Source organism: Streptomyces sp. NPDC101166 (assembly GCF_044768125.1).
GTDB lineage: Bacteria > Actinomycetota > Actinomycetes > Streptomycetales > Streptomycetaceae > Streptomyces.
Genome location: NZ_JBIWPF010000001.1, coordinates 684,272 through 741,942 on the forward strand (window position 1 = coordinate 684,272; position 57,671 = coordinate 741,942).

Below are 57,671 nucleotides of genomic sequence, written 5' to 3' on the forward strand. Positions count from 1 at the left end.
GCCCTCGTCGTGGGCGACGAGGACGAGCGGGGGCAGCGTGCCGAGTCTGCGGCGGAGCCGCACGGCCCGGTGGTGGAAGCAGACGATCTCGTCGTACATCACGCCGTCGGCCGGCTCCACGCCGCGCAGGAACGCCTCGGTCTGCGCCGGGGTGAACGTCCGCCCGAACGCGGCTCCGACGGCTCGCACGGTGGCGACGAGGTCGGCCGAGGAGCTGGCCATGCCCTTGCCCTCGGGGAGGTCGCCGCAAAGTTCCAGCAGTCCGCCGCCGCTCTCGCCGAGCGCGGCGAGGACGGCCTCGGCGACCCGCCGGGACTTGCCCTTGTGCCCGGGCACGACCCGCACCTCCCGCGCCTCGGGGGCGGGCCGGAAGACGGCGGTGGCCCAGCGGGCCAGCGGGAAGGTGACGAGGAAGTCGCTGTCGGGGGCGGGCAGGGCGCCCTGGAGCAACTCCCCGAAGGTGCCGAAGGCATGCCCGGTGCCCAGAAGTGGTGCGGGGGCGGTGGTGAGGAGGCCGGTGGGGGCGGAAACGGCTGGGGCGGGGCCGGAAGTGGGGGCCGTGCCGCTGAGCGGGGCCGGGGGCATCAGCGCTCCCCCGTTCCCGGCCGACGGCCGGATCCCGCGTCGGTGGAGTTCCGGGCGGCCGGGATCTGCGGGGTCGGTTCCAGTGCGCGGGCCGTTTCCGCCGCACCCGCGCGGACCGTCTCGGATCTCCGGTCCCACGCGGCGGCCAGCTCTTCGTGGGTGTCCCGCTGGGTGCGCAGCGCCTGGCGTACGGCGTCGGGGTGGGCCGAGCCGGTGGAGGCCAGGCGGGTGAGGCCGCGGTCCACGTCGAAAGCGTCGGCGAGGAGTCCGGCCGGGTCGGTGAGGGTCAGCCCGTGCTCGGCGGCGGCCCGGGCCAGCAGGTCCGGCTCGCCCGGGTGGGGCGGCGCCCCGGCCCCCGCGGCGCTGACGACGTACTTCCCGGCGACGACCTGCGCCGTCCGCCACGGCGCCCCCTCGCTGAGGGTGAGGGCGTTGGCGAGACTGAACCCGCCCAGGTACTCGCGCTCGCACACCGCGCGCATTCGGTCGGCCCGGAAGCCGACGCGGCGCACCACCTCGGTGAGCAGCCGGACCGTGCCGTGGGCCGAGTCGAACGCGGCGAGGACGTGCGTGCCGGCCTCCTTGGAGACCTCCACCAGGTTGCAGAAAGGAGTGTTGCGCTGGCCGAGCAGGACGTCGGCGTGGAAGGCGGTCAGATGGGCCGTGCGGCCCCGGATCCGCTCCAGGACGGGGTAGTTCTTCTTCTGCGGCATCGCCGAGGAGATGCCGGACAGTTCGTCGGGCAGCTCGATGAAGCCGTACTCGCTGCCGCCCCAGGTGAGCAGATCGGTGGCGAAGCGGCTCAAGGCCGCGCCGAGCAGGCTGAGTTCGGCGGTGGCCTCGGCGCTCCAGCGGCGGGAGGCGACCGCGGTGAGCGCGTTGGGCTGCGGGCGGTCGAAGCCCAGCATGCGGGCCATCCGGGCGCGGTCCCACGGCAGTTCCTGTCCGGCCATCGCCCCGGCTCCGAGCGGGCAGGCGTTCATCCCGTCGTAGGCGTGCAGCAGGCGCTGCTGGGTGTGCAGCAACTGCTCGGCGACGGCGGCGAGATGGAACCCCGGCGTGATGATCTGCGCGGCCTGGAAGTGCGTGTAGCCGGGCATGGGTGACGTGCGGGTCTCCTCCGCACGTTCGAGGACGACGGCGCACAGGTCCCGCAGGGCCGCGGCGAGCCGTGTGATCTGCTCGCGGCCGAACATCGCCTGGGCGCAGGCCTGGAGGTCGTTGCGGCTCCGGTCGACGTGCCAGCGCGGGAGCGGGGTCGGCAGCCCTGCCGTGACATGGCGTTCGAGGGCGAAGGCGATGTCCGACATGTTGTCGTCGGGCCGGGCGGTGAGGGTCTCGGGGCCCGCCTGATCCAGCAGGACGGCGACGGAGCGGGCCTCGGCCGTGCTGAGCACGCCCATGCGGGCGTACTCGGCCGCCAGGGTCTTCTCGATGGCGATGTAGTGGTCCAGCAGGTGGCGGACCTCGAACCGGAACTGCGGGGCGAGCAGCTCCTCGTGCAGCAGGTCGCTCGGCCCGCCGCGGATACGGCCGCTGAGTTCGGCGGCGGGCGCCGTGGGCTGGCTCGTCACGGTGACGGTGTCCGTTCTGTGGTGTGGGCGGGTGGTGCGCAGGGCAGGGTCTGCCGGTGTGACGTGCGGGATCACCGCTCGTGGTGCCCGTCCGGCCGGGCGGCCGGGTCGAGGGCGGCGTCGAGGGCTGCGGCGACGGCCGTCACATAGGGGGCTCGCACCAGCGCGTAGTGGTCGGCGTCGCTGTCGTGCCGTACGAGACCGTCCGGCGTCCGGCCGGCCCACCGGTCGGCGGAGCGCAGGGCGGCGCCGGTGGTGCTCTGGTGGAAGTGCACGGCGCCGGTGGCGACGGGCGGCTCGTAGCGGGCGGCGGCGAGCAGCCCGGTCCGGAACACGTCGTAGTGGCGGGCGAGTTCGTCACTGTCGAAGGCCGGGGTGGACCCGTCCGCGGCGAGCGCGGCGGCGACGGCCCGCAGCCGGGCGGAGGTGTCGGCGGCGACGAGCAGCTCGGCGTGCAGGGCGTCCCGCGCGGCGTCGTCGGGGTCCGCTCCTGCGGAGCGGGCCAGGTCGTCGTGGAACCACTCCAGCAGGACGGTCTCGTCAGCGGGCACGTCCGTCGTCCCGGGGCAGGCGGTGTCGAGCAGGGTGAGGGTCGCCACCTCCTCACCGTCGGTGCGCAGTTGGTGGGCCATCTCGTAGGCGAGCAGCCCACCGAGGGACCAGCCGGCCAGGTGGTACGGGCCGTGCGGCCGGACCTCGCGCAGAGCGGCGACGTGGGCGGCGGCGAGGGCCGGGACGGTGGCGGGGTCCTCGGGGACCGCAGGGCCCGAGCCCACCGAGCCCGGCGCCGGCGGATGCGGAGCCGTCAGCCCCGGGGCCGTCAAGCCGTACACCGGTCGGCCCGGACGCAGCGACGCCGCGAGTGCGCGGTAGCAGAGGACGTTGCCGCCGACGGGGTGGACGAGGAAGAGGGGCGCCATGTCGCCGTCCGGGCGGATGCGCACGACGGTGTCCGGGCGGCCGGGCCGGTGCCGGGCGCGCAGGGCCTGCGCCTGGCGGGCCACGGTCGGGTGTTCCATCACGGTGGACACCGACAGGCGTTCGCCGAAGGCCTCGTTGATCCGGCCGATGAGGCGCAGCGCGTCGATCGAGTGGCCGCCCGCGGCGAAGAAGTCGTCGTGGGCGCCGACCGGTCCGGTGCCCAGGAGTCCCTCCCAGATGCGGGCGAGACGGGTCTCGGTCGCGCCGCGGGGCGGCCGGGACGCTTCCCGGCGGAGTGTGCGGCCCGCGTCCGGGGCGGGCAGGGCCGCCCGGTCCAGCTTGCCGTTGCGGGTGAGGGGCAGCGCGTCGAGCAGCACCCATGCCGAGGGCACCATGTGGCCCGGGAGCCGGGTGCGGGCGTAGGCGTCCAGTTCCGCGACGGCAGCCGCCTCGTCCGCCGCGCCGTCCCTCGCCGCGACCACGTAGCCGGTCAGGCGTTCGCCGCGCAGCAGGACCGCGCAGGCGCGGACCGAGGGGTGCTCGGCGAGCACGGCTTCGATCTCGCCGGGCTCGACTCTGAAGCCGCGGATCTTCATCTGGTGGTCGGTGCGCCCCGCGTACTCCAGGGCGCCGTCCGCCCGGTGCCGGGCGAGGTCGCCCGTGCGGTAGAGGCGGCGGGTGACGCCGTCGGGTCCAGTGTGCTCGACGAACCGTTCGGCGGTGAGGTCCGGGCGTCCGTGGTAGCCGAGGGCCAGTCCGACGCCTTCGAGGTACAGCTCGCCGGTGACGCCCGTGGGCACCTCGGACAGGCGCGCGTCCAGGACGTGGGTGCGCATGTTGGCGATGGGGCGGCCGATGGGCACGGCGTCCCCGGCCTCGGGCCGGCACCGCCACGCGGTGACGTCGACGGCCGCCTCGGTCGGGCCGTACAGGTTGTGCAGTTCGACGCCCGGCAGAAGGTCGAGGAAGCGGGTCTGCGTCTCGTGGGGCAGGGCCTCGCCGCTGCACACGACGCGGGTGAGACCGGCGGCGAGCCGTACCGCGAGGGGATCGTCGAGGAAGACGCCGAGCATCGACGGCACGAAGTGCACGGTGCTGACGCCCTCCTCCTGGACGAGGCCGGCCAGGTAGGCGGGGTCGCGCTGGCCGCCGGGCCGGGCGAGGACGAGCGTGGCGCCGGTGAGCAGGGGCCAGAACAGCTCCCACACCGACACGTCGAACGTGTACGGCGTCTTCTGCAGGACGCGTTCGCCGGGCGTGAGCCGGTAAGCGTCCTGCATCCACAACAGGCGGTTGGCGATGGCGCGGTGAGAGACCACCACGCCCTTGGGCATGCCCGTCGAGCCCGAGGTGAAGATCATGTAGGCGGGGTCGTCCGGACCGGCGGCGGCCGCGGAGCCAGGTTCAGTGGCATCGAGGGCGGACTCGGCCGGCGCGAGGGCGGACTCGGCCGGTGCGGGGGCCGACCCGGCCGGTGCGGGGGCCGACCCGGCCGGTGCAACCGTCCACGGTTCGTCCGCGACGACGACGGTCAGGCCTGGGACGCCCAGGCCGTCGCCGGACCCGTCCGTTCCCGCCTCCCGCAGCGCCCCCGCCCGGCAGCCGTCCGCGACGACCAGGCGGACGCCGGCTTCCGCGAGCAGCGCCCGGGTGCGCGCCTCGGGATTCTCGGGGTCCAACGGCACATATGCCGCACCGGACTTGAGCACCGCGAGCAGGGTCACCGGCAGCATGAGGGAGCGGTCCATCAGCAGGCCCACGAAGGTGCCGGGGCGGGCGCCGAGGGCCCGCAGCCGGGCGGCGAGGTGTTCGGCCGCCTCGTCCAGCTGCCGGTAGTCGAGCCCTTCGCCGTCGAAGCGCAGCGCCGTCGCGTCCGGCGTCCGCCGTACCTGACGGTCGATCAACTCGGTCAGTGTGTGGGGTGCTCCGAAGTGCTTCGCGGTGTCGTTCCACGTGGCGTGGCGACGGCGGTCCAGCGGTGGGACGAGGTCGGCCGCGAAGCAGTGCTGGCCGGGCGCGTCGGCGAGGGCTCGCAGCGCCGCGGTGTAGGAGGCGTGCACCGCGGCGATCCGCTCGGCGGTGAAGCGCGCCGCGTCGTAGCGCAGGCCGAGTTCGAGCAGGCGGCCGTCGGGGGTGCGGGAGAACTCCGCGCCGAAGGCGACGTCCGTGGCGGCTTCCCCGGTCTCCTCCAGGACGGTGAACGCCTCGTCGGACGGCCCGCCCTGCTCGACGTGGAAGTGGGTGTAGTTGAAGAAGGTCTCGAACGGCGCCGCCCCGCCGTTGCGGCGCACGACCTCGGCGAGCGGGTAGCGCCGGTGCTCGTGCACGCGCAGGTCGAGGTCGGCTACCCGGCGCACGAGGTCCCGCCAGCTCTCGAGGACGAGGGTGAGACGGAAGGGCAGTGTGTTGAGGAACGCGCCGACGACCTTGTCGCCGTCGGGCTCCTCGGTACGGCCGTTGACCACCACGCCGGTGGTGATTTCGTCGCCGCCGCCCATCAGGGCCATGACGCGGGCGTGCGCGGCGAGCAGGACGATGCGCAGCGGCACGCCGAGTTCGGCGGCGAGGGCGGACAGCCGCTCGTGGAGGCCGGCGGGCAGCGGTGCCTGGTGCCAGGTCATCCGGGGCGGCCCGCCCGCCGTGGCGGCGTACGGCAGCCGGGTCACGGGGGCGCCCTCGGTCACCTCGTCCCAGAAGTCCCGCTGGGCGGGGTCGGCGAGCGCGGCGCGCTCCAGTGCGACGAAGGAGGCGAAGCGGGAGCGCGGCGCGGGGGCGGGCTGCTCGGCGTCGTCCTCCTCGGCGCTGAGCCGGACGTAGCGGGAGGCGAGCTCGGTGAGGAGGGAGCGCTCGCTCCAGCCGTCCATGACCGCGTGGTGCTCGACGATGAAGAGCTGGAAGGCCGTGTCGGTGCGGCGTTGCACGTGGAAGCGGATCAGCGGCGCCTCGTCCCAGGCGAACGGGCGGGCGCGCTCGGCTTCGTAGCGTGCGGCGACCGCCGCTTCCCGCGCGGTGTCGTCCAGACCGCGGAGGTCCTCGAAGGTGATGCGGGGGCGGGCGTCGCGGTGGACGAGCTGGAGGGGCTCGCCGAATCCGTGCGGGTCGAAGGAGGTGCGCAGCATCTCGTGCCGGGCCCCGGCCTCGTCGACCGTGCGCCGCCAGGCCCGCTCGGACCAGGGCGCTTCGACGTGGTAGGAGGCGACGTTGTGGTACACCCGGCCGGTTTCCGCGGGCAGGTCGCTGTGGAAGAGCATCCCGGCCTGGAGCCGGGTCATCGGGTAGGCGTCCTCCAGCCCGGCGGGCAGCGCCGCCCGGTCGGTGTCGGCGAGGAGCGAGAGAGGCTGGTACGACGGCGTGTCCGACTGCCCGTGGGCCTGCGTGTCCGCGTCCCGGACGACCGCCCCGGCGAGACCGCGGACGGTCTGGTGCCGCATCAGGTCGGCGACGGCGAAGCGCAGTCCGCGGTCCCGGGCGCGGGCGAGCACCTGGAGCGAGCGGATGGAGTCTCCGCCGAGGGCGAAGTAGTTGTCGAGCGCGCCGATCCGCTCGTGGCCGAGGACCTCCTGCCAGATCTCGGCGAGCGCCGTCTCGACCGGCCCGCTCACCGGCTCGTGGGCGGCGGCGGACCCCAGGACCGTCGCACCCTCGGCGCCGGGGGCCGGCAGGGCGCGCCGGTCGGCCTTGCCGTTGGCGGTGAGGGGGAACGACGGCAGGGCGACGAAGACGCCGGGGATCATGTAGTCGGGCAGCCGGGCGGCGAGGTGCGCGCGCAGCGCGTCGACCGTGAGGGGGGCCGCGGCGTCCGGGGCGGGCTCCGCGAGGGTCCCGGGGGTGGTCCGGGGACCGATTTCCGGGGCGGTGTCGGCAGCGTTCTCCGCGGCCGGTACGACGTACCCGGTCAGGACCGGGTTCCCGGTGGCGTCCGGGACCACGCGGGCTACGGCGGCGCCGACTTGGGGGTGGGCGGTGAGGGCCGCCTCGATCTCGCCCAGCTCGATGCGGAAGCCCCGCAGTTTGACCTGGTCGTCGATGCGGCCGAGGTACTCCAGCTCGCCGTCCGCACGGACCCGGGCGAGGTCTCCGGTGCGGTACATCCGTTCCCCCGAGGCGGCCGTGGGGAAGCGTTCGGCGGTCAGGTCGGGGCGGTTGAGGTAGCCGCGGGCGAGACCCGCCCCGGCGACGTACAGCTCGCCCGCCGCGCCCCGAGGCACCGCCCTGCCCCGGCCGTCCAGCAGATGCAGTCGCAGGTCGGGGATGGGCACGCCGATGACGCTGCCGCGTCCTTCCTCGGCGTCGCGGGCGGTCAGCGGACGGTAGGTGACGTGCACCGTGGTCTCGGTGATGCCGTACATGTTCACCAGGCGGGGCGACACGTCGCCGTGCCGGCCGAACCAGCCGCGCAGCGCGCCGACGTCCAGCGCCTCGCCTCCGAACACCACCTGCCGCAGCGCGAGCCGTTCCCTCTCCGAACTGAGTTCGTCGACGCGGTCGAGCTGGTGGAAGGCCGACGGCGTCTGGTTGAGGACGGTCACCTTCTCGTCGCGCAGCAGTCGATGGAACTCCTCCGGGGAGCGGCTGACGGCGTACGGCACGACGACGAGCCGGCCGCCGTGCAGCAGGGCGCCCCACAGCTCCCACACGGAGAAGTCGAAGGCGATGGAGTGGAAGAGGGTCCAGACGTCGTCGGCGCCGAAGCCGAACCAATGGTCGGTCGCGGAGAACAGCCGGGTGATGTTGCGGTGCGGCACCAGGGTGCCCTTGGGCAGTCCCGTCGAACCGGAGGTGTAGATGGCGTAGGCGAGGTCGTCGGGGCTGACACCGCTGTCGGGGGCGGTGCCCGGCAGACGGTCCAGCTCGGCCGCGTCGGCTTCCAGGTCGACGGCACGCAAGCCCGGGGCGTCCCACAGCGGGCGCGTCCCGGTGGTGCCGACGACATGGCCCAGAGCCGCGTCGCCGACGATGTGGCGCAGGCGCTCCGGCGGGTTGTCGGGGTCCAGGGGCAGATACGCGCCGCCCGCCTTGAGGATGCCCAGCAGACCGACGACCAGTTCGGCGGAGCGGGGGACGCACAGGCCGACGAGGGTGCCGGGGACGACGCCGAGGGCGCGCAGGCGGTGGGCGACCTGGTTGGCACGGCGGTCGAGTTCGCCGTAGCCGAGGCGGCGCTCGCCGTCGGTCACGGCGACGGCGTCGGGTGTGCGGGCGGCGTGCTCGGCGAAGACCTCGTGGGCGCAGGGCGCGGGGTCGACGGCGGTCACGGAGTCCCCGGTCGCCGAGGCGGGCGTCACCGCAGGGAACGGGGTCGCCGTGGCGGGGATCGCGGCGGGGACGGGCTCTGACGTCAGGGGCAGTTGCTCGTCGTCCGAGAGCAACGGCAGCGCGGACAGCGGCAGGTGCGGTCCGCCGACGGCGGCGTCGAGCAGCCGCAGGTAGTGCCGGGTGAACCGCTCGACGGTGGCGGCCTCGTAGAGGTCGGCCCGGTACTCCAGGCGGAGGCGCACACCGCCGCCCGACTGCACGATGTCGAAGGTCAGGTCGAACTTCGCGGTGTCGGAGGGGCCTTCGAGCAGCCGGACGCGGGGGCCGGGCAGCTCCGCCGTGGTCTCGTCCTCGTCGTGGAAGCCGACGAGGACGTCGAAGAACGGGGCCCGCTCGGTGGTGCGCCCGGGGTTGAGGTGCTCGACGATCCGCTCGAACGGCAGGTCCTGGTGGTCCTGGGCGTCCGCGACGGTGTCCCGCACCGCTGCGACGTGATCGCGGAACCGGGGGTCCGCGGAGAAGTCCGAGCGGATCACGAGGGTGTTGACGAACAGGCCGACCGTGTCCGCGAACTCCTTGCGGTTGCGGTTGGCCACGGGGGTGCCGACGAGGACGTCCTCGCTGCCGGAGTAGCGGCCCAGCACGATCTGGAGGGCGGCGAGCATCACCATGAAGCGGGTGCCGCCGGTGTCCCGGCAGACCTGGTCGAGCCGCCCGAGCACGGCGTCCGGCAGAGGGACGTCGTACGTGGCGGCCGCCCGCGGGGCGGGGGCGGCGGGGCCGGGGGCGGCCGCCGGCCGGCGGTCGGCGGGTATCGCGGAGGTGGGCAGCTCACCGCCCAGTTGTCCGGCCCAATAGGCGAGCTGTCGCTCGGCGGCGGGACCGCGCAGCCATTCCTCCTGCCATTCGGAGAAATCGGCGTAATGGAATTCCGGCTCCTCCACGCCGACGCATTCCCCACCGCCCGCTTCAGCGGCGTATTCCGCGAAGAGTTCCCGGAGCAGGATTCCCGCCGACCATCCGTCGCCGACGATGTGATGCATCGCGAGCGCCAGCACCGCGCTGGCGGACCCTTCCGGGCGGCGCAGCAGGGCGGCCCGGAACAGGGGGCCGGCGGCGAGGTCGAAGGGCCGCCGGTACTGCGCGTCCATCCAGCGCCGCACGGCCTCGACGCCGTCCCCCTCCTCCCCCGTCCCCGCCGTCTCCACCGACCAGTCGAGCCGCGCGGAAAGGTCCACGCACTGCGTCAACTCCCCTTCGTTCAGGACGAACCGGGTGCGCAGCGCCTCATGCCGGTCGAGCAGCCGCTGGGCGCAGACCCGCAACAGGTCCGCGTCCACGTCGCCGTCGAAGGCGCAGAAGACCGGCATGTGATAGGTCGGCCTGGCCCCCTCCATCTCCTGGAGGAAATACATGCGCTGTTGCGCCCGCGAGGCGCGGAAGGCGGCGACAGCGGATTCCCCGGAAGTTTCCGGAGAAGATTCCCGGTAAGAATTCACGGAAGATGCTGCGGACGGTTCTTCCGGAACGACCGGAAGGACCGGGACGTGAGTGGCCAAGACGACTCCCTCGACCGTCACGCCTTTTCTGACGCGCGGCACCGATTCCCCTGCTGGGCGAATCCCACGCTATGCGCGCGCCGAGTCCCGGATAAGTCCCGACCTGTCGGTCCCCGGAACACGTGACACAGCCGGCGAGGCAGTCGACGTTCACACACCGGCCGCGGGGAGCGTGACCTCGAAGCGGCAACCGCCGGTGATGTTGTGTACGGAGGCGCGCCCGCGGTGGGCTTCGACGATGCCCCGGACGATGGCGAGCCCCAGGCCGGCGCCGGCCGGAGGCGTGCGGGCGTCGGTCCCACGCCAGCCGGTGTCGAAGACGCGCGGCAGGTCGTGTTCGGGGATCCCGCCGCAGCCGTCGGAGACGGACAGGACGACGCCGTCGTGGGAGCGCCCGGCGGTCACAGCGACCGTCCCGTCGGCCGGTGTCCGCCGGATCGCGTTGACGAGGAGGTTGCCCAGCACGCGGCTCATCTCCTTGCTGTCCACCTCGACCGGCACCGGCTCGACGTAGTCGCCCACCAGCCGTACTCCGTGCTCGCGCGCGAGGGGGTCCACTCCGGCGAGAGCGTCGCTGACCAGGTCGTACAGCGAGATCCTGGACGGGGACAGGGCGAGTGTTCCGGCGTGGATGCGGGAGAGCTCGAAGAGGTCGCCCACCATGCCGTTGAGGCGCTCGACCTCGGTGCGGATCTGCCGCAGATAACGTCGGGGGTCCGCCGCCACGCCGTCCTCCAGCGCCTCCGACATCGCGCGCAGGCCGGCGAGCGGGGTGCGCAGGTCGTGCGAGATCCAGGCGACGAGTTCGCGCCGGGAGGCCTCCAGGGCGCGCTCGCGTTCGCGCGACTCGGCGAGTCTGGCGCTGGTGACCGCCAACTCCCGGCTGAGTGCGTCAAGTTCGGCCGTGGCCGGCTGCTCGGGCGCGGTGAAGTCACCGCCGTCACCGAACGACCGGGCCGCCACGGTGAGTTCGTGGCTGCGGGCGACGACCCAGCGGCCCAGCAGCAGAGCGGTCACCAGGGACACCACGGCGGCCATGGCGGCGACCATGGTGACGACGCTCAGGTCGTGCGGTGACAGGAACATCGCCTCCGCCACGGCGAGTGTGCCCGCGAGCATCGCGGTCACGGCCACAGCGGCGACGACGGCGAGCGAGACGGTGAGGGAGCGCCGCCGGATCAGACGGAGGACGCCCGCACCGGCCAGGCCGGCAGCCGCCGCGCCGGAGAAGGCGTACACGGCGATCAGGAGGGTGTCATTCATGGTCGGCCCCATTCCGGCCGGCGTCGGAGTTCTGGCCGGCGTCGGCGTTCTGACCGGCGTCAGCGTTCTGGCCGGCGTCAGCGTTCTGACCGGCGGGATCGAAGCGGTAGCCCACGCCCCACACGGTCTGGATCAGCCGGGGCTGCGCCGGATCGTCCTCGACCTTGCCACGCAGCCGGCGGACATGAACGGTGACGGTGGAGAGGTCACCGAAGTCCCAGCCCCACACCTCGCGCATCAGGTCCTCGCGGCTGAAGGCGCGGCCCGGATGGCGCACGAGAAAGGAGAGGAGGTCGAACTCCCTCAGGGTGAGGGACAGTTCGGTGCCGTTCTTGATGGTGCGGCGCGCTGCGGGGTCGACGGTCAGGCCGGCCGCGCTGAGCGGCTGCGCCGCGACGACGGGCCGGGTGCGACGCAGGACCGACTCCACGCGCAGGACCAGTTCCCTGGGGCTGAAGGGCTTGGTGACGTAGTCGTCCGCGCCCACCTCCAGGCCCATGATGCGGTCGTCCTCGTCGCCCCGCGCGGTGAGCATGATGACCGGCACCGGGCCGTGCTGCCGTAGCCGGCGGCACACTTCCAGGCCGTCCATCCCGGGCAGCATCAGATCCAGCACCACCAGATCGGGCCGGCGCACGGAGGCCCGCATGAGCGCGGTCGGTCCGTCGTCGGCCCGCTGCACCGCATAGCCGGCGCGCTCGAGGTAGCCGGCGACGACCTCGGCGACGGTGGGATCGTCTTCCACTACCAGGACGCGGGCGGCTTCGGCGCCCGGGAGCACCGCGGCTGCGGCGTTCATCGATTCGTACGGCTGCTGCATTGCCCCACCCTCGCACCGCGGCTGCGCCTGAGGTACCCGAGGTCTCCGACGTCCGCGTTTCGTAAGGACCCGACATCCGATATGCGTGATTCGTCCTCGTAGGGTGAATCCCGTGACCACCCCGACTTCCTCTCCTCCCGTCGACGTCGTCCTGCCTTGTCCGACCGAGTCCCAGGCCCTGTCCTGGGTGCTCGCCCGGATTCCGGCGGGCCGGCGGGCCCTCGCCGTCGAAAACGGCTCCACAGACGGCTCGGCGGAGATCGCCCGAGCGCTCGGCGCCACCGTCGTCAACGAACGGCAGCGGGGTTTCGGCGCCGCCCGCCACGCGGGATCGACCGCCGTCACGGCCGACATCGTCCGCTTCGGCGACTGCGACGCTTCACTCGACCCGTCGCTGCGGGGAGTCCCGATGTCGACGGCCGTGATCGGGGCTGTGCAGCGTGAGCGACTCGTCGGCGCGGGACTGCGGGTGCGTGACCTGCCGTGGCTGCGGGACGTCGACACCGCCGCCGACGCCGACGCGGTTGCCGCGGCGGCGCCCCACGGCCTATTCGCCTCGCGCCCGGCCGGGTTGACGACGGTCGTCGGCCGATGAACCGAACGACACAGACCGTCGCGCCCTCCGGCATCGGAGAACTCGACCTCACGCGACCGTCGGACGAGCCTGCCTGGGCCACCGCCGACCCCTACTCCCGCGCGCTGCACAGCGGCCGTGGACCGCTCTTCCTGCGCCGGGCCGACGGCTGGCTGCTGCCGCTGGAGGTGGAACGGTGGTGTGCGCGCGCCGATGCCGTGGACCTGGAGATTCTCGGCCGGTGCGAGGGCTCCGTACTCGACGTGGGGTGCGGCCCCGGCCGACTGGTCGCCGAACTCGCGGAGCGGGGACGGCGAGTCCTCGGCATCGACGTCAGTGAGGCAGCCGTCACGCGGACCACCGCCATCGGCGGCTCCGCCCTGCGCCGGTCCGTCTTCGAGCCGCTGCCCGCCGAGGGCCGCTGGGGCAGCGCGCTCCTCGTGGACGGCAACGTCGGCATCGGCGGCGATCCGCGCGCCCTGCTGCGCCGGCTCGCCCAGGTCCTCGTACCGGGTGGCCTGCTGATCGCCGAAACCGTTCCGGTGGACGTCGACGAACGCATCCACGTCCACATCACCGACACGCGCAGCACATCCGGCACGCCGTTCCCCTGGGCCCGGCTCGGTACGCCGGCCCTGCTGCGGTACGGGGCCCGAGCGGGCTGGCACGCCGTCGACCACTGGACCACCGGAGGACGCTCCTTCGTCGCCCTGCGCAGCCGCACAGGAAGAGGAGCGCCGAACCGGCGAACAGCACGGCCGTGACCGACAGCCGGCTCCGGGTACGCGGAGGCCGTCGAGGACACCGGGCACCGCGGGCACGATGATCCGGCCGAGTGGCCACGATCGGGGGTCAGGCTCGCCGCCGGCGTGCAGGGCGAGGGACGAGCGCGAATCCGCGACCCGGTTCGGCGCGCCATACGGCGCGGCGGGCGGCGCCGCCGCGCTGGAGCGACTCCCCCAGGTGGGGGTGGGTAAGGCTCGGGGGTGATCGCGATCCGGCCGGGTTTCTCCGGCCCTGTACCGATCTCATGAATGGATCACTCGTGCGCACAGTTCATCGACGCGGCAAGGCCGACGCCACAGCATCGTGGCGGCCTTGGCGCTGCTGGCGGGCGGGGCGGACTCGAGGTCGTCAACGATGCGGCGAACGCCTCGAGTACCGCCCCCGCAGCCGCCGCCGCGGCTGAACAGCCGTCGTCCGGCAGGGGGGTCAAGGAGTGTAGACGGCCGGGCGGGAGGGTGTCGGCATGCCGGCTCCGATGAAGAAGCTCGGGTGCGGGGGCTGGTTGTAGGCCGTGTTCTGCCAGGCGAGCGCGGTGCGGTACTGGGTGTCGTGGAGCAGCGTGGTGATGCGGGCGCCGGTCTGGTACGGCGTGCTGTAGACGCGCAGGGCGCGGTTGTCGGCGGTGGGCCAGACGACTTCTTCACGCCAGTCCCCGAGGATGTCCCCGGACAGGGCCGGGGTGGCCTTGGTGCCGTTGTTGGAGTGCACGCCGGAGGCGGTCAGGAGCCGGGTGTCCCCGGATGTGCCGTACTTGTCGATGCGGGTGCCGTCCAGGAGCTCACGGACCGTGTCACCGTCCCACCACGACAGGAAGTTGATGCTGGACGGCTCCCGGCCCAGGGAGGCGCCGGTCGCGGATCGCAGGGTGGTGTCGGAAGCGGACCACGCCTCCGCCCCGGGGCTGCCGGCGTAGACGTCGGCGGCGACGCCGCGTCCGTTGTCGGAACCGGACGCCGTCTGCCACAGGATCTGGCCGGTGCGCGCGTCGGCCATCCAGGAGCCCGGCTTGCCGGACTCCTCGGACACCTTGAACTCCTCCAGGCCCGCCCGCGAAGGGTTGAGGTCTCCGACGTGCATGGCGTCGCCGTGGCCCATCCTCGTCGTCCACAGCCCGGAGCCGTTGTCATCGACGGTCATGGCGCCGTAGACGATCTCGTCCTTGCCGTCGCTGTCGACGTCCGCGACGGACAGACTGTGGTTGCCCTGACCGTCGTAGCCCTTGCCGCTGTTGGCGGAGGAGGTGGTGTCGAAGGTCCAGCGACGCGTGAACTGCCCGTTCCGCCAGTCCCAGGCGGCGATCACCGTGCGGGTGTAGTAACCGCGCGCCATGATCAGTGAGGGGCGGGTGCCGTCGAGGTACGCGGTTCCGGCGAGGAAGCGGTCGACGCGGTTGCCGTAGGAGTCTCCCCAGGAGGAGACCGTGCCCCGGGCCGGGACGTAGTCGACGCTCTGCATCGCCTTGCCCGTCAGGCCGTTGAACATGGTCAGGTACTCGGGGCCGGACAGCACATAGCCGGAGGAGTTTCGGTGGTCGGCGGAGGAGCTGCCGACCACCGCACCGGTGGCGTCCCGTGTGCCGTCGGCGGTCTTCATCGCGATCTCGGCCTTGCCGTCGCCGTCGTAGTCGTACACCTGGAACTGCGTGTAGTGCGCGCCGGAGCGGATGTTGCGGCCCAGGTCGATCCGCCACAACCGGGTGCCGTCGAGTTTGAGACCGTCGACGATCGTGTTCCCGGTGTAGCCGGACTGGGAGTTGTCCTTGGCGTTGGTCGGATACCACTTCAGGATCAGGTCGAGTCTGCCGTCACCGTCGAGGTCGCCGACTGAGGCGTCGTTGGCCTCGTAGGTGTAGGCGACGCCGTCGGGCGTGGTGCCTCCGGCCGGCGGCGTGATGGGGACGTCCAGGTACCCGGCACGGAACTGCAACGCGGCTTCGGAGGGGGCCTGTTCCGTGCCGTTCACCACCGCGCGCACCGTGTAGGCGGCCGATTCGGGGGCGCCGGCGTCGAGGTAGTTGGTCGACGCGGTCACGGGCGAGGAGTTGAGCTTGGCGCCGCCGCGGTAGACGTTGAAGGCGACGTCGTTCGGGTCGGTGGCCAGCCACCGCCATGACACCAGGTTGCCACCGCCGGTGTGGGTGCTGGTCAGTCCCCGGTCGAGGCGCTCCACCTGCCGGGCGGTGGCTGCTTGCGCGGTCTGCGGCAGTGCGGTGAGTGTGGCGGCGGCCAGCGCGCCGGCGGCGGCGATCACTCCGATCAGCCTGCCGGAGAACCGGCGCTCGGGTCCGCTGGGCGGCGACGTGGCAGGGCGCCCGGGGGTGTCGGTCACGATGACCTCCGGTGGGATGTGGGGGGGGTATGAGTGTTCACGGCCCTGAGCGGGGGACGGGCAGTGGACGCTCGGTCAGATGTGGGAACGCTCCCACGACAGGTGAGCGTAAGAACGGGAGTGACACGTCGTCAAGGATCGTGTCCGACTCTGTGTTCGTCCGTGTTCAGATCCGTGACTTCTCCCCTCACAGCCGATTGACAGCCACCTGCTCGACAGGGACACTGCGGGATGCGCCCTGAGGATATGTGAACGAACACAGCCGCCTTCACGCCGATCTGCCAGATGGACGGGCCGGTCGATGCTTCCTGTTCCGCCACTCGCCCATGTGATCTGAGATCGTTCACAGAGCGGTTCGGCCCGACGGCTTCCTTCCTCGGCGCACATCGCGCACAAGGCACTCCTGCGTTAGTCGTCCACACGCCGACGGAGGTTCACCGCCATGCCGCCAGAGCAGATTCAGCCCCCCGCACCGGGGAACAGCGTGAACGCCGGACCTCCACGGGGCCCGTGGGATGCGCCGGTGCGACATGTCGTCGCCGTGTTCGCGGTGATCCTGGTGATGTTGGCGGCCGTTGCGGCGACGGTCCCGGCGTCGGCGGCCGCAAACCCCTACCAGCGGGGCCCTGACCCCACCCTGGCCAGTGTCGCGGCCACTCGGGGTACGTTCGCCACCGCTCAGACGAGTGTGCCGCCGGGCAGCGGTTTCAACGGCGGGACGATCTACTACCCGACCGACACCAGGCAGGGAACGTGGGGCGCGGTCGCGATCGTGCCCGGATACACGGCCAGGTTCGCCGACGAGGAGGCGTGGATGGGGCCGTGGCTGGCCTCGTTCGGGTTTGTCGTGATCGGCGTCGAGACCAACAGCCGAACCGACTTCGACACGGCCCGGGGAGCGCAGTTGCTGGCCGCGTTGGACTACCTCACCGAGAAGAGCCCCGTGCGCGACCGCGTGGACCGCGCCCGGCTGTCGGTGGTGGGGCATTCCATGGGCGGCGGAGGGGCTCTGGTCGCGGCCGAGCGGCGACCTTCCCTGAAGACCGCCGTCGGCCTGGCGCCGTTCAAGCCGTCCGGAAACCTGGCCGCCGACCGGGTCCCGACCATGATCATGGGCGGCGCCCGGGACACCACCGTCACCCCGTCCTACCTCGACGGCCTGCACGCCACCCTTCCGACGGCGACGAAGAGCGTGTACCTGCAGCTCACCGGGGCGAACCACCTCTTCCCCACCAAGGCCAACACCCTTGAAATGCGGATCCTGGTCCCCTGGCTGAAGACGTTCGTGGACAGCGACACCAGGTACACCAAGTTCCTGTGCCCCGCGCCGGCCGACCCCACCGGCATCTCCCAGTACCGCAGCACGTGCCCGCTCCTGCCGTCGGGCTGACGCTGCGCACCGTGCACGACGCCTTGGGCCGACGGCCCGCTGCAGGCGCCCGACTTCACGGCGTCCGGTTCCACGGCATCCGGTTCCACGGCATCCGGTTCCACGGCATCCGGTTCCACGGCCGGCGGCACACTGCCGCCCGCCCCGCTCACCTGCACCAGCCCTCGGCAAGCCCATCCCCACAAGCGTCTGTCCGTCGGCCGCGGAGCCCGTCCCGCGGTCGACGGACAGGGAGGAGCGACCATGTCCCCGACCCACACGCCCGGTTCAGGGCGGCTCAGCCGCAGGACCCTGCTCAAGGCCACCACCGCCACCGCCGGGGCGATCGCCACCGCCGCCGCGTTCGCGGAACTCGAGACGCCGGCCGAGGCCGCGGCCGGTTTCGTCAAGGGCGTCGACATCAGCTGGGCACCGCAGATGGAGGCGCGCGGATACTCCTGGAAGAACGCCGGCGGGCAGACGCAGGACCTGCTGACCATCCTCAAGGGATACGGCATCACCGCCGTGCGGCTGCGCACGTTCGTCAACCCCTCCAGCGACCCGGCCAACGGCCACTGCAGCATCAACGAGGTCGCCGCCTTCGCCAAGCGGATCAAGGCTGCCGGCATGTCGATCATGCTCGACTACATGTTCGGCGACACCTGGAACTCCGTGGGCGTGCAGAACCCGCCCGCGGCCTGGAAGAACATGGGCTACAGCCAGATGCTCACGGCGATGAGCACCTACGTGAACCAGACGATGACCGTCATGAAGAGCAACGACGTGCTGCCCGCCTGGGTGCAGATCGGCAACGAGATCAACAGCGGCATCTGCCGCCCCGTCGGCAGCGTCTCCAACCCGGCCCAGATGACCGGACTGCTCAACGCGGCGTACACCCAGGTCAAGGCGGTGTCGCCGAACTCGACGGTGTGCATCCACCTGGCCCAGCCGCAGAAGTACGACGTGATGACGACGTTCTTCAGCCGCTACGCGGCAGCCGGTGGCAAGTGGGACATGTCGGTGTTCTCCTCCTACGGCAGCGCCGACCTGGCCCCCGGGATCGTGGCGAACATGCAGAAGATCTCGGCCGCCTACGGAAAGCCGTTCCTCCAGAGCGAGTTCGGCGGACGAGTGGACAGGGCCTCCGCCACGCAGGCTTCGCTGGTCGCCTACATCAAGGCGCTGAAGGCCAACGGAGGGCAGGGCGTCTTCTACTGGGAGCCGGAGGGCATGTCCCCGTTCACCGGCTACAACATGGGCGCCTGGGACTCGTCCACCAGGCGGCCCACCGTCATCATGAACGGCTTCACCCAGGCCTGAGCGACGGCTCGTCGCCTCGACCCGCACCTCCGCGTCGTAAAGGACGATCCATGATTGATCTGCGCAAGGCATCACGGCCCCGGGCCGGGCATGTCGCCCGGCTCGCGTCAGCGGGCCTTCTGACCCTCGCGGCAGCGGCCGGCGCAGGTGCGGCGCACGCCGACGCCACCGCGCCGCAGGCTCTGCCGACCGGCTGTTCAGGCGCCTCACCGATCACCTGCCGTTACCCGGTCTCCCCCGGCAACTACGACGTGACGGTCTCCGTCGGCGGCGCAGCCGCCGGGCAGACCGAGATGTGGGTGGAGGCACGGCGTCTGATGCTTCCGGCGACGAGGACGGCGGCAGGCGCCGTGGCCACGTACTCGTTCACGGTGAACGTGCGCCGGCCGGAGGGGCAGCCGACCGGTCAGGGCGGCGACGGAAATCCCGGTCTGGACATCCGGTTCACGGGTTCCGCGCCCCAGGTCTCGGCCGTGTCGGTGAAGGCGGCGGTCCAGCCGCCGGTCGTCTACCTGGCCGGCGACTCGACCGTCTGCGACCAGCCGGCCGCCCCCTACACCGGCTGGGGCCAGATGATCACGACTGCGGTGCGTCCCGGCGCGGCCATCGCCAACTACGCCGACTCGGGCGAGAGTTCAGGAAGCTTCCTGAACAACCCGGCACTCTTCCCAGCGCTGCTTCCGAAGGTCAGGGCGAATGATCCGGTGCTCATCCAGCTCGGTCACAACGACAAGCAGACCACCGCGTCCGACTACCGGAACAACCTCACCACCATGATCACGCGGGTGCGCGCCAAGGGTGGCGTCCCCATCCTGGTGACCCCGCCGGTCCGCCGGCTCTTCGAGGGCGACCGACTCACGTCGACGGCGTTGCACGTCAACGGTGTCGGGGTGAACCTGCCCGCCGAGATGCGCTCGGTCGGGGCGGCGCAGAGAGTGCCGGTGATCGACCTGACGGCCAAGAGCAAGGCGCTGGTCGAATCCCTCGGCCCGTCCACCTCCGCACAGCTCTTCCTCCGCTCCTCCGTCGACGGCGTCACCGACAACACCCACTTCTCGCAGTACGGCGCGATGCGGATCGGCACTCTGCTGCTCCAGAGCATCCGGGAACAGAACCTGCCCCTGGCCGCCTACCTGCGCTGACCCCCCGGGGCGGCGCGGGACGGTGGTCGTAGCGATCGCGGACCGGGGGGTGGCGCACACCCATAGGCTGAGCCCCCGTCCGCATTGTCTGGGGGAGTAAATGACCAGTAGATTCACCGAGTTGGTTGTCGACTGCCACGATCCGGAGCGGCTCGCGGCCTTCTGGTGCGCGGTCCTGGGCTTCAAGGTGATCGACCGGAGCGAGGACAAGGTCGAGATCGGTTCCTGGGAGCCGACCGTCGAGGAGGTCCGGGCCCGCCAGATGCCGCCGACCCTGCTCTTCATCAGGGTGCCCGAGGGCAAGACCGTGAAGAACCGGCTCCACCTGGACGTCAGCCCGATCGACGGCAGTACCGACGACGAGGTGACCAGGCTGCTCGGCCTCGGCGCCGCCAAGGTGGACGTGGGCCAGGACCCCGGCCGGAGCTGGGTGGTCATGGCCGACCCCGAGGGCAACGAGTTCGACGTACTGCGCACTCTGGCACCGTCCCACTACGTGATCGGTCCCGAGGGTTAGGCCCTGTCCGGCGGAACTTGTGACCGTGCGCGGGTGGGCTCCGGCATGGCGGGCCCTGGGCCCACAGCCGGCAACACCCCGGCATCCCGTGCGGGGACCCGCCTCGGGAGCCGGGCTTCGGCTGCACGATTGCCGGCGGCGCCCGGCCGTGCGGAACGAGGCCGGAGCCCGGGGCAGGACCTTCGACGGCCGAGATCCGGTCCGGTCACGTGCGTACGCCGCGTTCGCTGTGTCGCCGCCGCCGTTCATGCGGTCGCGATGTCTTGCAGGACGTCGCGCTCCAGGGCCGCGGAGGCGGCGACGGCGCCGCCCATGATGGCGCCGCTGACGCCGGCCGACGCCACGTCCTGGCCGGTGAGGAGGAGGCCGGGGACGTGGGTGTGGGCGCCGAGGTCACGCAGGGCGAATCGTTGCGGGGTGTGGGCGAGGGACATGAAGTCGCCCTTTTCCCTGCCGAGGAAGTGGTTGAAGCTGAGCGGCGTGGCCAGCTCGGTGTGGTCGATGCGGCCCTCCAACTGGGGGCAGAAGCGGAAGACCTGATCCAAGAGTTCCTCGGTCAGCCTCTCCTTGAGGCGCTCGTAGTCGGCGCCCCGGCGCATCCAGGCGCTGTCCGCGTACGGTTCGAACAGCGACCAGGTGGTGAGTCCCGCGATGTCGATGGTGGTGCGTCCCGGGTAGCGGCTTTCCCACGACGGGTCCTTCACCGACGGGAAGGTGATGAAGTACGTCGGCATGGTGCGGTGTTCGGGGTCGGCCTCGAACGCGGCGATGTCGCCGTCGATGTCGGGTCCGGCGTGGGCCCAGATGTTGGCCGGATCCAGGTCGAGTCGGTCGCCGGATTCCCGGATGCCGATGTTGAGCATGACGTACGTCTGTGAAGGGCCCACGGCACGCAGGGAGTCGGTGAGCCGGGCGGCTTCGGGAGTCTGGTCGGGCAGTAGCCGGGTCAGGGTGTTGAGCGCACCGGCGTCGCTGATGACCAGCGGCGCTCGGAAACTCTTTCCGTCCGTCATGAGGACGCCGCTGGCCGAGCCCTTGTCGTCCAGCGTGACCTTGTCGACCTGCGCGGAGATCAGGACCCTTCCTCCGGCTGCGGTGATCACGTCCGTGGCGGTCTCCGCGAGTCGTGCGGAGCCTCCGACGGGGAAGTTCGCGCCGTCGATGTAGTGGCGGATGAGCATGGCGTGCATGCCGAACGAGGCGCGGCCGGGGGCGAGGGAGTAGTCGCCGTAGTGGCCGGTGAGCACCGCGCGAAGCTCCGCGTCGTCGGTGAGCTCGGTGAGGACCTCGGTGACCGTCCGGTCCGCGTACGAGCGGAAGGGGGCGGCCATGTCGTCGTAGAGGGTGTCCGCGACGGAGTGCGGCAGGCTGCGGTGGGCGAGGTAGGGGCGAGCCGCACGGTTCGCGGCATGGACCAGGTCGACGTACTGGTCGATGGCCTGGGACTCGCCGGGGAAGTACTCCTTCATCCGGTCCATGAACCGCTGCGCGCCGGACCGGTACTCGTACTCCCGGTCCCCGATGAAGACCCGGTTGTACACGTCCGGCATGGGAGCCCACTCCAGCTTGCCGCCGCTGATGTGGTCGAAGATCCGGCGCAGGCCGCTGGTGGGCCGGTGGACGTCGCCCATGTAGTGGAGTCCGGCGTCCCATTCGTATCCGGCGCGCCGGAACGTCTGGGTGGCGCCGCCCGCGGTCGAGTGCTTCTCCAGTACGAGCACCCGCCGTCCGGTCCGGGCCAGGAAGGCGGCTGTGGTCAGGCCGCCGATCCCCGATCCGATGACGATCGCGTCCCATGCCTGGCTGACGGTGCTGCGGTGGTAGCTCTCACCGATGTTCACGTGGTGCCCCTTCCGTCTAACTTCGGAAAACCGAAGTCAGCATAGGAGGGCGGATAGACTTGAGCAACACACCGGAGAGGGACACGTGAGCGACGAAGCCGAAGCAGTGACTGAGGGCCACCCCCAGCGGTGGCAGCGGGACGCGTGGGACATCGAACCCGACTCGATCAATCTCGCCCTACGGTCCCTCAGCCCTCGGACCACCGGCGTGATCATCAGGGAGGCCTACTACGGCACCCGCCGCTTCGACGACTTCGAGCGCCACTGCGGCATCAGCCCGAGCGTGCTGTCCGCCCGCCTGAGGGACCTCGTCGCCGACGGCATTCTGGAGAAGACCCGCTATCGGGCTCCCGGTGCGCGCGGACGCGACGAGTACCGCCTCACGGACAAGGGCCGCGCCCTGCTGCCCATCCTGATCGCTCTGCACAACTGGGCCGAGCACTGGATCGTCCCGGACGGCGCCTCCACGCTCTCCTTGCTCCACCGCGACTGCGGCAGCCCGGTCCGGACGGCGGTGACCTGCGCCTGCGGACACGACATCGGCACACCCAGCGAGGTCTTGGCAGCCCCAGGCCCCGCCGCGAGACCCACATCCGAGTCCCACTGACGGTCAGGTGGGCAGCGAGACCCCGGGCGCGAGGGGCGCTGCCACGAAGATCGCCTGCGTTCCGCGGTGCGACGGCTCGCCCGTCCAGCGACGCACCGCCGCACATCCTGCCGGTCCGCCCACGCCGGGCGAAGAGTTCGTGCGGACCTGGCACCGCCGCCACCCGCCGGTCAGATCTTCCGGTCGGCACCGCCGACGAGACCGGCATCCTGCGCGAGGTCGCGACCGTCGGCCGGCCCGGGGCCCGTCGCCTCGACGACGGCACATGCGGTCACCCGAACCCGCCGGCGACGGCACCCACGACGCCGACTCCGCGCTCTGCGGCACACCGACGGACCCCTGCACCGTGCTCGACCGGACGACCTGTCAGGTCCGTTTCACCGGGGCGTGGTCGCTGCTTCGGCGGACGCGGGTGGTGGTGCGGTCGTAGAGGCGGGTGCCGATGGTACGCCAGAGCAGGCGGGCAGGGGCGGGCATCTGCGAGAGGAACAGGTGGCGTTCCCGCGCCGTCGCGTCTTCGAGGATCGCGCCGAGGAAGATCAGGAGCTTTGACTTGGGAACGCTACGGCGCCCGCGTTCGCCGACCTGTGACCATTCACGGGGCGTGATGTGGTCGGCCATCAAGGGCAGGAGGTGTTCCTCTTCGTCGTCCATGTGGACCGTGGTGTGCCGGTCCAGCGCGCGCAGGGACTCGGCGAGGCGGAGGGCAGTGTCGCGGTCGGGCCGCATGCGCCATTGGTGCGACAGGTCCGTGACCGCGTTGAGCGCGCCGGCGATGGCTTCGTGCTGCTCAGCCATGCGGGCGATGACATCGGCGCCTGGGACGGCACGCTCGCGCAGTTTGGGCCACAACAGGTCGTCCTCGCCCTCGTGGTGTTCAGCCAGGGCGCCGAGGACCAGGTCCAGGTGGTCGGCGAGTGTGGAGGTGCGTTGCCTGTCGCCGGGAGCGGCGGCTTCGACCAGGCCGGCCAGGAGCGGTATCTCGCGGCGGAAGACACGGTGGAGTACGACCATCTCCTGCGGGTCCAGGCGGTCGGTTACGGGGGGCGGGCCGGCGGTGGGCATCTGCGTCCAGTTCGATGAGGGAGCGGCGATCACTCCGAGCAGCCCGCAGCCTAATCGTCTTCCACGGCACCGTCACCGGTGGTCTCGACCCGGCTCTGGCTCAAGCCGTGATCAGCACGCTCCACTGCCTGCTTCGCCCGCCGCCTGGGCGACGTGCGTGAGATCATCCGTCGATGAGCAGCGACCTGGAAGTGAGTGCTCTGGCGATCAACGTCACGATCCCGCAGGCGCTCCGCTGGACGGACACTCGACGTGGTGAGGAGTTCCAACTGACCACACTCAACATCCGACTTCTCCCGGACGGTCACCTCGCCGCGAAAGCCTATGGCCGACCAGTGGGCGGTGGTCGGGGCACATATGTCTCGTTCCCGGTCCCCGACGAACCAGAACTGGCGGCTCTGGTCGCCGAGGCGGCCGGCCGCGCCGGAACGTTGTGGGCCGCCCATCGCGGACTCGGTTGAGTTCCCTCCGACGTGCGTGATGTGCTGCCCTGGCTGTCGGCTCGCTTCACACGGGTCGAGCGCCGGGTATCCATGAGGTGCCGCAGCGCATCCGCACGGCGGAGCGACGAACTGCGACTGCGGGTGTCCGCAGTTCGCCGACCTCGTCGTCCAGGCCAAGGCCGGCGCACTGGACCGCCCGACCACAGCGCCGGCCTGCCCCGTGGCCTCGGCTGTCTCGCCGCCGTGGCGGGGCCGCCGGGATGACCGCGGCACCTCCGCGACGGTGGCCCTGCATCGGGTGGCTTCAGAGGTCGGCGGTTTCGGCGTGGCGGGCGGCGTCGTCTTCCGGGCTCCCACCATGCGCCAGAGGTTGGGCCGCGTAGGTGATGCGGATGACACCGTCGGCGTGCCGTTCGGTGCTCGCGTTGACGCCGAAGACGTCGGCGAGGAGATCCGGGGTGAGCACCTCCAGTACGGGTCCCGCCGCCGCCACGGCTCCTTCGCTCAGGACGACGACGAGGTCGCAGAGGCGGGCGGCGAGGTCGAGGTCGTGCAGGACGGCGAGGGTGGTGACACCGGTGGCCCGGATCAGGTCCAGGAGCTCGAACCGGGCCCGGATGTCGAGATGGTTGGTGAGCTCGTCCAGCACGAGAAGCCGTGGGTTTTGGGCCAATGCCCGGGCCAGCAGGACGCGTTGGCGTTCACCGCCGGACAGGGACGCGTAGTCGCGGTCCGCGAATGACCGTACGCCGCAGCGGTCGATGGCGTCGGAGACGGCTTCGTGGTCCTCGGGTCCGTCGCGGCCGAGCAGGCTGTGGTGGGGGGCGCGGCCGAGGGCCACGATCTCGCTGACCGTCAGACCGGTGGTGTCGCCGCCCGCATCCTGGAGTACGGCCGCCGTTCGGCGGGCCGCAGCGCGGGGGGACAACTGCCACACGTCGTCCTCGCCCACCCGGACAGCCCCGTCCACGGGGCGCAGTGAGCGGTAGACGGTCCGCAGCAAGGTCGATTTGCCGCTGCCGTTGGGGCCGACGAGGCCGACGATGTCGCCTTTGCGGGCCTCAAGGCTCACGTCCCTGAGGATCGGGTTGCGGTCCAGGGTGACGTGGAGCCGGTCGATGGTGAGGTTCATGCTTCAGTCCAGCCCCTTGTTGTGGCGCAGCAGCCACAGGAAGAAGGGAGCGCCGAGCAGGGCGGTGAGGATGCCCAGGGGCAGTTCGTTCGGGCGGTCGAGGGTGCGGGAGAGCAGGTCGACGAGGACCAGGTAGACGGCGCCCAGCAGCGCCGTCAGGGGCAGCAGTCGGCGGTGGTCGGCTCCGATGGTCAGCCGCACCAGGTGCGGGATCATCAGGCCGACGAAGCCGATGCTGCCCGCGACCGCGATGACCGTGCCGGTCAGCAGCGCGCTGAGGACCAGCAGGAGGGCGCGCAGCCGGTTGACGTCGACGCCGAGCGCTGTGGCGGACTCGTCGCCGGCCAGGAGCACGTTGAGGCGGCGGCCGAACAGGGACATCAGGGTGGTCGTGGCGAGAACGACCACGGTGACGGTGGGCAGTTGGTCCCACTGGGCGCCCGAGACGCTGCCCAGCATCCAGAACATCACCGTCCGTAGCTCGGTGGGGGTCGCCTGGAGCTGGACGTAGCTGGTCGCGGAGAGGAAGACGTATCCCACGGCGACGCCCGCGAGCACCAGCCTGGTCGGGGCCATCCGTCCCCGGCGCTGTCCGAGGGCGAAGACCAGCGCGCCGGCGGCCACCGCGCCGAGGAAGGCCGCCGCCGACACCCCGAGCCCGGCGAGCGCGGCGCCGCCGCCCAGGGTGATGACGAGGACCGCGCCGAGCGTGGCGCCGTAGGAGAAGCCCAGCACGATGGGGTCGGCCAGCGGGTTGGACACCACCGTCTGAAGCACCGCCCCGGACACCGCCAGGCCCGCGCCGACCACGGCCGCCAGGACCACCCGGGGGGTGCGGAAGTTCCAGACGATCTGGTCGAGTGCGGGGTCGGAGGGCGCCGTTCCCGCGCCGGTGACATGGTGGAGGACGATCCCCCACACCTCCCCGACGGGGACGTCGACAGCGCCGACACTGATCGCCACGATCATCGTGGCGGCCAGCGCGATCGGCAGGAGCGTGAACGCCAGCGGAACCTTGATCCGGCTCAGAGCGCGTCGGGGTGCAGCATTTTCGCGATTTTCTCCACGGCCCGGTCGTTGCTGGGGCCGAGGTACATCGAGTCGGACAGCGTCACGTACGTGTTGTTCCTGGCGGCGGGCCACTGGGGGAACTCCTTGAACAGTTTCTGGGCGTAGGCCGCCGGGTCGGGATCGTTGTAGCTGATGACGACGAGGGCGTCGACGTCGGTGGCCGCCACCTTCTCCTTGCTCAGGTCGGCGAAGGTGGTCTCGGCGGCGTCCTCGAAGGCGTTGGAAGCGCCGGCCTTGGCGAGGATGTCGTTGACGATCCCGTGGGCGAAGACCGAGCTGAAGTCGTTGCCGCCCATGGCCATGTTGGAGAAGAGCACCATGACCTTCGGCTTCTTCTTTCCCGTGACCTTCTCGGAGACCGCCGCGATGCTCTTCTCGGAGGAGGCGATCAACTCCTCGGCCTTGTCACTGACGTTGAAGATCTTGCCCATGTCGCGCAGCAGCTGGTGGCTGTCGGCGACGGTCATCCTGGAAGGGTTGTCGTCGCAGCCCTGCGGGGAGACGTAGCTGCCCGCTCCCACCTGCTTCAGCTGCTCGCGGGTGGCGAAGCCGTTCTTCTGGTCGAAGCCGTACGTGGTGACGGACAGGACGAGATCGGGGCGCAGACCGAGCATGGCCTCGCGGGGAATGTCGTACGCCTCGTTGACCTTGACATCCCCCGTGGGCAGCTTCTTGATGGCGGCGGCCCGGCCCGGGACCTCGGACATGCCGTAGTTCTGCCGGTTGGCGACGATCCTGTCCTGGAGGCCGAGGGCGAGGAGCGTGGAGACCTCGGCCACGGAGGCGCCGTTCATGACGACGACCCGGCTGGGGGCCTTCTCGAAGGTCTGCTTCTCGCCGCAGTTGTCGAGGGTCACCGGGTAGCCGGTCCTCGAGGCCGCAGCCTCGGTCGTGGTGTCGCTCGCCTTGCCGTCGGACGAGGAGCCGCATGCCGCCGTGAGGAGGCACAGGGCTGCGGCCAGGACGGTGGCGACCGGCCGTTTCATCGACATGCGGGCTCCTTGCGCAAGGAATGTGCTCATGGGCTGAAGGGTTCTCTGTTGCAGTAGTCGAGGCGAAGTAGCCGTGAGTTCCCGGCAGTTGGGGATCGTTTGGCGGGCGCCCCGGGGCAGTCCCGGCCTCCCGCTCCGAACGGCACCACAGCCGAGCGCGTCCGTCGCTTCACGACAGTCACGCACGGGGGGGGGCGAACCTCCGCGGTGGGTCAGCTGGTCGAGCGAGCCGGGTGAGGCCGTGCGGAACTCGGCCTTCCTCGAACCCGGACCGTCCTCAGAACCTGAGGCAGAGTCCGTTCCTCAGTACCTGCCTGAGCACTTCGCCGAGTACACGGTCAGGGGGTCTCATGCGGCCACGGATACTCCATCACGTGAGCCACCTGCCGGGCCATCTCCGCGCCTTCGAGACGTTCGACGAGGTGAAGCGACATGTCGATCCCGGCGGACACGCCCGCGCTGGTCACGATGTGCCCAGCATCGACCCAACGCTGCCCGGTGAGCACATCGACGTCCGGATACCGCGACGCGAGGTCGTCGAGAACGCTCCAGTGGGAGGTCGCGCTGAGCCCCGTGAGAAGTCCCGCCGCCGCGAGGACCAGCGCGCCGTTGCAGACGGACGCCATGAGCGTGCCTTCGTCCGCGAGAGCCCGCAGGCGTGACAGGTGCGTCCGGTCGGTCTGGAGGAGATCGGTCCCGGCACCGCCGGGGTGAACGAGGAGGTCCGGCCTCGGCCCGTCGTCGACGGCGCCGTCGGGCGTGACCGTCAGCCCCAGGCCGCACCGCACCGGTGCGCCGTCGATGCTCGCGCTACGGACGACCACGTCCCGTTCGGTCAACTCCTGCCAGAGCCGGAAGGTCTCCCAGGGGCCGACGGCGTCCAACGGCTCGACGTCCTCGAAGAACAGCACGGTGACTCGATAGGGCAGTACGTCGGTCATGGTTCTGGCGTCTCCTGGAGAGCGAACGGGATGGTTCGACACGGGGTCGGACCCGGATCACTTGATCGTTCCGGGGCCGCCGTCACACCCACAAGTGGCATGAGACGCGACTGCCGATAGATTTCTGCCGTGGCCGTTTCGCTGACATCACAACGCCCTGCCCGGCGGCATCGCGTCGCGGTGCTTGCACTCGACGGAGTACTGCCGATGGAGGTCGGCATGCCGTTCCACATCCTCGGTCTGCCGGCACTGCCTTACGAGGTGATGCTCTGCGGCCGCGCCCCGGGTCCCGTCGAAACCGACAAGGGGTGGCCCCTGCTCGCCACGCACGGTCTCGACGCGGTCCGCGACGCGGACACCGTGATCGTGCCCGCCTTCCGCGGGTACCTCGACGGCTCACGGGACGACGCGGTGGCGGCACTGCGCCAGGCACACCGCAACGGCGCCCGCACCGCCTCGATCTGCACAGGAGCGTTCGCACTCGCCGCCGCGGGGTTGCTCGACGGGAGACGCGCGACGACACACTGGCGTTACGCCGACGAGCTCGCCCGCCTCCATCCGCAGGTCGAGGTCGACCCCGACGCGCTCTACGTCGACGCCGGAGACGTCCTCACCTCCGCAGGCGTGGCCAGCGGCATCGACCTGTGCCTGCACCTCCTGCGCCGCGACCACGGGACGGCCGTCGCGAACGCGGTGGCACGAGAGATCGTCGCCGCGCCGCATCGGGAAGGCGGACAGGCGCAGTTCATCAAAAGGCCGCCGGCACCGCCGAGCCGGACCGGCCTCGGCCCGACTCTGGAATGGGCGCTGTCCCGCCTTGACCAGCCACTGACGGTCGCCGACCTGGCCGCACACGCCCGGCAATCCACCCGGACCTTCGTGCGCAGCTTCGCGGCCGAGACCGGCACCACCCCTATCAAGTGGCTCAACACGGCCCGCGTCGACCGGGCCCGCGAACTCCTCGAAACCACCGACGCCACCATCAGCCACATCAGTCAGGTCTGCGGCCTCGGCACCCCGGCGAACTTCCGACAGCACTTCCGTCGCACCACGGGGACCACACCGAGCGAGTACCGCCAGGCTTTCGCCATGATCTGACGCCAGGCGACGAACGGAGGACGGGCCTGTCGGGACCCCTTGGCGAGCACCGTGGCCAGGAACAGCGTCGTGCCGACCCGGGTCCGGGGCACGGAGCGGGGTTCACCGTGGGAGCCGGAGGAACCGAACCGGGCGTCACGCCCGTCACCGATCGGGCCGAGGCTGAACGTCTCGGCCCGCTGGTCCGGTCCGGGCCCGCATGCCCGGCCTCCTCCGCCAATGTCCAGCCGTTCTTCCGCTCCAGCGGCGCAACCAGCCCCCGCGTACAACCAGAGCCGACAGGCGCGGCTCCTCCCGACTGAAAGATCTTTCGCCGCCCGGGTGCGCAACCTTCCCGCCGCCTTCCGGGTCTTGGGGTGCGCGGGGCCGGGGAAGGGTCTTCAGGCCGCGCGCACACCCGTACTCGGCGGGTGGTGAACCGGACGGAGCAGACGACGGCATGCGGCGACGATTACGGAGAAAGGGACTGCGCCCGAGCGGGACGCGGGGCTTCGGGGCGGATGCGCTCGTGTTGTTCGCGACCGCGCTGGCGCTACTGGTCGGCGGGGTGGCCGGGCCGGCCGCCGGGCTCAGCGAAGCGCGGGCGGTGGCGTCGAAACAGGCAGGACAGCCCGGGCTTCTGGCGCTGAACGCTTCCGGTGCGCCCGGGGCCTCGATGGTGACCGAGGCGGACGGGGACCTCCGGCTCGAACTCGACGCGGGGGTCGGCTTCGACCGGAAGGGGGTGCAGCGGCGGATCGATGAGGACGCGGAGCGCAACCCTCTCCTCAGCGACACGATCCGGGACCAGTTGGAGAAGTACCCGGTGGGCATCTCCGATGACCCTAAGGCGGAGCGGCTGGACTTCGACGGCACGGTGCGGATCGAGGGCGACACCAGCCTCTCCCTCACCGTCCCGGCCTCGGAGGTGCAGACCGCCGAGAGCTGGAAGCAGTACTTCTTCGCCTGGGGCATGGGCTATCTGGTGACCTACCAGACCACCGGCTACTGCCTGATGTTCTTCCCGGAGCTGGCCATCGCCTGCCCCACGCTCGGCAGCTTCACCGGAAATCTGATCCGGGGTCTGCTCACCCAGGTCTTCAACCATGAACTCGGGAGCTCCAAGGCGTATACGAAGACCTTCCTGGACGCACTGAAGAAGGCGTTCTGGTCGCACGCCCAGGCCCGGATGCTGGCGTGGATCGAGAAGGCGGTCCCCGGTCTGCTGAACGCCTACAAGACCGCGCTGCGCAACGTGGCGATCTCCTGGGCGCGGACCGCCGCCAACTGGGTCGCCGAGCGGGCGGAGGAGATCGCCTCACTGCTGCCGGACGGCATCGCCGAGTGGGGTCCGCCGCCGGTGAGCGCGCTGAGCACGGTCATGGTGGTCGGCGACTCGATCAGCAACGGCTTCGAGGGCGACTACACCTGGCGCTACCGCCTGTGGCAGTGGTCCCGGGACCAGGACTGGGGCGCGCAGTTCGTCGGGCCGCTGAACGGCACCGTGGCACCGGACAAGCCCGAGGCGCCCAAGCCGCCCCCGCCGCTGGAGGACGAGCCGCCCTCGGGGACGGGCCCCAGCACCCCCCGGGGTGAGTATGCCCGGGGGGTGGAGGCCGCCTTCCTGAACAGCGGTACGGGGCACTACGCGATGTGGGGCCGTCGGCTGGAGCAGAACGTCCCGACCATCAAACCGGTCATGGAGGACATGAAGGCCCGAGGGCAGCTCCCGGATGTGCTTCTGGTCGAGCTGGGCTTCAATGACATCGGCTGGCTCGGCGCGGGTGCCGACCTGACCGAGAGGATGAAGCAATTCATCGACAATGCCCGTAAGGCCAACCCCGACGTCCATCTCGTGCTCGCCAACGTCCCTCAGCGCACCACCCTGGGCAGCGCCAACCCGGAACTCGGGAAGCGGACCCGTGCCTACAACGCCGCGCTCAGCGAGCGGGTGAAGGAGTGGAGCACCCCTGCTTCTCCGGTGGCCATCGCTGATATCGACAAAGCGATGGGCTGTGACCCCTCCGCCACCTCCTGCGACACCACCTACGACGGGCTGCACCCCAACAACCTCGGGGAGTACCGCATCGCGCGCGCCTTCGCCACCACACTGCACGACGAGTTCGGTGTCGGCACCGCTCTGCCGGCCGACCCGGTCGAGGTGGCCGAGCGGGTCGTCGGCACCCCGAAGAATGTGAAGTTCGACGGCACCCGGCAGGGCGTCACCCTCACCTGGGACAAGGTGTTCGGCGTGCACGGCTATCAGGTGCAGTGGCGCGACATCACCGCGGACCCGGACGGGGAGTGGCGGTGGGCCTTCCCCGTGGCCAACCGGTGGGACATGAGCCGCCAGTACTACGGCCAGATCTTCGCGGGCCACCGGTACGAACTCCGCGTCCGCGCGGCCTCCGGGGACACCGTCAAGTCGGCCTGGTCGGGCATCACCGGTGGCACCGCCCGGCCGACCACGCCCGATTATCCGAGGAACGTGGACGCCGGGGCAGGTCCCGGCGGTGGCGTCGTGCAGTGGGACCCGCCCACCGGGGACCACAGCGACGGGATCACCGCATACGCCGTCTACCTGTGGAGCAAGAACGCGGCGATCGGCATCGTCAAGAGCTTCAGCGTCTCCGGGACCGCGACCATCGCCGGCTTCCCGAGGATGCCGGCGGGTGACTACATCGTGATGGTCGCGGCGTGGAACAAGTCGGGCGAGGGCAAGATCGCCCTCAGCGACACCATCACCTTCGACTAGAAGGCTCGTGAAGATCTCGGGTTCCGGCCCTGCCGCGCGTGTGGCAGGGCCGAAATCGTTGTGTGTACGCGTTTCGCCCGTGTCTGAAGAACGCTGTGTCGTAGGCGTCGACCTCGGAACCCTGTCCGGCCGTGCCGTGGTGGTCCGAGTGTTTGGGGGCCAGGCCGGGGCCGGGCCCCCTGGCGGGTCAGTTGACCCGCACGACCTGCCACAGTTCGTCATCGGCGCCGTTGTCCGCCGACTGGACGATCAGCGCGCCGTTGGCGGTGGAGGCGGATGCGACGTCCGCCACCAGGCCGCTGGCGGAGTTGACGAGCTTGTAGTAGCCGCCTCCCGCATCGGTGAGCGTCCACTTCTGGGAGCTCGCGCCCGACGACGCGCTCTGGACGACGGCTGCTCCTGACGACGTCGAGCCGCTGTTGTCGAGGAACAGACCGCTGTTGACGTTCTTCACGGTCCACGCCCCGCCGCTCTGCGACGGGAACGTCCACAGCTGGCAGTTGTTGGCGGTGTTCACCCACTGGCCCGCCTGCCTGCCCGCCGTGGTGGAGGCGCCGGGGATCTCCAGGAACTTGCCGCTGTTCTTGTTGACCAGCCGGTACTGGCCGGTGGACAGGGTGGGCAGGGCGGTCTGGGTGAGGTTCCAGCGCTGGCAGGCGCAGCCGGTGTCGGACCACTGCCCGGCGGCGGTGCCGACGGTGGTGGAGGCGCCCGGGATCTCCAGGTACCTGCTGCTGATCCGGTTGGTGGCGGTGAAACCGCCCGCCGGGTTCGGGGCGATCGCCCACTCGTGGTCGAGGGTGCCGTTGTCGTCCCACTGCAGGACCTTGGCACCGTTGGCGGTGGACTGGTTCTGCACGCCCAGGACCTTGCCGCTGGCCACGTTGAAGATCTTGAAGTAGCCCGACGTCTGCTGGACGAACTTCCACTGCTGGTCGGTGGCGTTGTCGGCGTTCTGCTGGGTGGCGTTGACGCCGTTGGTCGTCGAGCCGCCCGCGATGGCCAGCATCAGGTGGCTGTTGGCGTTGGACATGGTGTAGGTGGCACCGTCGGAGATGCCGCCGCCCAGGTCGATCGTGCCGTAGGTGATCGGGTTGAGGCCGGTGCTGGTCAGGTGGCCGCCGCTGAGGACCAGCAGGCTGTGGCCGTCGGCCAGCGGGAGCAGGCCGCGGCTGTAGCCGCCGGGGACGGTGGAGGCGATGCGCGTCCAGGTGTTCGCGGCGCCGTTCTGGGTGTTGAGGAACAGGTCGTCGCTGCTGTTGGCGCTGACCACCAGGGTGCCGTTGGCGCCGCCGGTGGGCAGCCAGGTGATGTACGGGGAGCTCTTGGGCTGGGTGCCGTCGGTCGCCTTGAGCGGGATGGCGGTGGCGGAGCCGAACGCCTCCGGGTTGGAGGAGATCTTGTAGTAGACGGCGAAGCCGCCCTCGGGAGCGCCCCAGAACTCGTACGTCATCACATAGTTGCCGTTGGGCAGCTTGGCGATCACGGGCATGCCCGGCCGGTCTCCGTACGTCGAGGTGGCCACGTCATCGACCACGGAGCCCCAGTTCACGCCGTCCGTGGAGACCTGGTGGACGATCTTCTGGCCGTAGTCGGGGTCACGCTGGTCGGAGTAGTACACGATCAGCTTCGAGCCGGACACCATCAGGAACGGCTCCCACACCGGGGTCTTGCCGTTGGTGGGGTCGGCCTCGCCGCCCTTGGCGATGGAGCTGACGTACGTCCAGCTGACGCCGTGGTCGGTGCTCGCGTACAGGTCCAGCTCGGTGGACGACAGGTCGTTCGGAATGGAGTTGCCGGCCGCGAGGATCGTGCCGGCCGGGAAGCTGCCGATCTGCGTGGGCAGTTCGTAAAGGAACGGCTGGTAGCGGTTGCCGAAGCCGTTGTGGGTGTCGCTGATGCTGGAGATCTGCGTCCAGCTGTTGCCGTTGTCGGTGCTGCGGTAGATCGGGAAAACGGGGGTGCCCGAGCTGTACTGCTCGAAGGTGGCGAGCAGGGTGCCGTTGGAGGATCCGCTGTTCTGCAGGCGCAGAGCGCGCGGGTAGAGCGAACCGGGGGACGGGGCGTTCGATGGCGGGGTGTACATCGTCTGCGAGGCGCGGGAGATCGCGTGCGCCTGGCCGGCGGTGGGAAGGACGAGGGCCACGGCGGCTGCGAGCAGGGCCAGCAGCAGGGTGATCGCCTGGTTTCTGGGCAGGGCGCTGAATCCGGCGCCTTCCCTGGTGGTGGACATGGGCGGCTCCCAAGGGATGTCCGGGAAGAGGGGGTGGTGCGGGGCCCGCCGCACCCCCGGGAAGGAGGAAGAGGGGTGGAACGGCGGGTGTCCGAGGGGGTGGGTCAGCCGGCGCGGTGCAGTCGGATGACGTTCCAGGAGACGGGCGGCAGGCTCGCGGTGAGGCGGCCGTCGGTGACGGAACCGGTGTCGGCGGTGTACGGGCGGACCCGGTCGGGGTCGTCCTGGGTGTTGGCGGCGCGGATGTCGGGGTCGCTCAGCACCGAGTGCTCCACCGGTGTGAAGCCGGGGAACGCCCTTAGGTCGAGGGCGAGTTCGACGTTCTCGCTCCGGTGCCGGTTGACAGCGAAGACGGTGAGCTCGTCGGCGCCGTCCGCCTCCGCGAGGTGTGTGGCCACGGCGTCGACGACGGAGACCTCGCCGAAACGTTTCGTCTCATACGTCGGCGCGACCGGCTCCACCCTCAGGACCGTGCCGCGGGCGTGCCTGGCCGCCTGGGCGAAGGGGTGGAAGGTGGTCTGCCGCCAGCTCGGGCCGCCCGCCTCGCTGCGGATGGGGGCGATCACGTTGACGAGCTGGGCGAGGCAGGCAGCGGTGACCCGGTCGCTGTGCCGCAGCAGGCTGATCAGCAGCCCGCCGACGACGACGGCGTCGGCGACGTTGTACTCGTCCTCGATCACACGCGGGGCGACGGCCCACTCGGTGGGCTTCTCCTGCGCTTCGAAGCGGGTGTTGTACCAGACGTTCCACTCGTCGAAGGAGAGGTTGATCCGCTTCTTCCTGCGCAGCTTGGCCCGGGCGTGGTCGGCGGTGGCGACCACCGACTCGACGAAGTGGTCCATGTCGACCCCGGAGGCCAGGAAGCTGCCGAGGTCGCCGTCGAGTTCCTCGTAGTAGGCGTGGCAGGAGATGTAGTCGACCTGGTCGTACGCCTCCTCCAGGACGGTGGCCTCCCAGGCGCCGAAGGTCGGCATCGCCGAGCTGGAGCTGCCGCAGGCGACCAGTTCCAGCTTCGGGTCGATCATGCGCATGGCTCGGGCGGTCTCAGCGGCGATACGACCGTACTCCTGGGCGGTTTTGTGGCCGGTCTGCCAGGGGCCGTCCATCTCGTTGCCCAGGCACCACATGCGGATGCCGAAGGGGTCGGGGGCACCGTTCTTGATCCGCTGGTCGGACCAGGCGGTGCCGCCCGGGTGGTTGCAGTACTCCAGCAGGTCCAGGGCCTCCGCCACGCCCCGGGTGCCGAGGTTGACGGCCATCATGGGCTCGACACCGGCCTTCTCGGCCCAGCGGTGGAACTCGTGCAGGCCGAAGGCGTTGGTCTCGGTGCTGTGCCAGGCGAGGTCGAGGCGGGTGGGGCGGTCGGCGACCGGGCCGACGCTGTCCTCCCAGCGGAAACCGGAGACGAAGTTGCCGCCGGGATAGCGCACAGCGGTCACGCCCAGCTCGCGCACCAGGTCAAGGACGTCACGGCGCAGGCCGTCCTCGTCGGCGTACGGATGGCCGGGCTCGTAGATGCCGGTGTAGACGCAGCGGCCCATGTGCTCGACGAACGAGCCGAAGGTGCGGGGGTTCACGTCGGCGACGCGGAAGGCGGGGTCGACGGTCAGGGAGGCGTGCAGCATGAAGGTCGCTCCGGAAGGTGCGCGGGAAAGAGAGGGAGGGCTGGGCTCACTTGAGGCTTCCGACGGTCAGACCGCCGCGCCAGTACCGCTGGAGGAGGAGGAAGGTGACGACCAGCGGCAGGATCGCCACGAGGGAGCCCGCGATGACGAGGGTGAACAGCGCGTTGGCGCCGGACTGGATCAGCGCTCCCTGGTACCAGGACTGCAGGCCGACGGTGAGCGGGAAGAGCTTGTCGTTGTTGAGCATCACCAGCGGCAGGAAGAAGTTGTTCCAGGTGCCGACCATGGAGAACAGCAGCACGGTGACGAGGGCCGGCTTCAGAGTCGGCAGCGCCACCGACCACAGCACGCGCAGCTCGCCGGCCCCGTCCATCCGGGCCGCCTCCAGCAGCTCGTCCGGCAGGGACTCCTGGACGTAGACCCGTACGAGGTAGACGCCGAAGGGATTGAGCAGCTGGGGCAGGATGACCGCCCACATGGTGTTGGTCAGCGCGACCTTGCTCAGCAACAGGTAGGTGGGGATGGCCAGGGCGGTGGCGGGCACCATGATGGCGCCGAGGAGGCTGGAGAAGAGCAGGTTCCGGCCGGGGAAGCGGTACTTGGCGAAGGCGTAGCCCGCGAGGGTCGCCACGGCGGTGGCGCCCACCCCGCTCACGCCCGCGTAGACGGCGGTGTTGCCCATCCAGCGCAGGTACTCGCCGTCGTTGTAGGTGAACAGCTGCCGGACGTTGGTGACGAAGGCCCCCGGCGAGTGGAACCACAGGGCGGCGGTGGAGAACAGCGCGTCGTTGTCCTTGGTGGCGGCTACGACCAGCCACCAGAACGGCAGCAGGAAGTACAGGATCATCGCCACCATCACCACGTTGGCGGTGACGCGTCCGCGGGCGGCGGACGGGCGGGGGGCGGTGGTGGCGGGTGCGGCGACGGTGGTCACTTCAGTCCGCTCCTCTTGCGTGTGGCGAACAGGAAGAAGTAGGAGCCGATGAAGACCACCGCTCCGAGAGAGAAGGAGATGGCGGCGGAGTAGTTGAACTCCGAGTACTGGAACGCCAGGTTGTATGCGTACAGGTTCGGCGTGTAGTCCGGGGTGATCACCTGGGAGGCGGTCGGCTCCAGCACCCGCGGCTCGGTGAAGAACTGCAGGGTGCCGATGAGGGTGAACATCAGGGTGAGCACCAGCGCCGAGGAGATCATCGGGACCTTGATGCGCAGGGCCGTCTGGAGCTGGCCGGCGCCGTCGAGCTTCGCCGCCTCGTAGACCTCGCGCGGCAGGCCCTGGAGGGCGGCGTACAGGACGATCATGTTGTAGCCGGTCCACTGCCAGGTCACGATGTTGCCGAGCGAGGTCAGCATCAGGCCGTGGCCCAGCAGGTCGACCTCCCCAAGACCGAGTGACTCGCTGATCGAGTTCACCGGGCCGAAGGTCGGGCTGTAGAGGAAGCCCCACATCAGGGCGCCGATCACCGCGGGCACGGCGTACGGCATGAACAGGGTCATCCGGAAGACCTTGGCGAGCCTGCTCGTCACCTCGTCGATGATCAGCGCGCCCAGCAGGGCGAGGCCGAGCATCAGCGGGATCTGCACCACACCGAAGACGGCCACCCTGCGCACGCCGGACAGGAACTGCGGGTCGGTGAAGGTCTGCTTGTAGTTGGCGAACCAGCTGAAGTGGTCGCCGCCGACCAGGGTGGAGGTCCGCAGGCTCAGCCAGAAGGCGTACGCCAGCGGAGCCACCAGGAAGGCCAGGAAGAGCAGGAGGAACGGGCTGACCAGCAGCAGGCCCATGCCCTTGTGCCGGGTGCGGGCGGACAGCCCGCCGGGACGCCGGCCCGCCATGGGAGTGCGAAGCCCCCTCGCGGGGACGGCACTCGGCGGTGCCGTCGCGGTGGATCCCTGCTGTCGGAGCAGGCTCATCACTTCTCCTTGCGCGTCGTGCGGGCCCCCGCCGGCGGCGGAGCTGTCGGGCGCGGGCGCGCCGGCGAGGGCATGGTGAGCGGGGTTTCGGGCCGGTTACCGGCTGACCTTGAAGCCCTGCTTGCCCGCGTAGGAGGTCACCTTCTGCTGGACGTTGTCGTTGACGGACGACCAGGGGGTCTGGCCCTGGAGGGCCTTGCCCACCTCACCGGTGTCGGTGTTGTAGGCATAATCCTGGAACGGGCTCCAGTCGAAGGTCCCGATGCCGTTCGCGGCGGGCACGAACACCTTGTTGATCTGCTGGCCGCCGAAGAAGTCGTACTTCTTGTCCTGGAAGTACGACCCGTTGAGGATCGGCTTGGACAGCGGGAAGAGGTACGCCTGGTCGATGCCGATCTTCCAGGCCGCCTGGGAGGTGCCGAAGAGCTCCCGGGCGACCTCGGTGGCCTCCTTGGGGTGCTTGGTCTGCGAGGTCACCGAGAAGCTCGAACCGCCCCAGTCACCCTGGGCGTTGTCGCCCGCGTTCCACTGCGGCAGCGGGGCGACGGCCCACTTGCCGGAGGTCTTCGCGGCCACGCTGGAGAGGTAGCCCGGCCCCCAGCCGGCCGCGATGTAGGTGGCGTACTTGCCGGTGCCGAGACCGTTGTAGAAGTCCGTGGTGGCGTACGACTGGGTGTCGACCAGCTTGTTCTTGACCAGGTCGCCCCAGTAGTCGTACACCTTCTTGGCGTTGTCGTCGTTCAGCTTCACGCCGATGTCCGGCAGCTTGCTCGCCGAGTACGTGTAGGGGCGGGAACCGGCCTGCCACATCAGGCCCTGGCGCCAGCCGGCGGCCGTCTCGTCGCTGCCGAAGTCGGTCATGTACGCCTTCGGGTCGGCCTTGTGCAGCTTGGCCGCCTCCTCCTTGTACTCCGCCCAGGTCGTGGGGACCTTCAGGTGGTACTTCTTGAAGAGGTCGGTCCGGTACATCATCGCCATCGGGCCGCCGTCGACCGGGATGGCGTAGACATGGTCGCCGTCGGAGGCCTGCTTCCAGGCCCAGTCCACGTACGTGTCCTTGTCCGCGTTCGCGCCGTACTTGCCCATGTCGAGCAGGCCCTTGGTGAGCTGGATGGTGGGCAGCTCCTGGAACTCCAGCATGACGACGTCCGGGGCGCCCTGGCCGGCCTTCAGCGCGGTCTTCAGCTTGGTGTACTCGTCCTGGCCGACGCCGGCCTGGACCCAGTCGACCTGGACGTCCTTGTGGGTCTTGTTGAACTCCGCCACGACTTGCTTGAACTGCGGGTACCAGGCCCACACCTTGATGTGCACGGGGCCGCTCTGCGCGCTGCCGGCGCTGCCGCCCCCGCCACCGCAGGCCGCGAGGAGCACGCCGGCGAGGGCGGCGGAGGTCGCCGCGACCGTGGTGCGCCGAAGGGAACGGGAGGTGGGCTTTCTGCTGGACGACATGAGCGATCTCCACGGTGAGAGTGCCCGAAAGGGCAGGAGGACGGAGGTACGGAGATGTGCGGGGAGGCACCTGCGGGTGTGCCGGGCACGAGGACGTCCCGCGTCGAAGGACCAAGGACTGCGGAAGGACCACGGAGAGCCTGAGGGCACTCGGAGCACGCCGGATCGGCCGGGGGCCGTCGACAGGCCTCGGCCCGCTCGGGGGTGGAGCTGTCCGCCGCGGGATCCTGGCGGACGGACGTCGGTCGACGCGGGAGGGTGGGCGTGCGTGACGTCGGTGAGGGGGTGCGCCGGCTTGGTGATCAGCGCGGCGGGCGCGCCGGACGACGGCTCAGACCGCGGTGAGTAAAGAGTGATGCCCTGTCAGGGCGGGTGCGGCCCCCGGCCCGTGAGAGGTTGCTGATCCCACTGCGGCTCCTACTGGTCATCCCCGTGATCGCTCTCGGGGATCCGGTCCGTGGCGCGAAGACACCACGGTCCCTGGGTACTCGATCCGCTGCGGATCAAGCCCTTCTGCTACGCTCTGCAGCGCTGCAAAAGTGTTAACCGAGAAGTTGCCGCGCTGCAAGAGGCGCAGGAGACCTCTTCGGGAAAATTTCAGCGCTGAAACCGACATCCGGGATGAAGGTGGCATATGGCAAAGGGCGTCACACTTCGCGACGTCGCGGAGCTCGCCGGCGTCTCCAGCCGGACTGTGTCCAATGTGGTCAACGGCTACGCGCCCGTCTCCGAGGCCACCCGGGCCCGGGTTCAGCAGGCCGTGGACAAGCTCGGCTACCGGCCCAATGTGCTGGCCCGCAACCTGGCCGCCGGGCGCTCGGGCCAGATCGCCGTGGTGGTGCCGTACCTGGACACGCCGTACTTCGCCGAACTGCTGCAGGGCATCATCCGCGCGGCCCGCGTACAGGGCTACAACGTCCTGATCGACCAGACGGACGGTGACGCCGAGCACGAGAAGCTGTTCCTCAGCCGGGGCTCCCAGCATCTGCTGTTCGACGGTGTCATCTTCAGCCCGTTGGGCTTGGCCCAGTCCGACCTGTCCGAACGGGATCCGAGCCTGCCGCTCGTCGTGCTCGGCGAGCGGGTGAGCGACGGCGGTTTCGACCATGTCGGCATCGACGACGTGGCCGCCTCCCTGGAGGCGACCGAGCATCTGCTCGGCCTCGGTCGGCGCCGCGTCGCCGCGATCGGCGACCAGCCCTACCGCACCGGCGAAGCGGCCCAACTGCGCACCCGGGGTTACCGGCTGGCCCATGAGCGGGCCGGCCTGCCCGTCCGCGAGGAACTCGTCGTCTCCACCCCACGCTTCAACCGCTCCGACGGCGCGACGGCCATGGCCCACTTGCTCGACTTGGAGGAACCGCCCGACGCGGTCTTCTGCTACAGCGACCTGGTCGCCCTGGGCGCCCTGCACACTCTCGCCTCCCGCGGTCTGCGCGTCCCCGAGGATGTCGCCGTCGTCGGCTACGACGACATCGAGGACGGCCGCTACTCCAATCCGTCCGTCACCACGGTCTCCCCGGACAAGAAGGTGATCGCGGAGACGGCGGTGGAACGACTGCTCAAGCGGATCGGCAGCTCGACCCCGGTCCCGGGCATGGAGATCCGGGCACCGCACCGGCTGATTCCTCGAGCCAGCACCAAGGGGCGACAGGCGGCGACAGCTGACGGATCGTGAGCATGGGGGCGGGCGCGGAGGCCGGTACTCGTACAGGACGACTCCGCACGTGGGGAGACCTACCAGCGACTGCTGGCCCGCAACAGCCGCACCCGCCGCGAGGTGCTCGGCTCCTGCTGCCTTACCGAGCGCAAGACCGTGCGGCCGCCGTCAACTGCACCTTCCCAGCGACCGACTCGGCGCTCGGCCTGCGACGGAACCGTCCGCAAGCCCACTCCATGCCGGGCCAGACGGCGACACCTGTCCGATCCGCCCAGACGACGGGGGCAACGCAGCGTAGTCAGCACCAAGTCAGCACGGGAGTCAGCACGGCACGTCCACATCACGCCCGAACGACGCAAGTCAGACAGCACCCTTCGCGGCCTCTTTGGGGCCATCGACGACACCCCGTCCGCACCTCCATGGTGTGCACGCGCACTCCAACGCCCAGAACTATGGTGTCTCACCACATACGCCTCTGACCTGCATGTTCCTACGGTGTGGCGATACACGAACGTCCCCGCCGAACCGCAGGAAGTGGTGCCGATGTCCTCCCCCGCGACCGCTCCCCCACCCCCCGCCAGCCTCAAGCGCATCGTCACCGCCAGCCTCATCGGGACCACCATCGAGTGGTACGACTTCTTCCTCTACGGTTCCGCCGCCGCTCTCGTCTTCAACAAGCTGTTCTTTCCGGGCTCCGATCCGCTCGTCGGCACGTTGCTCTCCTTCCTCACCTACGCCGTCGGGTTCGCGGCGCGACCGCTCGGGGCTTTGGTGTTCGGGCACTTCGGGGACCGGCTCGGGCGCAAGAAGCTGCTGGTGCTGAGTCTGCTGCTGATGGGCGGGGCGACCTTCGCGATCGGCTTGCTGCCCACGCACGCGAGTGTCGGGACCGCCGCGCCGGTGCTGCTGACCCTGCTGCGGCTGGTGCAGGGGTTCGCGCTCGGCGGTGAGTGGGGCGGGGCCGTGCTGCTGGTGTCGGAGCACGGCGACGCGAGGCGGCGCGGGTTCTGGGCATCCTGGCCGCAGACCGGTGCGCCGGCGGGGCAACTGCTCGCGACCGGCGTGCTGTCCCTGCTCACCGCCGTGCTGTCGGACGCCGCCTTCGTCAGCTGGGGCTGGCGGATCCCGTTCCTGCTCTCCGGGGTGCTGGTGATCGTCGGGCTGTGGATTCGTCTGTCCGTCGATGAATCGCCCGTCTTCCGGCAGGCGTTGGCGCAGGCCGAGGCCCGCAAGGCCACACAGGCGGCGGCCGACGCCGAGAAGCTCCCGCTCGTGTCGGTGCTGCGTCACCACTGGCGTGACGTGCTGGTGGCGATGGGCGCGCGTATGGCGGAGAACATCTCCTACTACGTCATCACCGCGTTCATCCTCGTGTACGCGACGACCTCGGCCGGCGTCTCCAAGCAGACCGCCCTGAACGCCGTCCTCATCGCCTCCGCCGTGCACTTCGCGGTGATCCCGGCCTGGGGCGCGCTGTCGGACCGGATCGGGCGGCGTCCCGTGTACCTGCTCGGCGCGGTGGGCGTCGGACTGTGGATGTTCCCCTTCTTCACGCTCGTCGACACGGGCCGCTTCGGCAGCCTCGTCCTCGCCGTGACCGTCGGTCTGGTGCTGCACGGTGCCATGTACGCGCCGCAGGCCGCCTTCTTCTCGGAGATGTTCGCCACCCGGATGCGCTACTCCGGGGCTTCCATCGGCGCTCAGTTCGCCTCCGTCGCCGCCGGCGCGCCGGCGCCTCTCATCGCCACCGCGCTGCTGGCCGACTACGACAGCTCCACACCGATCACCCTGTACGTGATCGCGGCGGTCCTGCTGACGGTGGTCGCCGTGGGCGCGGCCAAGGAGACCCGGCTCCGCGATCTGGCCGACGTCGGCCCCTCCGCCGGCGCGGAGGAGAGCGAGGAGGCTCCCGCGGCGGACGTTCGCGCCGTCTGAGCGTGGAGCAAGCCGGTACTCGGCTCCTCTCCCCTGGCCGACCCCCGTGCGCCGCCCGCGCGTACGGGGGTCAGCGGCGTGTGGGGCTTGCCAACGCGTGCAGTCTGAGGGCCAGTTGTATCTCCAGGGTACGGGCCGGGCTCTGCCAGTCGTCTCCCAGGAGCCGGCCCACGCGTTCCAGGCGCTGGGCCACCGTGTTGACGTGGACGTGGAGCCGGTCCTTGGTGCGGGCCGGGCTCATGCCGCAGGCGAAGTAGGCGTCGAGGGTGCCGACGAGGTCGGTGCCGCGTCGTTCGTCGTAGTCGACGACCTTGCCGATGGTGCGGTCGACGAAGCTCGTCACATCCCGGTCGCCGGCGAGCAGCAGGCCCAGGAAGCCGAAGTCCTCGGCGGCCGCCCCGTCTCCCGAGCGGCCCAGCAGGCACAGCGCCTGAAGACAGCGGCGGCTCTCCTCGTACCCGGCGACCACGGCGTCCGGACGGGCGGTGAGCTCGCGCACAGGTGCGGAGGCGCCGACGGTGACCGCTTCGTGGACCGCGGTGCCGAGGTGCCGCGCGGTGCGGCGGGCCAGCTCGGTCGCGGTGTCGCCCGGTTCCAGGGGCAGCAGCAGGACGGTGCCTCCGTCGCGGGCGGCGGCCAGACCCTGCCGGGTGGCGGCGAGGTGGGAGGCGGCGGACCACAGGCGGCGGCGGGCGGCCGCCTCCTGGTCGGCGTCGGCCGCGGCGGTGTCCAGACGCGCCGCGAGGACCACATGGGTGGCGTCGAGGTCGGCGCGCAGCCGGGCGGCGCGGTCGCGCAGCAGACGGGGGTCTCGGTCGCGGGCGTCGAGCAGGTCGTCCAGCAGTTCGCCCCGGACGCGTTGTTCCGCCTCGGCGGCGGAGCGCCGGGCGAGCTGCAGCAGTGAGGTGACCATCGCGGCGCGCTCCAGGGTGCGCTGGTCGACGGGGTCGAGGCCGGGGTGGCCGCGCAGGACGAGCGCACCGAGCAGTTCGCCGCCTGCGGCGACGGCCGCGATCCAGTCGTCCTCGTGCCGTACCGCGTGGCCTTCTGTGCGGGACGCCTCCACGGCTGCTGCGGGCGCCGATTCGCTGAAATCGACTGCCCCGCCCAGGACTTGGGAGACGGCGGCGGCCACGTCGTGGACGCCGCCGCCGCGCAGCACGAGTTCGGCGAGCCGGTCGTGGACCTCGGAGGCCCGCTCGATGACCGCGCTGCGGTCCTGGATGATCTCGTTGGCCCGCTCCAGCCGGGCCAGGGCGGAGCGGGTCTCCGTGAGCAGGTTGGCGGTGTCCAGGGCGGCGGCGGCGAGTGCGGCGAAGGAGCCGAGCAGGGCGATCTGTTCCCGTTCGAAGACCCGCGCGCGCCGGTCGGCGGCGAACAGCACCCCGATGACGTTCGCGCCGAGGGTCAGCGGCACGCCGAGGATGGCGACCAGGCCCTCGTCGTGCACGCCGGCGTCGATGGTCGTGGTGTGCCGGAAGCGGTCGTCGCGGAAGTAGTCGTCGGTGACATAGGGGCGGGCCGTCTGGGCCACGAGGCCGCCGAGTCCCTCGCCCATGCCGAGGCGCAGTTGCTGGAAGCGGGCGGCCACCGAGCCCTCGGTGACCCTCATGTAGGTGTCGCCGCGCTCCGGGTCGTTGAGGCTGAGGTAGGCGACGTCGGTGCCCAGCAGGGAGCGGGCCCGCTGCACGATCGCCTGAAGGACGGCGTCGACGTCGCGCAGGCCGGCCAGGTCGTGGGCGGTCTCGAACAGCGCCGACAGTTCGGCCTCCCGCCGGCGGCGGCCCTCCAGCTCGGCCCGCACCCGCAGCGCGAGCAGCTTGGCGTGTTCGAGGGCCTCGATCCGGTCGGCGGTGTGTCCCGCGGCGCGCGCCAGGAGCACCGGCCGCTCGTAGGCCTCGGCCGCCGCGCCCCGGGCGAGCAGCTCGAGGAACGGCGCCTCGACGCACTCGGCTGCGCCGGGATCGCCGGAAGCCGGCGCGGCGCCGGAGGTGCCGGGTGCGGCGGCTTCCGGCTTCGCGCCGGTCGCCGGCTCGGCGTCGGTGACGGAGCGCTCGATCGGCTCCATGTGATCGCGGGACATGTGCACAGGATTGCTCATGAACGGTCCGGCTCGTCAGGCCTGTGGACAACTTCGGGATCCGCTCGCGGCGGGCTCGCTCAGTGCGCGGTCCAGCCGCCGTCGAGGACGACGGACGCGCCGGTCATGAAGGACGCCTGGGGCCCGCACAGATAGGCGACGGCCTCGGCGACCTCCTCCGGTTCGATGAGCCGTTTGACGGCGCTGTCCCGCAGCAGCACCTCCGCGAGCACCCGCTCCTCGGGCAGTCCGTGGGTGCGGGCCTGGTCGGCGAGCTGCTTCTCCACCAGCGGGGTGCGCACGTAGGCCGGGTTCACGCAGTTGGAGGTGACCCCGTGGGGCGCGCCTTCGAGGGCGGCCGTCTTGGACAGGCCCTCCAGTCCGTGCTTGGCGGCGACATAGGCGGACTTGTAGGCGGAGGCGCGCAGTCCGTGGACCGAGGAGACGTTGACGATGCGCCCCCAGCCCTGCCCGTACATGTGGGGCAGTGCGCCGCGGATGAGGCGGAACGGCGCCTCCAGCATCACGGTGAGCACCGTGTGGAAGACGTCGGGCGGGAACTCCTCCAGCGGCCGCACCAGCTGAAGTCCGGCGTTGTTGACCAGGACGTCGGTCCCGGCGGCGGCCTGCTCGGCCGCGTCGAGGTCGGTGAGGTCCAGGACGCGGGGTTCGACCGTGCCGGGCAGGCCGTCGGCGCTCTCCGCGAGGGTCCTCAGGCCGGCGGCGTCCCGGTCGACCGCCCGTACCTCGGCCCCGGCGGCCGCGAGGCGGAGCGCGCAGGCACGGCCGATGCCGCCGGCGGCGCCGGTGACGAGGGCGGTGCGACCGCCGAGGTCGAGCGGGGTGGCGTGGAGGGCCGGAGGGGCGCTGCGAGCGGTCATGCCCTGACCCTAGGCAGCGCCCCTCCCCCACCCCATATGGTCAGAATCCATACTTCACTGGGAACCCATGGTGTCGAACCATGTAGGTGCGTCTGCCATCGCCTGCTTGATCCGCAGCAGGGCGAACTGGTTCAGCTCCGGCAGGGCGTCCACCGCGAACCACCCCACCTCCAGCGACTCGTCGTCGTTGACCCGGGCCTCGCCGCCCACCGCGCGGCAGCGGAACGTGATGTCCATGTACTGGCAGACGTCGCCGTTGGCGTACCTGACCGGCTCCAGCGCCTGGACGAGGACGACCCGCTCGACGACGCAGTCCACCGCGGTCTCCTCCTTGACCTCCCGCACGGCGCAGACCGCCGGCTGCTCCCCCGGGTCGGGGATGCCGCCGATCACCGCCCACCTGAGGGTGTCGGAGCGGCGTCCGAGCAGCACGCGTCCCTCGTCGTCGAAGACGACCGCCGTGACGCCGGGGAGCCACAGCAGCTGGTTCCCGGCGGACGCCCGGAGCGTACGGATGAAGTCAGGAGTAGCCATGGCCCGACCCTAACGGGCGGCCGTGACAGCGCACGGCCGCTCCGGGGAGCGGGCGACCGGCGTACGGCTACACGCCACCGGCGCGCCGCCCGCGCACCGCGGCGCCGATCGCCCAGCCCAGGCCGCCCGCCGCGACGAGCACCAGGGCGATCTCCGGGAGGGTGCCCAGCCGCGTCGCCGGCGTCTCGGAGGTGCGCAGCGGCACCTTCTGCACCAGGGAGTCGGCCACGAACATGCCGGTCTTCTGGGTGATCCTCCCATCCGGCATGATGATCGCACTGACGCCGCTGGTCACCGGCACGGTCACGGTCCTGCTGTGCTCGACGGCGCGCACACGGGACATCGCGAGCTGCTGGTAGGTCATCTCGCTGCGGTCGAAGGTGGCGTTGTTGCTGGGGACCGAGATCAGCTGGGCCCCGTCGGCGACCTCGGACCGCACGGCCCAGTCGAAGGCGGCCTCGTAGCAGGTGACCAGGCCCACCTTGGCCTCGCCCATGTCGAACACGCCCGGCCGGGTGCCCCGGCTGAAGTCCCGGCGGACCATCGACGTCCATTCGCCGTTGATCGCCCCGATCAGCGAGCGCAGCGGCAGGTACTCGCCGAACGGCTGGATCTGCCGCTTGTCGTACGTCTGCGTGGGTCCCTTCACCGGGTCCCAGAGGATCTGCTCGTTGTAGACCTTGCCGTCGCGTTCGACCACGCCACCGACCGAGATGGGCGCGCCGATCGCCCTGGCCGCCCGCTCGATGACGGCGGCGGCGTCCGCGTTGGCGAAGGGGTCGATGTCGGAGGCGTTCTCGGGCCACAGCACGAAGTCCGGCCGGGGCGCCTTGCCGGCCTCGACCTCGGCGGCCAGCCGCTCCGTCTCACGCGCGTGATAGTCGAGCACGGCCCGCCGCTGGGCGTTGAACTCCAGACCGAGGCGGGGGACGTTGCCCTGGATGACGGCGACCGTGGCGGTGCCGTCCTGTGCCGTGTCGCTGACCAGCGGGCGGGCGGCCACGGCCGCCACCACCGGCACGGCCAGGCTGAGCAGAGCAACGGCGGCCGCGGTCCGGCGCACCTCGCGTGTGCGGCGCCATTCGAGACCCACGCGGACCGCTTCGTACAGCCCGAACCCGCACAGGACGACGGCGAAGCCGAGCACCGGGGTGCCGCCGACCGCCGCCAGCGGGAGGAAGACGCCGTCCGCCTGCCCGAACGCGATCTTGCCCCAGGGGAAGCCGCGGAAGGGCACACGCGCGCGTGCCGCCTCGCCGGCGATCCACACCGCCGCCGCCCACACCGGCCAGGCCGCAAGCTTGGACACGGCGGCGATCCCGACGGCGGCCAGCGCGACGAAGACCGCCTCGATGACCACCAGGGCGAGCCAGGGCCCGGGGCCGACCTCGACGCCCGTCCACACCAGCAGCGGCAGCAGGAAGCCGAGGCCGAAGAGGTAGCCGAGGCCGAGGGCCGCCTTCAAGCGGCGCCCTCGCAGCGCCCAGCCGAACCCGGCGAAGGCCGGCAGGGCCAGCCACCACAGGGGGCGGGGCGGGAAGCTGACGTAGAGCAGAACTCCGGAGAGCGCCGCTACGACGGCGGGGACGAGGCGCAGGAGCCGAGCACGGAGCGGCGGCGCGGTCGCGGGCTCCACCTGGTCCGGTCGGCCCACGGAGGTTGCGGTGACGGTCACTCCGGGAGTGTACGGCGAGTGAGCTTTTGGCCGACAGCACGGTCCATCGCACGCACGCGCACCCCTGACGTCAGTGCGCCGCCCCCGGCGTGCTGCCCTGCCGCAGTCGGGCTCTGATCGCCAGGACGGCGGATTCGGCGTCGTCCACGGTGATGGTGAAGGTGTGGCCGTCCCACAGCCGTAGCACCACACCCTCCCCGCGGCGCACCACGACGGCGGTGCCCTTCTCCGGACGCCAGCGGTAGCCCCAGCCGCCCCAGTGGCGCGGGGTGACGTGCGGCTCGAATTCCGCTCCGGCGACGTGGGCCAGCGGGATGCGGCGACGCGGCAGCCCTATGTGACCGCAGCGCACTTCCAGGGACTCCTTGTCGAGCTTCAGGTCGACGTGGACGAAGGCCAGCGTCCCGAAGAGGACCATGAGCCCGGCGGCGATGCAGCCGACGACGGACATGACGAGCGGCGCGGCCCCAGACGTCCATGCGGAGTCGATCGCCAGTTCGATGCCGAGCGCCATACAGGCGGCTCCGATGAGCGCGAGCAGCCACTGGAACCGGTTGGTGGCCCGCCCGTGCCAGACAGGGGCATGCGGGGCCTTCTCGTCCTGGGGGTGGTCCCTCATAGTGACGAGGTTACTCAGGTTTCGCTCCGCCGGTACTCCGTAGCGCAGGGTCACTGCGCCGGCCGGGCGAACCCCGCAAACAGGCCCAGCCGCCGACCCGGCGAACCGCGGGCCGGGTCACCGCGCGGGGCTGACCTCCTGCAGGAGCCGGCCCTCGGCGTAGGTCAGCGCGGGCACGGGAAGCGTGCCCTCCTGGCCGCTGAGCAGGACCGTCACCGTGCCGAGGGTCTCGCTCTCCGGGTGCAGGCCGGCGCCCACGCGGCGCAGGGCCTGCGCGGCCACGGCGCCGGCCGAGCCGTGCAGGACGAGCGGCGGGCGGCCGGGACGCTGCACGGCGGCGCGGATGCGCTCGGCCACCAGTTCGTAGTGGGTGCAGCCCAGGACGACGGTGGTGACGTCCTCGGGCGTCAGCGCGGCGGCCGCGGCGACGGCGGAGTCGATCGCGGTCTCGTCCGCCTGCTCGACGGCCTCGGCCAGGCCCCAGCAGGGCACCTCGGCGACGGGGACGCCGTCGGCGAAGTCCCGGATGAGGTTGCGCTGATAAGGGCTGCCGGTGGTGGCGGGCGTGGCCCAGATGGCGACGGGGCCGCCGCCGGCCGCGGCCGGCTTGATCGCGGGTACCGTGCCGATCACCGGGATGTCCGGTTCGAGACGGGCCCGCAGGGCGGGCAGGGCGTGCACGGTCGCCGTGTTGCAGCCGACGATGAGCGCGTCGGGCCGGCGGGCCGCGGCGGCCTCGGCGACGGCCACCGCGCGCGCGGTGAGGTCCTCGGGCGTGCGCGGGCCCCAGGGCATGCCCTCGGGGTCGAGGGAGAGCACGAGATCGGCGTCGGGTCGCAGGCGCCGTACCGCGGCGGTGGCCGCCAACAGCCCGATTCCGGAGTCCATGAGCGCGATCTTCACCCGGCCACCATAGACGATGTGCTCTTGCGGCCCCCCTGCGGTGGGGCAGACTGCGGCCGTGAGCGCCATCGTGTGGATCGCCGCCGTCTCCCTGGTCGTCTGGCTGTGGCTGCTCTGCTGCCAGGGCTTCTTCTGGCGTACGGACGTCCGGCTGCCTCCACGCGAGACGCCCGCGGACTGGCCGGATGTGGGCGTCGTCGTCCCCGCCCGCGACGAGGCGGCGGTACTGCCCGCGAGCCTGCCGTCCGTGCTGGCGCAGGACTATCCGGGCCGTGCGGAGGTCTTCCTCGTCGACGACGGCAGCTCGGACGGCACCGGAGAGCTGGCGCGTGAACTGGCGCGGCGGCACGGCGGGCTGCCGCTGACAGTGTGCTCGCCGGGTGAGCCGCCGGCCGGCTGGACCGGCAAGCTGTGGGCCGTGCGCCACGGCATCGATCTCGCACGCGCGCGTGGGCCCGAGTACCTCCTGCTGACGGACGCCGACATCGCGCACGCGCCCGACAGTCTGCGCGAGTTGGTGGCGGCGGCACGCGCGGGCGGTTTCGATCTCGTCTCCCAGATGGCGAGACTGCGGGTGGCGAGCCGTTGGGAGCGGCTGGTCGTGCCGGCGTTCGTCTACTTCTTCGCGCAGTTGTACCCGTTCCGCCGGGTCGGCCGGCGCGGGGCGCGCACGGCCGCCGCGGCGGGCGGCTGTGTGCTGCTGCGCACCGAGTCGGCGGAGCGGGCCCGGGTGCCGGACGCCGTCCGGCACGCGGTCATCGACGACGTGGCGCTCGCGCGCGCGGTGAAGAGGTCGGGCGGGCACATCTGGCTCGGGCTCGCCGACAAGGTGGACAGCGTGCGCCCGTACCCGGGGCTGCACGACCTGTGGCGGATGGTGTCGCGCAGCGCCTACGCGCAACTGCGCCACAGTCCGCTGCTGCTGGCGGGCACGGTGCTGGGCCTGGCGCTGGTGTACCTGGTGCCGCCGCTCGCCGTTCCGGCAGGGCTGGTGCTCGGCCTCCCGGCCGCGGCGGTGTGCGGCGCGCTGGCGTGGCTGGCGATGGCGGGGACGTACGCGCCGATGCTGCGCTACTACCGCCAGCCGCTGTGGCTGGCTCCGCTGCTGCCGTTCACCGCCGCCCTGTATCTGCTGATGACGGTGGACTCCGCGGTGCAGCACCACCGAGGGCGCGGTGCGGCCTGGAAGGGCCGCACCTACGCCCGCCCGGACCCGGTGCCCGACGAGGGCTAGCCGCCCTGGTCGGCGTCTACTTGCGGCCGGGTGTCCAGTTCATGCCCCAGCCGTAGGCGTGGTCGACCGTGCGCTGGGGGCTCACCCCGCGCTGCGGCACCAGGTAGCGGGCTTCGCGCTGGACGACGAGGTCGCCGCCGGTGTGGGTGATGAGCGCGAGCGCGCACACGGTGGAGGGGACGGTGCACTCGTCCAGGGAGAAGTCGATCGGGGCGCCGTGCTGCGGGTGGAGGGTGACGGTGGCGTGCAGGTCGGCGAAGGAGCGGGCGCCCTCGTAGATGGTGACGAAGACGAGGATGCGCTTGAAGTCGTCGCGGTGGTCGAGGTTGATGGTGAGGTTCTCGCCGCTCGCCAGCGCACCGGTGCGGTCGTCGCCGTCCAGGTGGATGTACGGCGGCTGGTGCAGGGCGCCGAAGGCGTTGCCGAGGGCCTGAACGACTCCCTTGCGGCCGTCGGCGAGTTCGAACAGGGCGCACAGGTCGAGGTCGAGGTCGTTGTGGAGCGCGACGGCGCGTCCGCGTTTGCTGCCCCACCCGGAGAACTGCTTGCGCACCTCCCAGTTGAGGTTCACGCGCATGGCCCCCGAGGTTGCGCCCTGCTTGGCCAGCGACACCGAGGGAGCGCTCTTGGTGAGCGTCACCTTGGTCAGGCGGACCGGCGGGGCGGCGGGCTGCGCGGGCGGCGGCGGAGGCGCGGTTCGGTGGGCGGGCGGGGGAACGGTCGCGGGGGAGGCGGGCGGGGGCGTGGGGGCGGCCTGGGGCGTCGACGGGGGCGCGGGGTGGGCGGGTTGGGTAACCGGGGGCGCCGACGTGTACTGCGGTTCGTCGACGGCGATGCCGAAGTCGGTGGCCAGCCCCTCCAGTCCGCTGCCGTAGCCCTGGCCGACGGCCCGGAACTTCCAGGCGTCCTGGCGTCGGTAGAACTCCCCCAGGACGAACGCCGTCTCGACGGTCGCTCCGCTGCTGTCGAAGCGGGCCACGACGTTGTGCCCGGCGTCGCGCACCTCGACGTAGAGGCCGGGCACCTGCCCGAACGCGCCGCCGTCGGCCGAGGCGGCCAGGACGACCGTCTCGATCGCGGGCTCCACGCGCGCGAGGTCGACGAGCAGTGTGTCGGTGACCCGGCCGCCGACGTCGCGCTTGCCCTCGTGGCGGACCGCTCCCGAGGAGTGCGTGGGCTGGTTGTAGAACACGAAGTCGTTGTCGGAGCGGACCTTTCCGCCGACCAGCAGCAGCGCCGAGGCGTCGGCGTCGGGCACCCCGGGCCCGGACCGCCAGCCGACCTCGACTCTCAGTGCCGCCGTGGGCACGGGAGTGTTGGAACCCTTCGCCATGGACATGTCCGCTCCCCCATCACCTGTGACCGGGCCGGCCCGGCACACCGCTCGGGCGCCCGCCGGATTGCTTGTCGGGTCAACTTGTTCGTGCCGACAGTGAACTCCCCTCCACGGCACGTGAACAGACCCCGCCCGACCGGGGGTGACCGCCTCGGATCTCGGCTTTTACACGATTCACCCGACGTTTGCCGCCCCTTTTCGCCGAGTTCGCTCACATTGGGGAGCCGGAGGTACCCCCGACACGGAAAACAACCCTCTTATCGGTCTCCCCAACCAGCACATCGTGGGCTTAACTTATGTGCCATGACCTCCCCCCGCTCCACCTATGGCGGCGGCTACTACTCCGCCTCCTTCCCGGACACCCCGATCTATGACTCGCTCGTGGCCGAGCGGGGCACCCCGCAGATCGCCCCGATCCGGGTCCCCGCCGCGTACGACACGAGCGGCAGCAGCCTGCCCGCGCTGCCGTCGGCGCTGCCCGCCCTCCCGGCGGCCCCGTCCCAGCCGTCCTACGGCTATCCGCAGGCGCAGCAGCCCGCCCCGCTCCAGCAGGCACCCGCGGCCTACATCCCGCCGCAGGCCTCCGCCCCGCGCGGCTATCCCGGCCCGCAGGCGCAGCAGCAGCCGCGTCCGGCCGGTCCCGTCGCGGGCTACGAGGCGATGCGCCCCGCGGCTCCCCGGCCCGTAGCGCAGCAGTACCAGGATCCGTACAACAACCAGCAGCAGTACCGCGGCTACTGAGCCGACCCGCGTTCCTCCGAGCTCGCCCTTCCCGGCGTCCGCGCCATGCGCCTCTCACCTCACCCGGCGCCGGCGCCACCTGACAGGATGAGCCCATGGGGAACACGGAACTGCTGTCGATACACATCCATCCGGTCAAGGCGTTCCGGAGCGTGTCGCTCCGGGAGGCCGTCGTGGAGCCCTGGGGGCTGGCCGGAGACCGACGCTGGGCAGTGATCGACCACGGGGGAAAGGTCGTCACACAGCGCCAGCAGCCGCGCCTCGCGCAGGCCGCCGCCGAGCTGTTGCCCGGCGGCGGCCTGCGGCTGTCCGCGCCCGGCCTCGAGCCGCTGACCGTCGAGGTGCCCGAGCCGCTGGGGACGGTGTCCATGGACATCTTCGGCGACAAGGTGCAGGCCGTCGTCGCCGAAGAGGCCGCGCACGCGTGGTGCAGCGCATATCTGGGCGCCGACGTGCGCCTGGTGCACATGGACGATCCCGCGACACGCCGCCCGGTGGATCCGGAGCACGCGCTGCCCGGCGAGACCGTCTCCTTCGCCGACGGCTATCCGCTGCTGGTCACCGCCGGCGCGTCCCTGGACGCCCTCAACACCCTGATCGCCGCGGGAGAGCACGCCGCTGAGGGGCCGTTGCCGATGAACCGCTTCCGGCCCAACGTGGTCGTGGCGGGCACCGAGCCGTGGGCCGAGGACGGCTGGTCGCGGGTCTCCATCGGCGAGGTCGACTTCCGAGTGGCCAAGATGTGCGGCCGGTGCGTGGTGACCACGACCGACCAGGGCACCTCCCACCGGGGCAAGGAGCCGCTGCACAGCCTGGGCCGGCATCGCCGCATCGGCGGCAGTCTGATGTTCGGTCAGAACCTGGTGCCGCTGTCCGGCGGCACGATCCGGGTCGGTGACCCCGTCCGCGTCGCCGGGTAGCGGCGGCCGAAGACCGCTCTTCGGAGGGGGAACCTCCGCGCACCCCTGGGCCGTTGTGCTTTCGCGAGCAGTTCACGAGAGGTCCCGGTTCCGGGTGATTTCGCTCTCTCTTGCCCCCGAAGGGCACGTGAACGGCTCCCCGGGGAGTTATCACGGAGCGGAAAGGGGGTTGGGGCACGGTGCGAGCGATCGGTGGAATCTGGCGCTGGCGGCACAATCCGCTGCGGCGTACGACGGACCTGGTCGAGGCCTGGGTCGCCCTGTCGGCGCTGCTCCTGGTGCTCCTCGCCGCTCCCGTCGTGGGCGCGGTCGTCGGCGCGGTCGCCCAGAGCGCGTTGCAGCAGGCGGTCCGCGACCAGCGCGACTCCCGCCACGAGGTGACGGCCGTCGTGGTGCGCAGGCTGGGCGGTTCACCGTTCGAGGCCGACCCGGAGACCGGCACCGGACGCGACACGCGCACCCGCGTGTTCGCCGACTGGAAAGCCCCGGACGGCACCGCCGCGCACGGAGCCGTCATGTCCGGTCTGCAGACCCCCCATCGGGGCGACCGGTTCTCCATATGGACCGACGGGCACGGCCGACTGGTGGCCCGTCCGCTGGACTCCGCCACGGCGACGACACACGCGGTGCTCGCGGGAATCGGCGCGGCCTTCCTCGCCGCCGCCTTCGTCGAGGGCGGCCGGAGAATGATCGTCTGGCGCATGGTCCGCCGCAGGTACGCGCGTTGGGACCAGGCATGGGAGCGCGTGGGCCCGGACTGGGGCCGGACCGGTACCGGCAGCTGACGGCCTTCCCTCACTTGTCAACCGAGCGCCTCCGCGCACGCTACGGTGGACCGGCCGAGCCACTCGGCATCAACCCGCGCGCGAGGGAGCCGGAGGGGCATGCCGCCCCGCCGGCGAACGAGCCATGACTACCACGAGGTGGGGGCACAGCAACGCCATGGCACAGGGCACGGTCCAGGTGACGCACACCGGCACATCGAGGTGGCGGCGCCGCACGGGTGAGTACGCATCGCTCGCCGCCGCCCTGGAGGCCGCGGCCGAAGGCGACGTGCTCACCATCGCTCCCGGCACCTACCGGGAGAACCTCGTCGTCCAGCGGGCGGTGACGCTGCGCGGTCCCGAGGGCTACCCGGGTTCCGTGCGGATCGCGCCCGTCGACGGGGTGCCGCTGACGGTGCGCGCCTCGGCGGTGGTCCAGGACCTGCACGTGGAGGGCCAGGACGCGGCCGCGCCCGCCGTGCTCGTCGAGGAGGGCACGCCCGAACTGCTGGACCTGCGGATCGTCACTCGGTCCGCGGCCGGCGTCGAGGTGCGCGGTGGGGCGCGGCCCACGGTCCGGCGGTGCACCGTCGACAATCCGGCGGGCATCGGCATCGCCGTGGTCGACGGCGGCGGCGGGGTGTTCGAGGAGTGCGAGGTGGTCTCGGCCGGACAGGCCGGCGTCGCGGTGCGCGGCGGCGGCCACCCCCGGCTGGAGCGCTGCCGGGTGCACCGCACCTCCGGCGCCGGGCTCAGCGCGACCGGCGAGAACTCGGCGCTGGAGGCCGTCGGCTGCGAGGTGTACGAGGTCCGGGGCAGCGGCGTGCACATCACCGCGCGCGCCACCGCGCACCTCACCGACTGCGACGTCCACCGCACGACCGCCGACGGCGTCACGCTCGACACGGACGCCGTGGTGACCTTGGCGGACTGCCGGATCCACGAGATCCCGGAGAACGCGGTCGACCTGCGTTCGCGCTCCGTGCTGACGCTGACGCGCACGACGGTGCGTCAGTTCGGGCGCAACGGGCTGTCGGTGTGGGACCCGGGCACTCGGGTCGACGCCAACCAGTGCGAGATCTTCGACAGCACCGGCGACTACCCGGCCGTCTGGGTCAGCGACGGCGCCACCGTGGTCCTCGACTCCTGCCGGGTCCACGACGTGCCGGACGCGCTGTTCGTCCTCGACCGCGGCTCGCGCGCGGACGTCGTCGACACCGACCTGACGCAGGTGCGCAACACGGCGGTCTCGGTGAGCGACGGCGCCACCGCCCAGCTCGACGACTGCCGGATCCGGGACGCGGCGACCGGCGCCTGGTTCCGCGACCACGGCAGCGGCGGCACCCTGAACGGCTGCACGGTCGAGGGCACCCAGACCGGGGTGATCGTCACCAAGGGCGCCGACCCGGTCGTCGAGCGCTGTGTGGTGGGCTCGCCCTCGGAGGCCGGGTTCTATGTGTCGGCCGGGGGCCGTGGCAGCTTCCTGAACTGCCGCGTCACCGACAGCGGGGGCTACGGCTTCCATGTGATAGACGGTTGCCGCACCACCCTGCGCAAGTGCCGCACCGAGCGCTGCGCGCGCGGCGGTTTCGAGTTCGCGGACAGCGGCGGCGACGCCGCGTCCGGCGCGGGCCCCGTGGTCGAGGACTGCACGAGCGACGAGAGCGCGGCCCTGCGCCCGCCGTCGGCGCGGGAGACGGCCGTCCAGACGGCGGACCGCTCGCCCGGTCTCCTCGGCGCGATGCCCGAACAGCGCGCCGCCGAGCCGCAGGCCGCTGCGGGCGCCGTCGAGACGGAGGACACCGTGCGGACCTCGAAGGACGTGCTCGGCGAACTCGACGCGCTGGTGGGCCTCGAAAGCGTCAAACGCGAGGTGCGCGCGCTGATCGACATGATCGAGGTCGGCCGGCGCCGGCAGCGGGCGGGGCTGAAGGCGGCCTCCGTCAAGCGGCATCTGGTGTTCACCGGCTCCCCCGGCACCGGGAAGACCACGGTCGCCCGTCTGTACGGCGAGATCCTCGCCTCGCTGGACGTGCTGGAGAAGGGCCATCTCGTCGAGGTGTCCCGCGTCGACCTGGTCGGCGAGCACATCGGCTCCACCGCGATCCGCACCCAGGAGGCGTTCGAACGGGCCCGCGGCGGCGTGCTGTTCATCGACGAGGCGTACGCGCTCTCCCCCGAGGACGCCGGGCGTGACTTCGGCAAGGAGGCCATCGACACGCTGGTGAAGCTGATGGAGGACCACCGGGACGCCGTGGTGGTGATCGTCGCGGGGTACACGGCCGAGATGGAGCGCTTCCTGTCGGTCAACCCCGGTGTCGCGTCCCGTTTCTCGCGGACCATCACCTTCGGCGACTACGGCCCCGGGGAGCTTCTGCGGATCGTGGAGCAGCAGGCCGAGGAGCACGAGTACCGGCTCGCGCCGGGCGCCGCCGAGGCGCTGCTGACGTACTTCACGGCGATCCCGAAGGGTCCTGCCTTCGGCAACGGCCGCACGGCCCGCCAGACGTTCGAGGCGCTGGTGGAGCGGCACGCGAGCCGGGTCGCCCAGGTGCCGGACCCGAGCACGGACGATCTGACGCTGCTGTTCGCGGAGGACCTCCCGCAGCCGCGTTAGGAGCTCCCGCCGCCGAGTCGGCGCGCCTTCAGGCCCCCGCCGCGGCGGGGGCCTGCGGCTCTTCCGGCCGGGGCCGCTGAGGGGGCATCTGAGGGCGCAGACGGCCCAGGAGCCGTTCTCGTTCCAAGGCGAACGCCGGGTCCGCCTGGTAGTCGGAGTGGCCCAGGATCGGGGCGGGCAGGGGATGACGGGCTGTGCGGCCGTAGGCGAGCGGGTCGGCGAGGGGCGGATGGTCCACCTGGGGGCCGCAGTCGTCGCCGGACAGCCGTACGGGTCCGCCGATGGGGTCGGTGAGCCGGTAGAGGTTGCGCCAGCAGGAGATCTCCTCGTGCAGGGCGGTCAGCGCGGCCGGGCCGAAGTGGGCGGGGAACCACCGGCCGTAGAGACGCTCGATCGGGGAGCCGTAGGTGAGCAGCGCGACCCGTCGGCGGTCGGCGGGCTGTAGCTGCCAGGCCGCCGCGGCGGCCAGGACGCTGCCCTGGGAGTGGCCCGAGATGACCAGTCGGCCGCCGGTGGCGCGGGTCCAGGTGGCCATGCGCCAGGTCAGGTCGGGCACGGCGCGTTCGGCGTAGCAGGGCGGGGCGAAGGGGTGGGCGGCGCGCGGCCAGAACGT

General features: G+C 71.4%; 41 protein-coding genes and 2 pseudogenes (2 of these 43 running past the window's edge). 17 read left to right on the forward strand and 26 right to left on the reverse strand.

The annotated features are described in order from the left end of the window. The 5 genes from ACIRS4_RS02870 to ACIRS4_RS02890 form a co-directional block, all read right to left on the reverse strand. A protein-coding gene (locus tag ACIRS4_RS02870; RefSeq protein ID WP_404188979.1) for a kinase crosses the window boundary here: on the reverse strand, window positions 1-585 show its start. The gene continues 624 nt to the left of window position 1, outside the view; 585 of the gene's 1,209 nt are visible here — the first part of the coding sequence; its start codon is at window positions 583-585; its stop codon lies beyond the left edge, outside the window. Next, entirely contained in the window at window positions 585-2,159 is a 1,575-nt protein-coding gene (locus ACIRS4_RS02875) for an argininosuccinate lyase (protein ID WP_404188982.1), read from the reverse strand. The genes ACIRS4_RS02870 and ACIRS4_RS02875 overlap by 1 nt, the downstream gene beginning before the upstream one ends. A gap of 71 nt (window positions 2,160-2,230) precedes the next feature. Further along, window positions 2,231-9,937: an amino acid adenylation domain-containing protein gene (locus ACIRS4_RS02880; RefSeq protein ID WP_404188985.1), complete on the reverse strand. Its 7,707-nt coding sequence runs from the start codon at window positions 9,935-9,937 to the stop codon at window positions 2,231-2,233. Between the two features lie 108 nt (window positions 9,938-10,045). Then, on the reverse strand, window positions 10,046-11,158 hold the full coding sequence (locus tag ACIRS4_RS02885) for a sensor histidine kinase (protein ID WP_404188988.1): 1,113 nt from the start codon (window positions 11,156-11,158) through the stop codon (window positions 10,046-10,048). Next, on the reverse strand, window positions 11,151-11,978 hold the full coding sequence (locus tag ACIRS4_RS02890; protein WP_404188991.1) for a response regulator transcription factor: 828 nt from the start codon (window positions 11,976-11,978) through the stop codon (window positions 11,151-11,153). Before ACIRS4_RS02890 ends, ACIRS4_RS02885 begins: the two co-directional genes overlap by 8 nt. A gap of 103 nt (window positions 11,979-12,081) precedes the next feature. Here ACIRS4_RS02890 and ACIRS4_RS02895 point away from each other — a divergent pair. After that, window positions 12,082-12,375 (forward strand): annotated as a pseudogene (locus ACIRS4_RS02895) (glycosyltransferase family 2 protein); the annotation flags it as partial. Window positions 12,376-12,569: 194 nt separating this feature from the next. After that, window positions 12,570-13,316, forward strand: coding sequence for a class I SAM-dependent methyltransferase (locus tag ACIRS4_RS02900; protein WP_404188993.1), 747 nt, complete (start codon window positions 12,570-12,572; stop codon window positions 13,314-13,316). Window positions 13,317-13,764: 448 nt separating this feature from the next. Here the strand turns inward: ACIRS4_RS02900 and ACIRS4_RS02905 are convergent, their stop codons facing one another. Then, window positions 13,765-15,594 carry a rhamnogalacturonan lyase gene (locus ACIRS4_RS02905; RefSeq protein WP_404189782.1) on the reverse strand — a complete coding sequence of 610 codons (1,830 nt, stop codon included), beginning with the start codon at window positions 15,592-15,594 and terminating at the stop codon, window positions 13,765-13,767. Between the two features lie 595 nt (window positions 15,595-16,189). On the opposite strand from ACIRS4_RS02905, the gene ACIRS4_RS02910 reads away from it, so the two are divergent. From ACIRS4_RS02910 to ACIRS4_RS02925, 4 genes are all read left to right on the forward strand, one after another. Beyond that, a complete protein-coding gene (locus ACIRS4_RS02910) occupies window positions 16,190-17,056 on the forward strand; it encodes a dienelactone hydrolase family protein (RefSeq protein ID WP_404188995.1) in 867 nt (288 codons plus the stop codon). 243 nt (window positions 17,057-17,299) lie between these two features. Continuing rightward, a complete protein-coding gene (locus ACIRS4_RS02915; protein WP_404188998.1) occupies window positions 17,300-18,355 on the forward strand; it encodes a glycosyl hydrolase 53 family protein in 1,056 nt (351 codons plus the stop codon). A 50-nt stretch (window positions 18,356-18,405) separates the two neighbouring features. Continuing rightward, window positions 18,406-19,497, forward strand: coding sequence for a rhamnogalacturonan acetylesterase (locus ACIRS4_RS02920; protein WP_404189000.1), 1,092 nt, complete (start codon window positions 18,406-18,408; stop codon window positions 19,495-19,497). 100 nt (window positions 19,498-19,597) lie between these two features. Beyond that, window positions 19,598-20,014, forward strand: coding sequence for a VOC family protein (locus ACIRS4_RS02925; RefSeq protein WP_404189003.1), 417 nt, complete (start codon window positions 19,598-19,600; stop codon window positions 20,012-20,014). A gap of 245 nt (window positions 20,015-20,259) precedes the next feature. Here ACIRS4_RS02925 and ACIRS4_RS02930 read toward each other — a convergent pair whose 3' ends face one another. Then, a complete protein-coding gene (locus tag ACIRS4_RS02930; RefSeq protein ID WP_404189006.1) occupies window positions 20,260-21,855 on the reverse strand; it encodes a phytoene desaturase family protein in 1,596 nt (531 codons plus the stop codon). An 85-nt stretch (window positions 21,856-21,940) separates the two neighbouring features. Between ACIRS4_RS02930 and ACIRS4_RS02935 the strand changes: the two genes are divergently transcribed. Beyond that, window positions 21,941-22,462 carry a winged helix-turn-helix transcriptional regulator gene (locus tag ACIRS4_RS02935; RefSeq protein WP_404189008.1) on the forward strand — a complete coding sequence of 174 codons (522 nt, stop codon included), beginning with the start codon at window positions 21,941-21,943 and terminating at the stop codon, window positions 22,460-22,462. A gap of 366 nt (window positions 22,463-22,828) precedes the next feature. Here ACIRS4_RS02935 and ACIRS4_RS02940 read toward each other — a convergent pair whose 3' ends face one another. Further along, a complete protein-coding gene (locus ACIRS4_RS02940) occupies window positions 22,829-23,527 on the reverse strand; it encodes a hemerythrin domain-containing protein (RefSeq protein ID WP_404189011.1) in 699 nt (232 codons plus the stop codon). 173 nt (window positions 23,528-23,700) lie between these two features. Here ACIRS4_RS02940 and ACIRS4_RS02945 point away from each other — a divergent pair, with 173 nt between their 5' ends. Beyond that, window positions 23,701-23,988: a hypothetical protein gene (locus tag ACIRS4_RS02945; RefSeq protein ID WP_404189014.1), complete on the forward strand. Its 288-nt coding sequence runs from the start codon at window positions 23,701-23,703 to the stop codon at window positions 23,986-23,988. Between the two features lie 286 nt (window positions 23,989-24,274). On the opposite strand, the gene ACIRS4_RS02950 is transcribed toward ACIRS4_RS02945, so the two are convergent. From ACIRS4_RS02950 to ACIRS4_RS02965, 4 genes are all read right to left on the reverse strand, one after another. Then, the gene (locus ACIRS4_RS02950) at window positions 24,275-25,102 is read right to left on the reverse strand and encodes an ABC transporter ATP-binding protein (protein ID WP_404189016.1); all 828 of its coding nucleotides are present in this window, start codon (window positions 25,100-25,102) and stop codon (window positions 24,275-24,277) included. A gap of 3 nt (window positions 25,103-25,105) precedes the next feature. Further along, window positions 25,106-26,071 carry a FecCD family ABC transporter permease gene (locus ACIRS4_RS02955; RefSeq protein WP_404189019.1) on the reverse strand — a complete coding sequence of 322 codons (966 nt, stop codon included), beginning with the start codon at window positions 26,069-26,071 and terminating at the stop codon, window positions 25,106-25,108. 56 nt (window positions 26,072-26,127) lie between these two features. Continuing rightward, window positions 26,128-27,165, reverse strand: a complete 1,038-nt coding sequence (locus ACIRS4_RS02960) for an ABC transporter substrate-binding protein (protein WP_404189021.1) — start codon at window positions 27,163-27,165, stop codon at window positions 26,128-26,130. A gap of 338 nt (window positions 27,166-27,503) precedes the next feature. Next, window positions 27,504-28,106 (reverse strand): DJ-1/PfpI family protein, encoded by a 603-nt coding sequence (locus ACIRS4_RS02965; RefSeq protein WP_404189023.1) that lies wholly within the window; start codon window positions 28,104-28,106, stop codon window positions 27,504-27,506. Between the two features lie 129 nt (window positions 28,107-28,235). On the opposite strand from ACIRS4_RS02965, the gene ACIRS4_RS02970 reads away from it, so the two are divergent. Then, window positions 28,236-29,204, forward strand: coding sequence for a GlxA family transcriptional regulator (locus tag ACIRS4_RS02970; RefSeq protein WP_404189026.1), 969 nt, complete (start codon window positions 28,236-28,238; stop codon window positions 29,202-29,204). Between the two features lie 184 nt (window positions 29,205-29,388). Here the strand turns inward: ACIRS4_RS02970 and ACIRS4_RS02975 are convergent. Further along, window positions 29,389-29,507: pseudogene (locus ACIRS4_RS02975) on the reverse strand (IS701 family transposase); the annotation flags it as partial. A gap of 205 nt (window positions 29,508-29,712) precedes the next feature. On the opposite strand from ACIRS4_RS02975, the gene ACIRS4_RS02980 reads away from it, so the two are divergent. Continuing rightward, window positions 29,713-31,938 (forward strand): GDSL-type esterase/lipase family protein, encoded by a 2,226-nt coding sequence (locus ACIRS4_RS02980; RefSeq protein WP_404189029.1) that lies wholly within the window; start codon window positions 29,713-29,715, stop codon window positions 31,936-31,938. A gap of 187 nt (window positions 31,939-32,125) precedes the next feature. Here ACIRS4_RS02980 and ACIRS4_RS02985 read toward each other — a convergent pair whose 3' ends face one another. From ACIRS4_RS02985 to ACIRS4_RS03005, 5 genes are all read right to left on the reverse strand, one after another. Then, window positions 32,126-34,171 (reverse strand): RICIN domain-containing protein, encoded by a 2,046-nt coding sequence (locus tag ACIRS4_RS02985; protein WP_404189031.1) that lies wholly within the window; start codon window positions 34,169-34,171, stop codon window positions 32,126-32,128. 104 nt (window positions 34,172-34,275) lie between these two features. Beyond that, window positions 34,276-35,796 (reverse strand): alpha-N-arabinofuranosidase, encoded by a 1,521-nt coding sequence (locus ACIRS4_RS02990; RefSeq protein ID WP_404189034.1) that lies wholly within the window; start codon window positions 35,794-35,796, stop codon window positions 34,276-34,278. Window positions 35,797-35,842: 46 nt separating this feature from the next. Further along, window positions 35,843-36,730 (reverse strand): carbohydrate ABC transporter permease, encoded by an 888-nt coding sequence (locus ACIRS4_RS02995; RefSeq protein WP_404189037.1) that lies wholly within the window; start codon window positions 36,728-36,730, stop codon window positions 35,843-35,845. Continuing rightward, window positions 36,727-37,710: a carbohydrate ABC transporter permease gene (locus ACIRS4_RS03000; RefSeq protein ID WP_404189040.1), complete on the reverse strand. Its 984-nt coding sequence runs from the start codon at window positions 37,708-37,710 to the stop codon at window positions 36,727-36,729. The genes ACIRS4_RS02995 and ACIRS4_RS03000 overlap by 4 nt, the downstream gene beginning before the upstream one ends. A 96-nt stretch (window positions 37,711-37,806) precedes the next feature. Then, a complete protein-coding gene (locus ACIRS4_RS03005) occupies window positions 37,807-39,159 on the reverse strand; it encodes an ABC transporter substrate-binding protein (RefSeq protein ID WP_404189042.1) in 1,353 nt (450 codons plus the stop codon). A gap of 634 nt (window positions 39,160-39,793) precedes the next feature. On the opposite strand from ACIRS4_RS03005, the gene ACIRS4_RS03010 reads away from it, so the two are divergent. Continuing rightward, window positions 39,794-40,837: a LacI family DNA-binding transcriptional regulator gene (locus ACIRS4_RS03010; protein ID WP_404189045.1), complete on the forward strand. Its 1,044-nt coding sequence runs from the start codon at window positions 39,794-39,796 to the stop codon at window positions 40,835-40,837. 525 nt (window positions 40,838-41,362) lie between these two features. After that, window positions 41,363-42,754 (forward strand): MFS transporter, encoded by a 1,392-nt coding sequence (locus ACIRS4_RS03015; protein ID WP_404189784.1) that lies wholly within the window; start codon window positions 41,363-41,365, stop codon window positions 42,752-42,754. Between the two features lie 70 nt (window positions 42,755-42,824). Here the strand turns inward: ACIRS4_RS03015 and ACIRS4_RS03020 are convergent, their stop codons facing one another. The 6 genes from ACIRS4_RS03020 to ACIRS4_RS03045 all read right to left on the reverse strand — a co-directional run bounded on the left by ACIRS4_RS03020 (window position 42,825) and on the right by ACIRS4_RS03045 (window position 49,446). Beyond that, window positions 42,825-44,837 (reverse strand): helix-turn-helix domain-containing protein, encoded by a 2,013-nt coding sequence (locus ACIRS4_RS03020; protein WP_404189048.1) that lies wholly within the window; start codon window positions 44,835-44,837, stop codon window positions 42,825-42,827. 77 nt (window positions 44,838-44,914) lie between these two features. After that, the gene (locus tag ACIRS4_RS03025) at window positions 44,915-45,715 is read right to left on the reverse strand and encodes a 3-hydroxybutyrate dehydrogenase (RefSeq protein ID WP_404189050.1); all 801 of its coding nucleotides are present in this window, start codon (window positions 45,713-45,715) and stop codon (window positions 44,915-44,917) included. A 54-nt stretch (window positions 45,716-45,769) separates the two neighbouring features. Continuing rightward, window positions 45,770-46,249, reverse strand: coding sequence for an NUDIX hydrolase (locus ACIRS4_RS03030; RefSeq protein WP_404189053.1), 480 nt, complete (start codon window positions 46,247-46,249; stop codon window positions 45,770-45,772). 67 nt (window positions 46,250-46,316) lie between these two features. Continuing rightward, the gene (lnt, locus tag ACIRS4_RS03035) at window positions 46,317-47,924 is read right to left on the reverse strand and encodes an apolipoprotein N-acyltransferase (protein WP_404189056.1); all 1,608 of its coding nucleotides are present in this window, start codon (window positions 47,922-47,924) and stop codon (window positions 46,317-46,319) included. A 70-nt stretch (window positions 47,925-47,994) separates the two neighbouring features. Next, a complete protein-coding gene (locus ACIRS4_RS03040) occupies window positions 47,995-48,543 on the reverse strand; it encodes a hypothetical protein (protein ID WP_404189058.1) in 549 nt (182 codons plus the stop codon). A gap of 117 nt (window positions 48,544-48,660) precedes the next feature. Next, the gene (locus ACIRS4_RS03045; RefSeq protein WP_404189061.1) at window positions 48,661-49,446 is read right to left on the reverse strand and encodes a glutamate racemase; all 786 of its coding nucleotides are present in this window, start codon (window positions 49,444-49,446) and stop codon (window positions 48,661-48,663) included. 16 nt (window positions 49,447-49,462) lie between these two features. On the opposite strand from ACIRS4_RS03045, the gene ACIRS4_RS03050 reads away from it, so the two are divergent. After that, the gene (locus ACIRS4_RS03050; RefSeq protein ID WP_404189064.1) at window positions 49,463-50,680 is read left to right on the forward strand and encodes a glycosyltransferase; all 1,218 of its coding nucleotides are present in this window, start codon (window positions 49,463-49,465) and stop codon (window positions 50,678-50,680) included. A gap of 16 nt (window positions 50,681-50,696) precedes the next feature. Here ACIRS4_RS03050 and ACIRS4_RS03055 read toward each other — a convergent pair whose 3' ends face one another. Beyond that, window positions 50,697-52,013 (reverse strand): TerD family protein, encoded by a 1,317-nt coding sequence (locus ACIRS4_RS03055; RefSeq protein WP_404189786.1) that lies wholly within the window; start codon window positions 52,011-52,013, stop codon window positions 50,697-50,699. A gap of 306 nt (window positions 52,014-52,319) precedes the next feature. On the opposite strand from ACIRS4_RS03055, the gene ACIRS4_RS03060 reads away from it, so the two are divergent. From ACIRS4_RS03060 to ACIRS4_RS03075, 4 genes are all read left to right on the forward strand, one after another. Continuing rightward, window positions 52,320-52,757 carry a DUF6643 family protein gene (locus ACIRS4_RS03060; RefSeq protein WP_404189067.1) on the forward strand — a complete coding sequence of 146 codons (438 nt, stop codon included), beginning with the start codon at window positions 52,320-52,322 and terminating at the stop codon, window positions 52,755-52,757. A 95-nt stretch (window positions 52,758-52,852) separates the two neighbouring features. Further along, window positions 52,853-53,677 (forward strand): MOSC domain-containing protein, encoded by an 825-nt coding sequence (locus ACIRS4_RS03065; protein WP_404189070.1) that lies wholly within the window; start codon window positions 52,853-52,855, stop codon window positions 53,675-53,677. 179 nt (window positions 53,678-53,856) lie between these two features. Further along, window positions 53,857-54,462 carry a hypothetical protein gene (locus ACIRS4_RS03070; RefSeq protein ID WP_404189073.1) on the forward strand — a complete coding sequence of 202 codons (606 nt, stop codon included), beginning with the start codon at window positions 53,857-53,859 and terminating at the stop codon, window positions 54,460-54,462. A 157-nt stretch (window positions 54,463-54,619) separates the two neighbouring features. Continuing rightward, window positions 54,620-57,058, forward strand: a complete 2,439-nt coding sequence (locus tag ACIRS4_RS03075) for a right-handed parallel beta-helix repeat-containing protein (protein WP_404189789.1) — start codon at window positions 54,620-54,622, stop codon at window positions 57,056-57,058. A gap of 28 nt (window positions 57,059-57,086) precedes the next feature. Here the strand turns inward: ACIRS4_RS03075 and ACIRS4_RS03080 are convergent, their stop codons facing one another. Next, window positions 57,087-57,671 carry the end of a hypothetical protein gene (locus ACIRS4_RS03080; RefSeq protein WP_404189075.1) on the reverse strand. Its footprint extends 1,785 nt past the window's final position, so the window shows 585 of its 2,370 coding nt (coding positions 1,786-2,370); its start codon lies off the right edge, out of view — the gene reads right to left on this strand; the stop codon is at window positions 57,087-57,089.

Coding starts and splice junctions, on each gene's coding strand:
- ACIRS4_RS02885 (WP_404188988.1), bottom strand. CDS start 11,158: ATGAATGACACCCTCCTGATCGCCGTGTACGCCTTCTCCGGCGCGGCG.
- ACIRS4_RS02890 (WP_404188991.1), bottom strand. CDS start 11,978: ATGCAGCAGCCGTACGAATCGATGAACGCCGCAGCCGCGGTGCTCCCG.
- ACIRS4_RS02900 (WP_404188993.1), top strand. CDS start 12,570: ATGAACCGAACGACACAGACCGTCGCGCCCTCCGGCATCGGAGAACTC.
- ACIRS4_RS02915 (WP_404188998.1), top strand. CDS start 17,300: ATGTCCCCGACCCACACGCCCGGTTCAGGGCGGCTCAGCCGCAGGACC.
- ACIRS4_RS02920 (WP_404189000.1), top strand. CDS start 18,406: ATGATTGATCTGCGCAAGGCATCACGGCCCCGGGCCGGGCATGTCGCC.
- ACIRS4_RS02925 (WP_404189003.1), top strand. CDS start 19,598: ATGACCAGTAGATTCACCGAGTTGGTTGTCGACTGCCACGATCCGGAG.
- ACIRS4_RS02940 (WP_404189011.1), bottom strand. CDS start 23,527: ATGCCCACCGCCGGCCCGCCCCCCGTAACCGACCGCCTGGACCCGCAG.
- ACIRS4_RS02945 (WP_404189014.1), top strand. CDS start 23,701: ATGAGCAGCGACCTGGAAGTGAGTGCTCTGGCGATCAACGTCACGATC.
- ACIRS4_RS02950 (WP_404189016.1), bottom strand. CDS start 25,102: ATGAACCTCACCATCGACCGGCTCCACGTCACCCTGGACCGCAACCCG.
- ACIRS4_RS02955 (WP_404189019.1), bottom strand. CDS start 26,071: ATGATCGTGGCGATCAGTGTCGGCGCTGTCGACGTCCCCGTCGGGGAG.
- ACIRS4_RS02960 (WP_404189021.1), bottom strand. CDS start 27,165: ATGTCGATGAAACGGCCGGTCGCCACCGTCCTGGCCGCAGCCCTGTGC.
- ACIRS4_RS02965 (WP_404189023.1), bottom strand. CDS start 28,106: ATGACCGACGTACTGCCCTATCGAGTCACCGTGCTGTTCTTCGAGGAC.
- ACIRS4_RS02985 (WP_404189031.1), bottom strand. CDS start 34,171: ATGTCCACCACCAGGGAAGGCGCCGGATTCAGCGCCCTGCCCAGAAAC.
- ACIRS4_RS02990 (WP_404189034.1), bottom strand. CDS start 35,796: ATGCTGCACGCCTCCCTGACCGTCGACCCCGCCTTCCGCGTCGCCGAC.
- ACIRS4_RS03000 (WP_404189040.1), bottom strand. CDS start 37,710: ATGAGCCTGCTCCGACAGCAGGGATCCACCGCGACGGCACCGCCGAGT.
- ACIRS4_RS03005 (WP_404189042.1), bottom strand. CDS start 39,159: ATGTCGTCCAGCAGAAAGCCCACCTCCCGTTCCCTTCGGCGCACCACG.
- ACIRS4_RS03010 (WP_404189045.1), top strand. CDS start 39,794: ATGGCAAAGGGCGTCACACTTCGCGACGTCGCGGAGCTCGCCGGCGTC.
- ACIRS4_RS03015 (WP_404189784.1), top strand. CDS start 41,363: ATGTCCTCCCCCGCGACCGCTCCCCCACCCCCCGCCAGCCTCAAGCGC.
- ACIRS4_RS03020 (WP_404189048.1), bottom strand. CDS start 44,837: ATGTCCCGCGATCACATGGAGCCGATCGAGCGCTCCGTCACCGACGCC.
- ACIRS4_RS03025 (WP_404189050.1), bottom strand. CDS start 45,715: ATGACCGCTCGCAGCGCCCCTCCGGCCCTCCACGCCACCCCGCTCGAC.
- ACIRS4_RS03030 (WP_404189053.1), bottom strand. CDS start 46,249: ATGGCTACTCCTGACTTCATCCGTACGCTCCGGGCGTCCGCCGGGAAC.
- ACIRS4_RS03040 (WP_404189058.1), bottom strand. CDS start 48,543: ATGAGGGACCACCCCCAGGACGAGAAGGCCCCGCATGCCCCTGTCTGG.
- ACIRS4_RS03050 (WP_404189064.1), top strand. CDS start 49,463: ATGTGCTCTTGCGGCCCCCCTGCGGTGGGGCAGACTGCGGCCGTGAGC.
- ACIRS4_RS03055 (WP_404189786.1), bottom strand. CDS start 52,013: ATGGCGAAGGGTTCCAACACTCCCGTGCCCACGGCGGCACTGAGAGTC.
- ACIRS4_RS03060 (WP_404189067.1), top strand. CDS start 52,320: ATGACCTCCCCCCGCTCCACCTATGGCGGCGGCTACTACTCCGCCTCC.
- ACIRS4_RS03065 (WP_404189070.1), top strand. CDS start 52,853: ATGGGGAACACGGAACTGCTGTCGATACACATCCATCCGGTCAAGGCG.
- ACIRS4_RS03075 (WP_404189789.1), top strand. CDS start 54,620: ATGGCACAGGGCACGGTCCAGGTGACGCACACCGGCACATCGAGGTGG.